This is a genomic window from Streptomyces sp. NPDC001927, from assembly GCF_053594455.1.
Genome location: NZ_JBSFEN010000007.1, coordinates 56,265 through 112,367 on the forward strand (window position 1 = coordinate 56,265; position 56,103 = coordinate 112,367).

52 protein-coding genes and 1 riboswitch (2 of these 53 running past the window's edge) are annotated in these 56,103 nt (G+C 71.8%); of the genes, 12 read left to right on the forward strand and 40 right to left on the reverse strand.

Going from position 1 to position 56,103, the window contains the following annotated elements:
* A protein-coding gene (locus ACWCO8_RS20030) for a hypothetical protein (RefSeq protein WP_451033373.1) crosses the window boundary here: on the forward strand, positions 1-80 show its end. It extends 232 nt beyond the left edge of the window; only the last 80 of its 312 coding nucleotides appear in the window; the start codon falls outside the window, past its left edge; the stop codon is at positions 78-80.
* On the opposite strand, the gene ACWCO8_RS20035 is transcribed toward ACWCO8_RS20030, so the two are convergent.
* The 3 genes from ACWCO8_RS20035 to ACWCO8_RS20045 form a co-directional block, all read right to left on the reverse strand.
* Positions 43-1,215, reverse strand: coding sequence for an acyl-CoA dehydrogenase family protein (locus ACWCO8_RS20035; protein ID WP_451033374.1), 1,173 nt, complete (start codon positions 1,213-1,215; stop codon positions 43-45). The two genes, ACWCO8_RS20030 and ACWCO8_RS20035, sit on opposite strands and share 38 nt — an antisense overlap.
* A gap of 188 nt (positions 1,216-1,403) precedes the next feature.
* Positions 1,404-1,550, reverse strand: a complete 147-nt coding sequence (locus tag ACWCO8_RS20040) for an SCO1431 family membrane protein (protein ID WP_451033375.1) — start codon at positions 1,548-1,550, stop codon at positions 1,404-1,406.
* Positions 1,551-1,623: 73 nt separating this feature from the next.
* On the reverse strand, positions 1,624-2,988 hold the full coding sequence (locus ACWCO8_RS20045) for a peptidase C39 family protein (protein ID WP_451033376.1): 1,365 nt from the start codon (positions 2,986-2,988) through the stop codon (positions 1,624-1,626).
* 207 nt (positions 2,989-3,195) lie between these two features.
* On the opposite strand from ACWCO8_RS20045, the gene ACWCO8_RS20050 reads away from it, so the two are divergent.
* Positions 3,196-3,861: a uridine kinase family protein gene (locus ACWCO8_RS20050; RefSeq protein ID WP_451033377.1), complete on the forward strand. Its 666-nt coding sequence runs from the start codon at positions 3,196-3,198 to the stop codon at positions 3,859-3,861.
* Positions 3,862-4,226: 365 nt separating this feature from the next.
* Positions 4,227-6,122, forward strand: coding sequence for an AAA family ATPase (locus ACWCO8_RS20055; RefSeq protein ID WP_451033378.1), 1,896 nt, complete (start codon positions 4,227-4,229; stop codon positions 6,120-6,122).
* 43 nt (positions 6,123-6,165) lie between these two features.
* On the opposite strand, the gene ACWCO8_RS20060 is transcribed toward ACWCO8_RS20055, so the two are convergent.
* From ACWCO8_RS20060 to ribD, 10 genes are all read right to left on the reverse strand, one after another.
* Positions 6,166-7,242: a hemolysin family protein gene (locus tag ACWCO8_RS20060; RefSeq protein WP_451033379.1), complete on the reverse strand. Its 1,077-nt coding sequence runs from the start codon at positions 7,240-7,242 to the stop codon at positions 6,166-6,168.
* Positions 7,239-8,579 carry a hemolysin family protein gene (locus ACWCO8_RS20065; RefSeq protein ID WP_451033380.1) on the reverse strand — a complete coding sequence of 447 codons (1,341 nt, stop codon included), beginning with the start codon at positions 8,577-8,579 and terminating at the stop codon, positions 7,239-7,241. The genes ACWCO8_RS20060 and ACWCO8_RS20065 overlap by 4 nt, the downstream gene beginning before the upstream one ends.
* Before the next feature lie 249 nt (positions 8,580-8,828).
* The gene (locus ACWCO8_RS20070) at positions 8,829-9,290 is read right to left on the reverse strand and encodes a PH domain-containing protein (protein WP_362004930.1); all 462 of its coding nucleotides are present in this window, start codon (positions 9,288-9,290) and stop codon (positions 8,829-8,831) included.
* A gap of 35 nt (positions 9,291-9,325) precedes the next feature.
* Positions 9,326-10,174, reverse strand: coding sequence for an ATP phosphoribosyltransferase (gene hisG, locus ACWCO8_RS20075; RefSeq protein ID WP_362004927.1), 849 nt, complete (start codon positions 10,172-10,174; stop codon positions 9,326-9,328).
* Positions 10,175-10,237: 63 nt separating this feature from the next.
* The gene (locus tag ACWCO8_RS20080) at positions 10,238-10,510 is read right to left on the reverse strand and encodes a phosphoribosyl-ATP diphosphatase (RefSeq protein ID WP_053643769.1); all 273 of its coding nucleotides are present in this window, start codon (positions 10,508-10,510) and stop codon (positions 10,238-10,240) included.
* Positions 10,511-10,545: 35 nt separating this feature from the next.
* The gene (gene ribH, locus ACWCO8_RS20085; RefSeq protein WP_260231098.1) at positions 10,546-11,031 is read right to left on the reverse strand and encodes a 6,7-dimethyl-8-ribityllumazine synthase; all 486 of its coding nucleotides are present in this window, start codon (positions 11,029-11,031) and stop codon (positions 10,546-10,548) included.
* A 45-nt stretch (positions 11,032-11,076) separates the two neighbouring features.
* Complete coding sequence (locus tag ACWCO8_RS20090; protein ID WP_362004923.1) at positions 11,077-12,354, reverse strand: bifunctional 3,4-dihydroxy-2-butanone-4-phosphate synthase/GTP cyclohydrolase II; 1,278 nt, start codon at positions 12,352-12,354, stop codon at positions 11,077-11,079.
* Complete coding sequence (locus tag ACWCO8_RS20095) at positions 12,351-12,944, reverse strand: nicotinamide mononucleotide transporter family protein (RefSeq protein WP_451033628.1); 594 nt, start codon at positions 12,942-12,944, stop codon at positions 12,351-12,353. The genes ACWCO8_RS20090 and ACWCO8_RS20095 overlap by 4 nt, the downstream gene beginning before the upstream one ends.
* Before the next feature lie 44 nt (positions 12,945-12,988).
* A complete protein-coding gene (locus tag ACWCO8_RS20100; RefSeq protein ID WP_451033381.1) occupies positions 12,989-13,597 on the reverse strand; it encodes a riboflavin synthase in 609 nt (202 codons plus the stop codon).
* 2 nt (positions 13,598-13,599) lie between these two features.
* Positions 13,600-14,688, reverse strand: coding sequence for a bifunctional diaminohydroxyphosphoribosylaminopyrimidine deaminase/5-amino-6-(5-phosphoribosylamino)uracil reductase RibD (gene ribD, locus ACWCO8_RS20105; protein ID WP_451033382.1), 1,089 nt, complete (start codon positions 14,686-14,688; stop codon positions 13,600-13,602).
* A 163-nt stretch (positions 14,689-14,851) separates the two neighbouring features.
* A riboswitch (FMN riboswitch) is annotated at positions 14,852-14,981 on the reverse strand.
* Positions 14,982-15,223: 242 nt separating this feature from the next.
* On the opposite strand from ribD, the gene ACWCO8_RS20110 reads away from it, so the two are divergent.
* Together ACWCO8_RS20110 and ACWCO8_RS20115 are read left to right on the forward strand one after the other, a co-directional pair.
* Positions 15,224-17,593 (forward strand): chitinase C-terminal domain-containing protein, encoded by a 2,370-nt coding sequence (locus tag ACWCO8_RS20110; protein ID WP_451033383.1) that lies wholly within the window; start codon positions 15,224-15,226, stop codon positions 17,591-17,593.
* A 127-nt stretch (positions 17,594-17,720) separates the two neighbouring features.
* Complete coding sequence (locus tag ACWCO8_RS20115; RefSeq protein ID WP_451033384.1) at positions 17,721-18,500, forward strand: SDR family oxidoreductase; 780 nt, start codon at positions 17,721-17,723, stop codon at positions 18,498-18,500.
* A 5-nt stretch (positions 18,501-18,505) separates the two neighbouring features.
* Here ACWCO8_RS20115 and ACWCO8_RS20120 read toward each other — a convergent pair whose 3' ends face one another.
* Complete coding sequence (locus tag ACWCO8_RS20120; RefSeq protein WP_451033385.1) at positions 18,506-19,645, reverse strand: ROK family transcriptional regulator; 1,140 nt, start codon at positions 19,643-19,645, stop codon at positions 18,506-18,508.
* A 100-nt stretch (positions 19,646-19,745) separates the two neighbouring features.
* Between ACWCO8_RS20120 and ACWCO8_RS20125 the strand changes: the two genes are divergently transcribed.
* The 3 genes from ACWCO8_RS20125 (at position 19,746) to ACWCO8_RS20135 (ending at position 23,270) form a co-directional block, all read left to right on the forward strand.
* The gene (locus ACWCO8_RS20125; RefSeq protein ID WP_451033386.1) at positions 19,746-20,966 is read left to right on the forward strand and encodes an MFS transporter; all 1,221 of its coding nucleotides are present in this window, start codon (positions 19,746-19,748) and stop codon (positions 20,964-20,966) included.
* Between the two features lie 123 nt (positions 20,967-21,089).
* Positions 21,090-22,496 carry a uracil-xanthine permease family protein gene (locus tag ACWCO8_RS20130; RefSeq protein WP_451033387.1) on the forward strand — a complete coding sequence of 469 codons (1,407 nt, stop codon included), beginning with the start codon at positions 21,090-21,092 and terminating at the stop codon, positions 22,494-22,496.
* Positions 22,497-22,571: 75 nt separating this feature from the next.
* On the forward strand, positions 22,572-23,270 hold the full coding sequence (locus ACWCO8_RS20135) for a DUF5995 family protein (protein ID WP_451033388.1): 699 nt from the start codon (positions 22,572-22,574) through the stop codon (positions 23,268-23,270).
* 32 nt (positions 23,271-23,302) lie between these two features.
* Here ACWCO8_RS20135 and ACWCO8_RS20140 read toward each other — a convergent pair whose 3' ends face one another.
* Both ACWCO8_RS20140 and ACWCO8_RS20145 read right to left on the reverse strand, forming a co-directional pair.
* Complete coding sequence (locus ACWCO8_RS20140; RefSeq protein WP_362004902.1) at positions 23,303-25,000, reverse strand: flavin monoamine oxidase family protein; 1,698 nt, start codon at positions 24,998-25,000, stop codon at positions 23,303-23,305.
* A gap of 58 nt (positions 25,001-25,058) precedes the next feature.
* Complete coding sequence (locus tag ACWCO8_RS20145) at positions 25,059-25,865, reverse strand: carbon-nitrogen hydrolase family protein (RefSeq protein WP_451033389.1); 807 nt, start codon at positions 25,863-25,865, stop codon at positions 25,059-25,061.
* 288 nt (positions 25,866-26,153) lie between these two features.
* Between ACWCO8_RS20145 and ACWCO8_RS20150 the strand changes: the two genes are divergently transcribed.
* Positions 26,154-26,699: a Repetin gene (locus ACWCO8_RS20150; RefSeq protein ID WP_451033390.1), complete on the forward strand. Its 546-nt coding sequence runs from the start codon at positions 26,154-26,156 to the stop codon at positions 26,697-26,699.
* A gap of 60 nt (positions 26,700-26,759) precedes the next feature.
* Here ACWCO8_RS20150 and ACWCO8_RS20155 read toward each other — a convergent pair whose 3' ends face one another.
* Positions 26,760-27,215, reverse strand: coding sequence for an Lrp/AsnC family transcriptional regulator (locus ACWCO8_RS20155; RefSeq protein WP_015032260.1), 456 nt, complete (start codon positions 27,213-27,215; stop codon positions 26,760-26,762).
* A gap of 10 nt (positions 27,216-27,225) precedes the next feature.
* On the reverse strand, positions 27,226-28,707 hold the full coding sequence (locus tag ACWCO8_RS20160; protein WP_451033391.1) for an amino acid permease: 1,482 nt from the start codon (positions 28,705-28,707) through the stop codon (positions 27,226-27,228).
* Between the two features lie 354 nt (positions 28,708-29,061).
* Between ACWCO8_RS20160 and ACWCO8_RS20165 the strand changes: the two genes are divergently transcribed.
* Positions 29,062-30,102, forward strand: coding sequence for a GDSL-type esterase/lipase family protein (locus tag ACWCO8_RS20165; protein ID WP_451033392.1), 1,041 nt, complete (start codon positions 29,062-29,064; stop codon positions 30,100-30,102).
* An 11-nt stretch (positions 30,103-30,113) separates the two neighbouring features.
* On the opposite strand, the gene ACWCO8_RS20170 is transcribed toward ACWCO8_RS20165, so the two are convergent.
* The 7 genes from ACWCO8_RS20170 to fmt form a co-directional block, all read right to left on the reverse strand.
* Positions 30,114-31,556, reverse strand: a complete 1,443-nt coding sequence (locus tag ACWCO8_RS20170; RefSeq protein ID WP_451033393.1) for a GuaB1 family IMP dehydrogenase-related protein — start codon at positions 31,554-31,556, stop codon at positions 30,114-30,116.
* 105 nt (positions 31,557-31,661) lie between these two features.
* Complete coding sequence (locus ACWCO8_RS20175) at positions 31,662-32,018, reverse strand: barstar family protein (RefSeq protein ID WP_362004890.1); 357 nt, start codon at positions 32,016-32,018, stop codon at positions 31,662-31,664.
* A complete protein-coding gene (locus tag ACWCO8_RS20180; RefSeq protein ID WP_451033394.1) occupies positions 32,005-32,406 on the reverse strand; it encodes a ribonuclease domain-containing protein in 402 nt (133 codons plus the stop codon). Before ACWCO8_RS20180 ends, ACWCO8_RS20175 begins: the two co-directional genes overlap by 14 nt.
* A gap of 68 nt (positions 32,407-32,474) precedes the next feature.
* Positions 32,475-33,500 (reverse strand): sugar-binding transcriptional regulator, encoded by a 1,026-nt coding sequence (locus ACWCO8_RS20185; protein ID WP_451033395.1) that lies wholly within the window; start codon positions 33,498-33,500, stop codon positions 32,475-32,477.
* 211 nt (positions 33,501-33,711) lie between these two features.
* A complete protein-coding gene (gene rpe, locus ACWCO8_RS20190) occupies positions 33,712-34,395 on the reverse strand; it encodes a ribulose-phosphate 3-epimerase (protein WP_361968619.1) in 684 nt (227 codons plus the stop codon).
* A 134-nt stretch (positions 34,396-34,529) separates the two neighbouring features.
* Positions 34,530-35,951, reverse strand: a complete 1,422-nt coding sequence (locus ACWCO8_RS20195; protein ID WP_451033396.1) for an RsmB/NOP family class I SAM-dependent RNA methyltransferase — start codon at positions 35,949-35,951, stop codon at positions 34,530-34,532.
* 38 nt (positions 35,952-35,989) lie between these two features.
* Complete coding sequence (gene fmt, locus ACWCO8_RS20200; RefSeq protein ID WP_451033397.1) at positions 35,990-36,934, reverse strand: methionyl-tRNA formyltransferase; 945 nt, start codon at positions 36,932-36,934, stop codon at positions 35,990-35,992.
* A 207-nt stretch (positions 36,935-37,141) separates the two neighbouring features.
* On the opposite strand from fmt, the gene ACWCO8_RS20205 reads away from it, so the two are divergent.
* Entirely contained in the window at positions 37,142-37,660 is a 519-nt protein-coding gene (locus ACWCO8_RS20205; RefSeq protein WP_362004877.1) for a hypothetical protein, read from the forward strand.
* A gap of 549 nt (positions 37,661-38,209) precedes the next feature.
* On the opposite strand, the gene ACWCO8_RS20210 is transcribed toward ACWCO8_RS20205, so the two are convergent.
* The 14 genes from ACWCO8_RS20210 to pyrR all read right to left on the reverse strand — a co-directional run bounded on the left by ACWCO8_RS20210 (position 38,210) and on the right by pyrR (position 54,901).
* On the reverse strand, positions 38,210-40,357 hold the full coding sequence (locus ACWCO8_RS20210) for a primosomal protein N' (RefSeq protein ID WP_451033398.1): 2,148 nt from the start codon (positions 40,355-40,357) through the stop codon (positions 38,210-38,212).
* Positions 40,358-40,474: 117 nt separating this feature from the next.
* On the reverse strand, positions 40,475-41,683 hold the full coding sequence (gene metK, locus ACWCO8_RS20215; protein WP_362004872.1) for a methionine adenosyltransferase: 1,209 nt from the start codon (positions 41,681-41,683) through the stop codon (positions 40,475-40,477).
* Positions 41,684-41,946: 263 nt separating this feature from the next.
* Positions 41,947-43,161: a bifunctional phosphopantothenoylcysteine decarboxylase/phosphopantothenate--cysteine ligase CoaBC gene (coaBC, locus tag ACWCO8_RS20220; RefSeq protein ID WP_362004870.1), complete on the reverse strand. Its 1,215-nt coding sequence runs from the start codon at positions 43,159-43,161 to the stop codon at positions 41,947-41,949.
* Positions 43,162-43,277: 116 nt separating this feature from the next.
* A complete protein-coding gene (gene rpoZ / locus ACWCO8_RS20225; protein ID WP_005319902.1) occupies positions 43,278-43,550 on the reverse strand; it encodes a DNA-directed RNA polymerase subunit omega in 273 nt (90 codons plus the stop codon).
* Positions 43,551-43,619: 69 nt separating this feature from the next.
* Positions 43,620-44,183: a guanylate kinase gene (gene gmk / locus ACWCO8_RS20230; protein ID WP_362004867.1), complete on the reverse strand. Its 564-nt coding sequence runs from the start codon at positions 44,181-44,183 to the stop codon at positions 43,620-43,622.
* Positions 44,184-44,232: 49 nt separating this feature from the next.
* Positions 44,233-44,556 carry an integration host factor, actinobacterial type gene (gene mihF / locus ACWCO8_RS20235; protein ID WP_362004865.1) on the reverse strand — a complete coding sequence of 108 codons (324 nt, stop codon included), beginning with the start codon at positions 44,554-44,556 and terminating at the stop codon, positions 44,233-44,235.
* Positions 44,557-44,947: 391 nt separating this feature from the next.
* Entirely contained in the window at positions 44,948-45,784 is an 837-nt protein-coding gene (gene pyrF, locus ACWCO8_RS20240; protein WP_451033399.1) for an orotidine-5'-phosphate decarboxylase, read from the reverse strand.
* Positions 45,781-46,893: a quinone-dependent dihydroorotate dehydrogenase gene (locus ACWCO8_RS20245; RefSeq protein WP_451033400.1), complete on the reverse strand. Its 1,113-nt coding sequence runs from the start codon at positions 46,891-46,893 to the stop codon at positions 45,781-45,783. Before ACWCO8_RS20245 ends, pyrF begins: the two co-directional genes overlap by 4 nt.
* 55 nt (positions 46,894-46,948) lie before the next feature.
* Complete coding sequence (gene carB, locus ACWCO8_RS20250) at positions 46,949-50,257, reverse strand: carbamoyl-phosphate synthase large subunit (RefSeq protein ID WP_451033401.1); 3,309 nt, start codon at positions 50,255-50,257, stop codon at positions 46,949-46,951.
* The gene (carA, locus tag ACWCO8_RS20255) at positions 50,250-51,392 is read right to left on the reverse strand and encodes a glutamine-hydrolyzing carbamoyl-phosphate synthase small subunit (RefSeq protein WP_362004858.1); all 1,143 of its coding nucleotides are present in this window, start codon (positions 51,390-51,392) and stop codon (positions 50,250-50,252) included. Before carA ends, carB begins: the two co-directional genes overlap by 8 nt.
* A complete protein-coding gene (locus tag ACWCO8_RS20260; protein ID WP_362004855.1) occupies positions 51,389-51,955 on the reverse strand; it encodes a PH-like domain-containing protein in 567 nt (188 codons plus the stop codon). The genes carA and ACWCO8_RS20260 overlap by 4 nt, the downstream gene beginning before the upstream one ends.
* Positions 51,952-53,238: a dihydroorotase gene (locus ACWCO8_RS20265; RefSeq protein WP_451033402.1), complete on the reverse strand. Its 1,287-nt coding sequence runs from the start codon at positions 53,236-53,238 to the stop codon at positions 51,952-51,954. The genes ACWCO8_RS20260 and ACWCO8_RS20265 overlap by 4 nt, the downstream gene beginning before the upstream one ends.
* A gap of 2 nt (positions 53,239-53,240) precedes the next feature.
* Complete coding sequence (locus tag ACWCO8_RS20270) at positions 53,241-54,227, reverse strand: aspartate carbamoyltransferase catalytic subunit (protein WP_451033403.1); 987 nt, start codon at positions 54,225-54,227, stop codon at positions 53,241-53,243.
* A gap of 110 nt (positions 54,228-54,337) precedes the next feature.
* Positions 54,338-54,901, reverse strand: a complete 564-nt coding sequence (pyrR, locus tag ACWCO8_RS20275) for a bifunctional pyr operon transcriptional regulator/uracil phosphoribosyltransferase PyrR (protein WP_362004847.1) — start codon at positions 54,899-54,901, stop codon at positions 54,338-54,340.
* A gap of 254 nt (positions 54,902-55,155) precedes the next feature.
* Here pyrR and bldD point away from each other — a divergent pair, with 254 nt between their 5' ends.
* Entirely contained in the window at positions 55,156-55,656 is a 501-nt protein-coding gene (gene bldD / locus ACWCO8_RS20280; RefSeq protein WP_030214967.1) for a transcriptional regulator BldD, read from the forward strand.
* Positions 55,657-55,811: 155 nt separating this feature from the next.
* Here bldD and nusB read toward each other — a convergent pair whose 3' ends face one another.
* Positions 55,812-56,103: the 3' portion of a transcription antitermination factor NusB gene (gene nusB / locus ACWCO8_RS20285; protein ID WP_362004844.1), read on the reverse strand. 146 nt of this gene lie beyond the right edge of the window; the window shows 292 of its 438 coding nt (coding positions 147-438); its start codon lies off the right edge, out of view — the gene reads right to left on this strand; its stop codon occupies positions 55,812-55,814.

The window sequence follows — 56,103 nt, forward strand, 5'->3', positions numbered from 1 at the left end:
CGGACCGGACCGTGCGCGTGAGCGGGGTCAGCGGGACCCTGGTCAGCGGGACTCCGGTCCGACCAGGTGGCGTGCGATGACCATCCGCTGGATCTGATTGGTCCCCTCGACGATCTGCAGCACCTTCGCCTCGCGCATGTACCGCTCCACGGGGAAGTCCGCCGTGTAGCCGTAGCCGCCGAGCACCTGCACCGCGTCCGTCGTGACCTGCATCGCCGCGTCCGAGCAGAAGAGCTTCGCCATCGCCGCCGCGCGCCCGAAGGGCCGCCCCTCGTCGCGCAGGCGCGCCGCCTCCAGGTACAGCGCACGGCCCGCCTCGATCCGGGTGGCCATGTCCGCGAGCAGGAACCTGAGCCCCTGGAAGTCGGCGATCGGCCGGCCGAACTGCCGCCGCTCCAGGGCGTACGCGACAGCCGCGTCGAGCGCCGCCTGGGCGACGCCCACCGCGCACGCCGCGATCCCGAGCCGCCCCGAGTCCAGGGCGGAGAGCGCGATCGTGAACCCCTGCCCCTCTGCGCCGATCCGCCGCGCGTCGGGGACCCGCACCCCGTCGAGGTGGAGCTGGGCCGTGGGCGAGCCCTTCATCCCCATCTTCCGCTCCGGCGGCGCCGCGCTCAGCCCCTCCGCGTCCCCCGGAACCAGGAAGGCCGTGATCCCCTTGGGCCCCTCGCCGCCCGTGCGGGCCATGACGGTGCAGAAGTCGGCGACCCCACCATGGGTGATCCACGCCTTGGTCCCGTTGAGCACCCAGTCGTCCCCGTCCCGTTCCGCCTTCGTCCGCAGCGAGGCCGCGTCGGATCCGGAGGTCGGTTCGGAGAGGCAGTAGGCACCGAGAAGGCCGCCGCCGAGCATCGCCGGGAGATGGGCGGCGCGCTGCTCGTCCGTACCGAAGTTCGCCAGGGCGTGGCAGGAGAGCGAGTGCACGCTGACGCCGAGCCCGACGGTGAGGCGGGCGGCGGCCAGCTCTTCGAGGACCTGGAGGTAGACGGCGTAGGGCTGGTCGCCTCCGCCGTACGCGGAGTCGTACGGAAGGCCCAACAGGCCGGAGGAGGAGAGCAGCGAGAACACCTCGCGCGGGAAGTGGCCCGCGGCCTCCTCCTCGGCGGCGCGGGGCGCGATCTCCCGCTCGGCGATCTCCCGGACCAGGGCGAGCAGCTCCCGGGCCTCCTCGGTCGGCAGCCGGCGTTCCACTCCCTGCGGGGCACGGTCGGGCATGGCGGCGCACTCCTCCCTCTGGGCGCCGCTTCGGTGCGCGCGGATCACGCGCGTCACACGGCGCCACCGGTGATCACTGCTGCGCCGATGCTGCCCCCGCCGGTTCGCGGCAGGGGTCGCCCGGCGCCCGTGGCGCGGGGAGTATGCCCGTTCGGCGGCGCCCGGTCACCCGGGGCGCCGGGCCGGGATCACATCAGGCCGGCCTGCGTGACGAACATGGCGAGGACCACGACGAGGGTCCAGCCGAGGACGTGCTCGAGGATCTTCGGCCCGTCTTCCTCGGGGCCGCCGGTGCGGGCACGGGAGCGGGCGGCGGAGTGGGTGGTGGCGGTCATGCCGACCACAGTGCCAGCCGGGCACGGCCCCGGGGTAGAGACGTCGGTCACGCCCCCGGGGCCCGTACGCCCCTCACCGGCGGACGCCGACGGCCGCCAAGGCCTTGCGCTGCGCGGATGTCGGCCGCTCGGGGAAGTAGAGGTAACAGACCCCTCCTGTGCCGGAGACCACTGCACCGCTCGCGTTGTACCGCTTGGTCCGCAGCCAGATGTTCTCCCACTCCCGCCGCGCGTACACCCGGCGGACCGCCTCGTTGCTGGGGGAGGCGGGGTCGTTGGCGATCACGTCGCCGGTCTCCGTGAAGCCGATCACGGTCATCAGGTGGCCGGAGGTGCCGTAGCCGGCGCCGGTCAGTTCCTCCTTGCGGAAAGACTGGGACGTTATGGCCGGGATGCCCGCCCGGATCAGGGTCTCCAGGTCCGTGAGCGAGCGCAGCCGGGTCACCACCGCGTTCATGGCGGGGTAGGTGGCGGCGTACGCGGCGTTGAAGGGCCAGTTGCCGCAGCCCTCGTACTGGTGGTCGTAGGTGAAGCGGGCGGCGTGGCAGACCTGGGGGTCGACGAAGTCCGGGTTCACCCAGGCGAGGTCCTCGGGGCGGGGCCGGCGGCCCCAGAACTCGACGATCATCTGCGAGGAGGTCGGGCTGCACCAGGCCTCGCCGCCGTTGTCGTACTCCGGGTACTGGCCGACGTGGGTGTTCTGCGAGTAGCGCGGCACCGCCAGTTCGCGGGCGAGGCCGGGTGTCGAGGCGGGGACGGTGAAGCGGTCGGGGATGTCGGAGGCCATCGCGCCGAGCCGCCACACGGTGGGCGTGAGCCGGGTGCCGGGGGTCCGGTGGAGGGTCAGTCGCAGCTGGTACGAGGCCAGCCGGAGACCGCTCGCGGGGTCGTCCACGGCGAAGGTGTCGGTCCAGATCGAGCTGCGGCCGTCGCTCTGGTCGTCGACCGAGGTGCGCCGGATGTCGCCGTCGCCGGACGCCCAGCGGCCCATCACGTACCAGGGGGTGGTGGTGGCGTCGGTGTACGTGCCGCGCAGCTCGATCTGGATCCAGGTGCCGGGCGGGGTCGCCGCGTTCCAGGAGGCGATGACCTCGGTGGCCGGTACGGAGGAGGTGTGGACCGGGGAGGTCCAGGTCGCGTACTCCCAGGTGGACGTCGTACCGGTGTGCGGGTCGCGGTAGTCGGTGACCCCGGCCGGTCCGCCGATCACCAGGCCGGGGCGGGGGCCGAGGACGAGGCGGGTGCCGGCGTGGGCGCCGGACCACCAGTCGGTCCAGGAGACCCAGAAGCGGTTGTCGACGAGCGCGGGTTCCGGGGCCTGGCGGCGGTCGTCACGGTCGGCGGCGACGGCGGCCGGTGCGGTGGAGGCCACGGCCGTGCCCGCGACGGCGGCGAGGGCTGCGGCGAGGACGGTTCTGCGCGGAGCGGAGTCGGCCATGAGCGGTGACGACCTCCAGTCGGGAGCGACGGACGACGGCGACGGACGGGCTGCGCGAGGGGTGGAAGCGTGGACCACTATCGCCGCTCCCGGAGCGCTTCGGCCAGCGATTCGGCACGCGTCGTGGGACCAATATTGGTCTCCACCAGTGGCAGCTCCGCGCCCCTGACCTGCGGCGCCGCCACGCGGAATCGTTACGCTTGCCGCATGACCGACGGGACCGACCTCGCCCCCGACCGCGACCCCGACCTCGCTCTCCGCCGGGCCGCCGCCGCGCTGCGCGCCCTGCCGCCGTCCTGCGGGCCGGTCCGGCTGATCGCGGTCGACGGTCACGCGGGCTCGGGCAAGTCCACCTTCGCCGCCCGGCTCGCCGCACTCCTGGACGCGCCCGTCCTCCACCTCGACGACCTCGCGAGCCACGAGGAGCTCTTCGCGTGGACCGGGCGGATGCGGGAACAGGTGCTCCTGCCCCTCTCCCGGGGCGAGGTCGCGCCCTATCACCCGTACGACTGGAATCTGCGGGCCTTCGGCGCGCCCCGGGAGCTGCCCCCGGTTCCGGTCGTCCTGGTCGAGGGAGTCGGCGCGGGAAGGCGGGCGCTGCGCCCCTTCCTCGCGGCGCTGCTCTGGATGGAGCGGGACCCCGAGGAGTCCTGGACGCGCGGCCGGCACAGGGACGGACCTGCGCAGTCGGAGTTCTGGGACGGCTGGACGGTGGCGGAGACTCGCCATTTCTCCGAGGACCCTTCGCGGCCCTTCGCCGGCACCCTGGTACGGGAGTGTCCAGGGGGCTACGAACTGCTCCCTGGGCCTCAAGTGACCGCAGGCCCGAACCAGTTCATCACGGAACGTGACAGCTCCCGCACGCGGAAATGAGTAGCCGAAAGTCGACTTCCGCAAGTGCCTCAACTCCGCTTGACCCAAGGGGCGTACAGGTCTTACGTTCTCAATGTGCGGCTTTTCGGAGCCGCCGCGGACACGAAGCCCCCGGTTGTTCCCCCGTGATCGGGGGCTTCGTTCTGCCCCGATCATCCCTTTCTCCGAGCCGTAGACGACCTTGATGCTCACCCAGGGTCACGGCTACCGGATCATGCGCTTCTCCTTAGTAGCGCCCCCTCTGCGCAGGTACGATGCCCTTCGGTGGGGTCAATTCCCGTCCACGAGAAGGCGGTTCTGTACGGCTTCCGGCGGGCACCCGCCAGCCGGGACAGCAAACGGGGGCACGTTTTGTGGGGGACCCGATGGACATCGGCACGCAGGGCGGACCGGCCCCGGCCGAACTCGCCTGGCTGCGGGGAGTAGACGCCTACACGATGGGCGCCTATCCGCAGGCGGAGGAAGAGTTCCGGACGGCGGTACGGATCGACCCCGGCATGGCGGACGCCTGGCTCGGGCTGCACGCGCTGCGGGTGGACACCACCACCGCGCTCCTGCGCATGTACCGCAACCGCGACCGGTTCGGCGAGCAGCGCGCACGCCACCGGCGGACCCTGAACTCCTGGTACTGGCTTGGCTGGTGGGTGCAGCCCGTCCTGGAGAGCCCGCGCGATCTGCTCCTCGCGCACGCCTCGCACTGGCTCGACGGCCGCCATGTGCCCGAGCTGGACCGGGCGTTGGCGGGCCTTCCGCCGGTCGACACCGATCCGCAGGTCCGCTTCCTGCACGCCTGCCGGTCCTATCTCGTCAAGGACTGGGACCAGTTGGTCCGGCACACCGAGACCCTGGTGGACGATCCCCTCCTCGGCATCGAGGCCGGCCTCTTCGGCGGGATGGCCCGGGTCCGCCTGGAGATGTACGGCCAGGCGGAGCCGCTGCTCTCGGCGGCCCTGATGCGCTGCCGCAGCGAACAGCCGCAGCGCAAGGAGCTGCGCTACTGGCTGGCCAGGGCCCACGAGGGCACCGGACGGAGCGCCGCCGCGCTCCCCCTCTACCGGGCCGTGCACCGGATCGACCCCGCCTTCATGGACACCGCCGCCCGGCTCGCGGCAATCACCGAGTACGACGGCTTCGAGGGCCCGGACGAGCCCGCGGGGCTCGCGACCGTCGCGCTCGGCGGGGTCGGCCAGGACACCGCCGCCGACGCGGCGCAGACCACCGACGTCGACGGCCCCTCCCCCGACGGGCTGCGGCTCGGTTCCGAGCCCCCGGCCCCCGCCCCGCCGGTCCCCGCGGGGCCGCCCGAGCCCCCCGACGTCGTACGCCAGAAGGCGTCCCTGCCCGCCCAGCCGGCCCCGCCGCGCTTCCCCGCGAGCCCCACCGACCCCGCCCTGCTGGCCGAGGCGCTCGCCGAGCTGGAGCGCATGGTCGGGATGGAGCCGGTGAAGCGGCAGGTCAAGGCGTTGTCGGCTCAGCTGGAGATGGCCCGGCTGCGCGCCGGGCAGGGCCTGCCCGTCCAGCCGCCGAAACGTCACTTTGTCTTCTCCGGCCCCTCCGGCACCGGGAAGACCACCGTCGCCCGCATCCTCGGCCGGGTCTTCTACGCGCTCGGGCTGCTCGGCGGAGACCACCTGGTCGAGGCCCAACGGGCCGACCTCGTGGGCGAGTTCCTGGGTCAGACCGCCGTCAAGGCGAACGAGCTGATCGACTCGGCCATCGGCGGGGTCCTCTTCGTGGACGAGGCGTACTCGCTCTCCAACACCGGCTACAGCAAGGGCGACGCCTACGGCGACGAGGCGCTCCAGGTCCTCCTCAAGCGTGCCGAGGACAACCGCGACCACCTGGTGGTGATCCTGGCGGGCTACCCCGAGGGCATGGACCGGCTGCTCGCCACCAACCCGGGGCTCTCCTCCCGCTTCACGACCCGGGTCGACTTCCCCTCGTACCGTCCGCTCGAACTCACCGCCATCGGCGAGGTCCTCGCGGCGGCGAACGGGGACGGCTGGGACGAGGAGGCGCTGGACGAGCTGCGCTCGATCAGCGGGCACGTCGTCGACCAGGGCTGGATCGACGAGCTGGGCAACGGCCGCTTCCTGCGCACGCTGTACGAGAAGTCCTGCGCGTACCGCGACCTCCGGCTCTCGGGGTACCCGGGCACGCCGACCCGCGACGACCTCGCGACGCTGCGCCTCGCCGACCTGATGCAGGCGTACGGAGAGGTCCTCTCGGGGCGCCGGGGACCGCAGGACCCCTCGGTGTGACCCGGCGCCGGCCCCCGGGAGGGACCGGCGCCGGAAGGCCGCCTCAGGCCGTCAGCACCTGCTCCGCCGCCGGCGGGCGGTGCGCGGGGTCGCGGACCGCACGGTGCGCGGGGTCACGGACCTCGCCCACCAGCATCTCCAGGACGTCCTCCAGGGCGACCAGGCCGAGGACCCGGCCCGACCCGTCCGACACCTGGGCCAGATGGGTCGCCGCGCGCCGCATCACGGTGAGCGCGTCGTCGAGCGGCAGCTCGGCCCTGACCGTCGCCATGGGCCGCCAGATGTGCTGCGGCACCGCCCGTTCCCGCTCCTCCAGGTCCAGAACGTCCTTGACGTGCACGAAGCCCATGAACGTCCCGCGCCCCTCGGCGCACACCGGGAAGCGCGAGTAGCCCGTGCGGACCGTCAGCTCCTCGATCTCCCGGGGCGTGACCGCCGGCGTGACCGTCACAAGCCCCGAAGGGGCGATGAGGACGTCCGTGACCGGGCGGCTGCCCAGCTCCAGGGCGTCCCCCAGACGCTCCTGCTCGACCGGGTCGAGCAGGCCCGCCTGGCCCGCGTCCGCCACGAGCCGGCCGAGCTGGGCGCTGGTGAAGACCGCCTCCACCTCGTCCTTGGGCTCGACGTGGAAGGCCCGCAGCACCAGACCGGCGCACGCGCCGAGCGCCCGGGTGACCGGCCGGCAGAGCCGGGCGAAGCCGACCAGGGCGGGGCCGAGCCAGAGCGCGGTCCGCTCCGGCGCGGCCATCGCGAGGTTCTTCGGCACCATCTCGCCGATGACGAGGTGGAGGAAGACGACCGCCGCGAGCGCGAGGACGTAACCCAGCGGATGGATGAGCCCGGCCGGCACGCCGACGGCGTGGAAGACCGGTTCGAGGAGGTGCGCCACGGTCGGCTCGGCGACCGCTCCCAGGGTGAGGGAGCAGATCGTGATGCCGAACTGGGCTGCCGCCATCATCCGCGGCAGGTTCTCCAGGCCGTACAGCACCTGGCGGGCCCGCTTGCCGCCGAGCGGCTCGATCTGGCTGCGGCGTACGGAGACGAGCGCGAACTCGGCGCCGACGAAGAAGCCGTTGGCCACCACCAGGAGGGCGGCGAAGAGCAGTTGGAGCAGGCTCATCGGACCGCCTCCGCCGCCGCGGGCAGTTCGGCCGTCCGGACGATCCGCACCCGCTCGGCGCGGTAGCGGTCGACCTGGCGCACCAGGAGCCGCCAGCCGGGGAGTTCGGCCCGGTCGCCGGGGGCCGGGATGCGGCCGAGGAGATCGGCGACGAGTCCGGCGACCGTCTCGTACGGCCCGTCGGGCACGTCGAGGCCTATCCGGTGCAGGGTGTGCACCCGGCAGGAGCCGTCGGCCTCCCAGGCGGGGTGACCGTCCTCGGCGGCCACGGCGGCCAGTTCGGGTCGCTCGTCGGCGGCGGTGTCGTGCTCGTCGCGGACCTCGCCGACGAGCTCTTCCACGATGTCCTCCAGGGTGACGACCCCGGCGGTGCCTCCGTACTCGTCGACGACCACGGCGATCGGCTGCTCGCGCCGCAGCCGCTCCAGGAGCGCCTGCGCGGGCAGGGTCTCCGGGACGAGCAGCGGCGGTACGGCGATCCGGCCGACCGTGGTGCGGTGGCGCTCCTCGGGCCGTACGGCGAGGGCGTCCTTGAGGTGGACCATGCCGACGATCTCGTCGATCCGCTCGCGGTAGACGGGGAACCGTGAAAGGCCCGTCGCCCGGGTGAGGTTGAGGACGTCGGCCGCGGTGGCGTCCGACTGGAGGGCGCTCATCCGCACCCGCGGGGTCATCGCCTCCTTGGCGGTGAGTCCGCCGAGCGTGAGGGTCCGTACGAAGAGATCGGCGGTGTCCTGTTCCAGCGCGCCCGCCCGGGCCGAGTGCCGGGCGAGGGCGACCAGCTCGCCGGGGGTGCGGACGGAGTCGAGTTCGTCGGTGGGCTCGACGCCGAACAGCCGGACGAGCCGGTTGGCGACCCGGTTGAGCAGGGCGATGACCGGGCGGAACAGGGACGAGAAGAGGTGCTGCGGCCCGGCGACGAAGCGGGCCACCTGGAGCGGCCGTGAGACCGCCCAGTTCTTCGGGACGAGCTCGCCGACCACCATCTGGACGGCGGCGGCGAGGAACATCCCGATCGCGACCGCGATCACGGAGACCGCACCGTCGGGCAGGCCGGTGGCGGTGAGGGGCCCGTCGAGGAGCTGGGCGAGCGCGGGCTCGGCGAGCATGCCGATGACGAGGGAGGTGATCGTGATGCCGAGCTGGGTGCCGGAGAGCTGGAAGGACAGCTCGCCGAGCGACTTGACGACGGTGCGGGCGCGCCGGTCGCCGGCGGCCGCGGCCCGCTCGGCCTCGGGGCGTTCCACGGTGACGAGGCCGAACTCGGCCGCCACGAAGAAGCCGTTGGCGAGGATCAGGAGGAAGGCTGCGGCGAGCAGCAGTAGGGGGACGATCATGCCGCCGCCTCCGTGGAGGGGGCGGCGCAGGTACTACCGGACGATCCGTCCATTGCTGGAGGGAGTCACTCCTTGGGTCGCAGGGTGGCCCCGCGGGCCGCCGCGCGGCGGCCGTGCACATGCGAGGCGGTGGTGCCGCTGGGCACCACCGCCTCCAGAGTAGTCACGCGAACCCCGCCGGGGGCAGGGGGTCGGCCCCGTATGGGGGACGGCTCACCCGAGCGACTCAGCCCGGGCAAGGCCCGCCGCTCAGCCCGCGTCCGGCCCGGTGCCGCGGCTGTCGGCCAGGGCCCGCAGGGCGCGGGCGTCCCGGATGGCCTGCTCCTTGGCGATGCCGGGCTGGATGCCGAGCGCGGGCATGCTCGTGCCGTCGCTGAGGTCCAGGAAGACCCAGGGGTCGCCGGGGCGCAGGTTGACCTGGAGGATCTCCGCCCAGGCGAGCCGGCGGGTCCGGGTGATGTTGACGACCGTGACCCCGCTGTCGTCGGCGACGACCTTGGGGCGACTCAGCATCACGAGGACGGCGAGGAAGAGCGCGCCGATGAAGATGAAGCTGATCCGCTCACCCGGGCTGAGCCGCTCCAGCATCAGCGTGACGGCGGTGATGACGGCGAACATGACCGTCCCGATCGTCAGCAGAACGGCTCGGGTGCGGCCCGGCCGGAAGGTGACCGGGAGGGCCGGGAGGGTGGGCGTCGGGGCGTCGGACATCGCTGTTCCTCGGTACGTACGGGGGTGCCGGGCGGTCAGAGACGGCAGGCGTGGATGGCCGTCGTCAGGATCGCGCGGGCGCCCAGCTCGTACAGGTCGTCCATGATCCGCTGCGAGTCCTTGGCGGGGACCATGGCACGGACGGCGACCCAGCCCTCGTTGTGCAGGGGCGAGACGGTCGGCGACTCCAGGCCCGGGGTGAGGGCGACGGCCTGCTCCAGGTGCTCGGCGCGGCAGTCGTAGTCCATCATCACGTAGGTCCGGGCCACCAGGACGCCCTGGAGGCGGCGCAGGAAGGTCTGGACGCGGGCGTCCTCGGTGCCGGCGCCCGCCTGCCGGATGACGACGGCCTCGGAGGTGAGGATCGGGTCGCCGATGACCTCCAGGCCCGCGTTGCGCAGGCTGGTGCCGGTCTCGACGACGTCCGCGATGATCTGGGCGACCCCGAGCTTGATGGCGGTCTCGACGGCGCCGTCGAGGTGGACGACGGAGGCGTCGATGCCCTGGTCGGCGAGGTGCTTGGCGACGATGCCCTCGTAGGAGGTGGCGATCGTCATGCCGTGGAAGTCCTCGGGGCCCTTCGCGGTGCCCGGGCGGGTGGCGTAGCGGAAGGTCGACCGGCCGAAGTTCAGCGGGAGGATCTCCTCCGCGTTGGCTCCGGAGTCCAGCAGCAGGTCACGGCCGGTGATGCCGATGTCCAGCTTGCCGGAGGCCACGTAGATGGCGATGTCCTTCGGGCGCAGGTAGAAGAACTCGACCTCGTTCTCGGGGTCGATGACCACGAGCTCCTTGGACTCCTTGCGCTGCCGGTAGCCGGCCTCATGGAGCATCGCCGACGCAGGTCCGGACAGTGAACCCTTGTTGGGGACGGCGATGCGCAGCATGGGGAGAGCTTCCTTTGCCTGGGAGTTTTCGGGGAGGGTGTTCGGTGCGCTCAGAAGGGCGGGTCAGAGATGGGCGTAGACGTCGTCGAGCGAGATCCCGCGGGCGACCATCATCACCTGGACGTGGTACAGCAGCTGCGAGATCTCCTCGGCGGCGGCTTCCTTGCCCTCGTACTCGGCGGCCATCCAGACCTCGGCGGCCTCCTCGACGACCTTCTTGCCGATGGCATGGACGCCCTTGTCCACCAGTTCCGCGGTGCGGGAGGTGGCCGGGTCGCCGTTCTCGGCCTTGAGCTTGAGCTCGGCGAAGAGCTCTTCGAAGGTTTTGTTCGCCATGATGGTCCTAAGAGTACGGGGTGCCTGACTGCTACCTAGCGCCAGGGTTCGCTGACCGTGCGCAGCGTGGTCGCGGTGGCGACGGCGGCGGTGACGGCCTCGTGGCCCTTGTCCTCGCGGGAGCCTTCGAGGCCGGCCCGGTCGAGGGCCTGCTCCTCGTTGTCCACGGTCAGGACACCGAATCCGACGGGTACGCCGGTGTCGATCGAGACCTGGGTGAGGCCGTGGGTGACGCCCTGGCACACGTACTCGAAGTGCGGCGTTCCGCCGCGGATGACGACGCCGAGCGCCACGATGGCATCGTAACCGCGCCCGGCGAGCACCTTCGCCACCACCGGGAGCTCGAAGCTGCCGGGGACGCGGAGCAGGGTCGGCTCGTCGATGCCCAGCTCGTGCAGGGCGCGCAGCGCGCCGTCGACGAGGCCGTCCATGATCTTCTCGTGCCACTGGGCCGCGATGACGGCCACTCGCAGGTCGCCGCAGTTCTTCACGCTGAGGACGGGTGCGCCCTTGCCGCTCATGTCTCTCCCTGTTCCGTACCGAGATGTTCCGTACTGATCGCTTACTTACTGGTTTCCGCAGGTGGACGCCGTGGACGCGTCCAGCCAGGGCAGGTCGTGGCCCATCCGGTCGCGCTTGGTGCGCAGGTAGCGGAGGTTGTGCTCGCCCGCCTGGACCGGCATGGCCTCGCGGCCCTGGACCTTCAGGCCGTGCCGGGTGAGGGCGTCGATCTTGTCGGGGTTGTTGGTCATCAGGCGCAGGCTGCGGACGCCGAGGTCGCCGAGGATCTGGGCGCCGGCAGCGTAGTCGCGGGCGTCGGCGGGCAGGCCGAGTTCCAGGTTGGCGTCGAGGGTGTCGCGGCCGCGCTCCTGGAGTTCGTACGCGCGCAGCTTGGACAGCAGGCCGATGCCGCGGCCCTCGTGGCCGCGGAGGTAGACCACGACACCGCGGCCCGCCTCGGTGATCCGGTCCATGGAGGCCTGGAGCTGGGGGCCGCAGTCGCAGCGCAGCGAGTGGAAGATGTCGCCGGTCAGGCACTCGGAGTGGACCCGGACCAGGACGTCCTCGCCGTCGCCGATCTCGCCGTGGACGAGGGCGACGTGCTCGACGCCGTCGACGGTGGAGCGGTAGCCGTACGCGGTGAAGTCGCCGTGGGCCGTGGGCAGCCGGACCTCGGCCTCGCGGCGGACGGTCGGCTCGGAGGAGCGGCGGTACGCGACGAGGTCCTCGATCGAGATGATCGTGAGGCCGTGCTTACGGGCGAACGGGACGAGCTCGGGCAGCCGCAGCATCACGCCGTCCTCGCCCGCGATCTCCACGATGGCGCCGGCCGGGCGCAGGCCCGCGAGGCGGGCCAGGTCGACGGCGGCCTCGGTGTGACCGTTGCGGGTCAGGACGCCGCCCGCCTTGGCGCGCAGCGGGAAGATGTGGCCGGGGCGGACGAAGTCGGACGGCTCGTGCGCGCCGCTCGCCAGCATCCGCAGGGTGGTGGCGCGGTCGGCGGCGGAGATTCCGGTCGTGACGCCGTGGGCGGGCGCCGCGTCGACGGAGACGGTGAAGGCCGTCCGCATCGACTCGGTGTTGTGCTCGACCATCTGCGGGAGCTGGAGCCGCTCCAGCTCGTCGCTCTCCATGGGCGCGCAGATCAGGCCGCGGCACTCGCTCATCATGAAGGCGACGACCTCGGGGGTGGCCTTCTCGGCGGCGATGACGAGGTCGCCCTCGTTCTCGCGGTCCTCGTCGTCCACGACGACGACGGGCCGGCCGGCCGCGATGTCGCGGATGGCCTGCTCGACGGGGTCGAGAGCGAGGTCGGTGACGTCCCAGACGGGCAGCGCACTCATGCGTGTGCTCCTTCCAGAGCCGAGGGAGCGGTACGCGTCCGGAGCCACCAGTCGCGCATGCCCCAGATGACGAGGGCGAAGTAGATGACGTAGACCAGGCCGGAGAAGGCGAGGCCGCTGTTGAAGGCCAGGGGGACGCCGACGAGGTCGACGAGGAGCCAGGCGAACCAGAACTCGACCAGGCCGCGGGCCTGGGCGACCATCGCGACGAGCGTGCCGACGAAGATGTACGCGTCGGCCCAGGGGCTCCAGGAGAGCGACGGGTAGAGCGTGAAGAGACCGCCGACCGCGAGGGTGCCGAGGACGGCGCCGGCGATGAGGTAGCCGCGCTCCTTCCAGCTGGCGAAGCGGACGGCGATGGAGCCGTCCTGGGCCTGCTGACGGCCGCGGTTCCACTGCCACCAGCCCCAGGCGGCGACGCCGATGACGAGGAGCTGCTTGCCGACGCCGCCGCTGAGGTGGGCGGAGGCGTAGGCGCCGACCAGGATCAGGCCGGAGAGCAGCTGGGCGGGCCAGGTGAGGATGGAGCGGCGCCAGCCGAGCGCGAGGGCGATCAGACCGATCGTGTTGCCGATCATGTCGGACCACATGATGTGCTGGTCGAGGACGGTGAACGCCTCGGAGTTGAGCCAGTTCACTTGACGTTCTCCCGGGCGTTCGGGCCGAGCAGCCGCTCGACGTACTTGGCGATGACGTCCACTTCGAGGTTGACCGGGTCGCCGCTCTTCTTGATGCCGAGCGTGGTCAGCGCGAGCGTGGTGGGGATGAGGCTGATGGTGAACCAGTCCTCGGCGGCCTCGACGACGGTGAGGCTGACGCCGTCGACGGTGATCGAGCCCTTCTCGACGACGTACCGGGAGAGATGGGCGGGCAGGGCGACCTTGACGATCTCCCAGTTCTCGGACGGGGTCCGGTCGAGGATCGTGCCCGTGCCGTCGACGTGGCCCTGGACGATGTGGCCGCCGAGGCGCTCGCCGACGGCCATGGGGCGCTCCAGGTTGACCCGGGAGCCGACGTCGAGCGCGCCGAGGGAGGACCGCTTCAGGGTCTCGGCCATCACGTCGGCGGTGAACTCGCCGTCGCCGTGCTCGACGACCGTGAGACAGACACCGTTGACGGCGATGGAGTCGCCGTGTTCGGCGCCTTCCGTGACCAGGGGGCCGCGCAGGCGGAAGCGCGAGGCGTCGGCCAGCTTCTCGACGGCGGTGACCTCGCCCAGTTCTTCGACGATTCCGGTGAACACGGTCAGGCTCCCTTGAGGGTCGCGGTGATACGCAGATCGGGTCCGATGCGCAGGGTCTCGGTGATGTCGAGCCGCAACGCTTCGGTGATGGTGGTGATTCCGGCGTCGGCGAGGGCGTTGGGGCCCGCGCCGAGGAGGACCGGGGCGAGGTAGCCGACGACCTGGTCGACGGCGCCCGCGCGGACGAAGGCGCCGGCCAGGGTCGGCCCGCCTTCGAGGAGGACGGAGCGGACGCCCTGCTGGTGGAGCATGGCGAGGAGTTGGGGGATGTCGAGGCCGCCGCCGGGTGCGCGGGTCAGCCGCCACGTCTCGGGAAAGTGGACGGTCTCCTCCACGAGCATGTCCTCGGCGACGGCGATCACGGTGCGTGCCGCGTCGTCCAGGACCCGGGCGCCGGGCTTGACCGCGCTCGCCTCGGTGTCGACGACCACGCGAAGCGGCTGGACGGCGCCTTCGATGCCGCGTACGGCCAGGTGGGGGTCGTCGGCGCGGGCGGTGCCGGAGCCGACGACGACGGCGTCGGCCTCGGCGCGCAGCCGGTGCACGTCGGCGCGGGACTCGGCGGAGGTGATCCAGCGCGAGGTCCCGTCGGCGGCGGCGCTCCGGCCGTCGAGGGTGGCGGCGTACTTCCAGCGGACGAAGGGGCGGCCGAGGCGTACGGAGGTGAGCCAGGCGATGTTGCCGGCCTCGGCCTCGTCCGCGAGCAGGCCGCCGACGACCTCGATCCCGGCGGCGCGCAGGGTGTCCGCACCGCCCGTGGCCTGCGGGTTCGGGTCGCCGACCGCGTAGACGACACGGCGGACGCCGGCCTCGATCAGCGCCTGGGCGCAGGGGCCGGTGCGACCGGTGTGGTTGCAGGGTTCGAGGGTGACGTAGGCGGTGGCGCCGCGGGCGCGGTCGCCGGCCGCGCGCAGGGCGTGGATCTCGGCGTGCGGGCCGCCGGCCTGCTGGTGGTAGCCCTCGCCGACCGGCTGTCCGGAGGCGTCGAGGAGGACGCAGCCGACGACCGGGTTGGGGCTCGTGGAGCCGAGGCCGCGGGCGGCGAGCGCGAGGGCGCGTCGCATGGCGGTGATGTCGGCGTGGTCCGCCACCGGGTCCTCCTGCCTCTTCGGGCACGGACTCCGGGGCCTGTCGATGACGACAGAGAGCGGGTACGACGGCTCACGCAGGGGTGCCGAGGCCGGACACACCGGTCGCCGACAAGGGCGACCAGCGGCGATACGGCCGACAGCGCCCCCGAAGAAGGGTCGCCCGCCGCGCACTGCCTCCCATCCGGACTTTCACCGTCGGTCCAGGAGTTTCACCTGGTCAACCGGCCGCTGGCTGCGGACGGGTCGCGGACTATACCGCCGGTTCGGAATTACACCGACCCCGGAGTGCGCTGCTGCTGATACAGGGCCAGTGTGCCACGGCCCGTCGTCGGCCATGCGGGCGATGTCCTGTGGGCTGGCTCACAGGGCATCTTCCTTCCCTTCTTTGGTCCAGACCTATTGACGCACTGGTCTAGTCCTCTTAATCTCCGTGTCACCTCCGAGGTACGGCCCGCCGGTGTGCGCACTCCACGGGCCCAACACGACCCACCCGTTTGTTCGTTGTGTCTGCCGACCTCCCCTGGAGGAATCGATCGTGTTGTCCCCCACGAAGACGAGGGTCTCGCTGCTCGCGTCCGGCGCGGCCGTCGCCGGCCTGCTGATCAGCTCCCTCGCCGGCGGTGTCTCGTACGCCGCCGACAACGAGAGCTGTCGCCCGGACGGGCTGTACAAGACCCCCGGTGTCGACGTCCCGTACTGCTCGGTCTACGACACCGAGGGCCGCGAGAAGATGGGCGCGGACCACCAGCGCCGCGTCATCGGTTACTTCACCGGCTGGCGCACCGGCAAGAACGGCGAGCCCGCCTACCTCGCCAACAACATCCCGTGGGACAAGATCACCCACATCAACTACGCCTTCGGACACGTCGGTTCCGACAACAAGCTGTCCGTCGGCGCGGACGGGCCGAACAACGCGGCCACCGGGATGACCTGGCCCGGCGTCGCCGGCGCGGAGATGGACCCGGGCTTCGCCTACAAGGGCCACTTCAACCTGCTGAACAAGTTCAAGAAGCAACACCCGGACGTCAAGACGCTGATCTCGGTCGGCGGCTGGGCGGAGACCGGCGGCTACTTCGACGACAACGGCACCCGGGTGAACTCCGGCGGCTTCTACTCGATGGCCACCAACGCCGACGGTTCGGTCAACCAGGCCGGGATCGACACGTTCGCGGACTCGGCCGTCGCCTTCATCAAGAAGTACGGCTTCAACGGCGTCGACATCGACTACGAGTACCCGACGACGATGAAGGACGCGGGCAACCCGCTCGACTGGCAGCTCGCCAACGCCCGCCGCGCGGGCCTGGTCAAGGGCTACGACGCCCTGATGAAGTCGCTGCGCGAGAAGCTCGACCGGGCCGGCGCCGCCGACGGCAAGCACTACCTGCTGACCGTCGCCGCGCCCTCCTCCGGCTACCTGCTGCGCGGTATGGAGACCTTCCAGATGCAGAAGTATCTGGACTACGTCAACATCATGTCCTACGACCTGCACGGCGCCTGGAACGAGTACGTCGGCCCCAACGCCTCGCTCTTCGACGACGGCAAGGACGGTGAACTGGCCGCCGCGGGCGTCTACGGCAGCCAGCAGTACGGCGGTGTCGGCTACCTCAACACCGACTGGGCGTACCACTACTTCCGCGGCTCCATGCCGGCCGGCCGGATCAACATCGGCCTGCCGTACTACACCCGCGGCCACAAGAACGTGCAGGGCGGCACCGACGGCCTGTGGGGCAAGGCCACCGCGACCACCTGCCCGGCGGGCGCGGGTCTGACCAAGTGCGGTGACGGCGCCGTCGGCATCGACAACCTGTGGCACGACAAGGACACCAACGGCGCCGAGTCGCCGGCCGGTTCCAACCCGATGTGGCACGCCAAGAACCTGGAGAAGGGGATCGTCGGCGACTACGTCACGCAGTACGGCTTCCCCGCGAACACCACTCTGACCGGCACCTACGCCCGCAAGTACGACTCGACGCTGGTCGCGCCGTGGCTGTGGAACGCGCAGAAGAAGGTCTTCCTCTCCACCGAGGACGAGCAGTCGGTGGCCGCCAAGGCCGACTACGTGGTCAACAAGGGCATCGGCGGCACGATGGTCTGGGAGATGGCCGGCGACTACGACTGGAACGCCGGCAAGGGCCAGTACGAGATGGGTGACACGCTCACCTCGCTCATGTACGACAAGTTCAAGGCGGCCACCCCGTACGGCGCGAAGAAGTCCAACGCCACGCTGCCGACCCAGGCCGTGAACGTGGGCGTGGAGTTCACCGAGTTCAAGCTGGGCGACTCCAACTACCCGATCACGCCCAAGCTGAAGATCACCAACAACACGGCCACCACCCTGCCGGGCGGCACGGAGTTCCAGTTCGACTACGCGACCGCGGCCCCGGCCAACGCCTCCGACCAGTCCGGCTTCGGTACGAAGGTGATCAGCAGCGACCACACCGGCACCAACGTGGGCGGTCTGAAGGGCGACTTCCACCGGGTCTCGCTGAAGCTCCCGGCCTGGCAGACGCTGGCCCCCGGCGCCTCGGTGGACCTGGCGTTCAACTACTACCTGCCGGTGTCCACGCCGTCGAACTGGACGGTCAACATCAGCGGTACGACGTACGCGCTCGCCGGTGACCTGGCGCGCGGGGTGACCGTGGTGGAGCCGGGGACGACCACCCCGCCCACGACGCCGCCGACCACGCCGCCCACCACCCCGCCGACGACTCCCCCGACCACGCCTCCGACGACCCCGCCGGGTGGCACGTGCACCGCTCCGGCGTACGTGGCCGGCACGGTCTACAACGGCGGCACCGAGGTCTCCCACAAGGGCCGCAAGTGGAAGGCCCAGTGGTGGACGCAGAACGAGGAGCCGGGCACGACCGGCGAATGGGGCGTCTGGAAGGACCTCGGCGCCTGCTGATGCCCTGACCTCCTCCGTAAGCGCCCGGCGGCGGTTCTCGCGGCCCTTGCCGCCGCCGGGTCCTCCCCCTCCTTCGCCGCGGTCCGCAGCACGTGCGGGCCGCGGCGAAGGCGTTCACCCTGGAGACATGACCACGTTTCTGGTGACCGGAGGGACGGGGACGCTCGGCCACCCCGTCTGCGAACGACTGCGCGCGGCCGGCCACGAGGTGCGCGTCCTGAGCCGGCACGCGCCGCCGTACGCGGTCGACCTGCGCCAGGGCGGGCCGCTCCTGGACCGGGCGCTCCGGGGCGTGGACACGGTCGTCCACTGCACGAACATCATGCGCGGCGACGACCAGGCCGTCCGCAATCTGCTCGACGCCGCGCGCCGGGCCGAGGTGCGGCACCTGGTCTACATCTCGATCGTCGGCGTGGACCGCGTACCACTGCCGTACTACAAGGCCAAGTACGCGGCCGAGCGGCTGATCGAGCAGTCGGGCATCGACTGGACCATCCTGCGGACCACCCAGTACCACGATCTGATCCTGCGGCTCCTGGCCGGCCTGGCGAAGCCGCCGGTGATGCTGATCCCGAAGGACGTGCCGGACCAGCCGATGGAGGTCACGGAGGCCGCCGAGCGCCTCGCGGAGCTGGCCATGGGCGAGCCCGCGGGCCGGGCGGAGGACATGGGCGGCCCCGAGGTCCGTACGCTCGCCGAGCTGGCGGCCGCGTACCTGGCGGCGGCCGGCAAGGAGCGCCGGGTCGTGGAGGTCCCGCTCGCGGGCAAGGCGTACCAGGGGCTGCGCGACGGCGGCCACCTCGCCCCGGAGCAGGCGGTGGGGCGGGTGACCTTCGAGGAGTTCCTGAAGAGCCGGTTCGGGGCGGAGGCGGACTCGTCGCCCACGGACAAGCCCACCGGCCCCTGAGGGCCCTAAGGGTTCGGCTCCTGCGGGAAGAGCGCGTTCTGGGCCGCGTCGCGGGCCGCGAGCAGGGCGCCGCGCAGGACCGCCGTGTCGCCGAGGGCGGTGGCGCGGACCTCCGTACGGAGCGGGGAGAGCACGGCGAGTTCGGCCTCCACGCGGGCGGCGAGCCCGGGGCCGCCCAGGTGGCCGGTCCGGCCGCCGAGGACCACGCAGCCCGGGTCGAGGACCGAGGCGACGGCGGCCGCGCCGACCGCGAGGCGGCGGGCGAGGGCGTCCAGGAACGGTCCGTGCCCGGAGCCGAGCGCGCCCGCCGGGTCGAGGCCGTGCTCCACGGCGAGTGCCTCCACCGCCGCCGCGCAGGCCAGCTCGTGGAAGCCGCCGTCGCAGCCGGTGGCCGAGGGCAGCCCGGAGGTGCCGGGCACCGGCAGGAAGCCGAGTTCGCCCGCACCGCCCGAGGCCCCTCGGCGCAGCCGGCCGTCGAGGACGACGGCCGCGCCGACGCCCTGGCCGAGCCAGAGCAGGACGAAGGTGTCACGGTCGCGGGCGGCGCCGACCCGCTGCTCCGCGACGGCCGCGAGGTTGGTCTCGTTCTCGACGAGCACGGCCGCGGGCAGGCGTTCCTGGAGCGCGGCCATCAGCCGCCGGTGCCACTCGGGCAGCCCGGACGAGTCGCGCAGCTCCCCCGTCGCCGGGTCGATCAGCCCGGGCGCGCCGACCACGACGCTGTGGAGCTGCTCCGCGCCCGCCGATTTCGCGGTCCGCTCCAGGAGCGAGACGGCCTTCTCGACGGCGGGCCCGGTCCCGTCCTCGCCGCCTATCGGGGCCGAGGCCTCGGCGAGCGTGGTGCCGAGCAGGTCGGCGACGGTGAGGGCCACGGAGTCGGTGCGGACGTCGAGCGCGGCGAGGTGGGCGCGGTCGGCGGCGATCCCGTACAGCTTGGCGTTGGGGCCGCGCCGCTCCGCTCCGGACTCCCCCACGACCCGGACGAGTCCGGAGCCCTGGAGCCGCTCGACGAGGTCGGCGACGGTGGGCCGGGAGAGTCCGGTCAGGGTCTTGAGCTGAGTCGCCGTCAACGGGCCCTCGTCCTGGAGCAGTCGCAGGGCGAGCCGGTCGTTGATGGCTCGGGCGGTGCTCGGGGATGCGGCCATGCCGGGATCCTCTCAGACGCGTACGCGTGCTCTGCGCCTGCCCACTATTTATCAGGCAGGGTTCCTGATAGTTTACCGCCCACCAACCGAGGGAGGGCACATGGCGGGCGAGACCGTCTTCACCACCGAGCGACTGCGACGGGCACGGTTCGCCGTCGCCGCCGTCTTCTGCGTCCACGGCGCGGTCACCGGCAGCTTCGCCACCCGGATCCCGTGGATCCAGGACCACGCGGGCGTCAGCGCGGGCCAGCTCGGCCTCGCCCTTGCCTTCCCCGCGATCGGCGCCTCGCTCGCGATGCCGCTGGCCGGCGCGATCAGCCACCGCTTCGGGGCCCGTACGGCGCTGCGCGGACTCCTGGCGCTCTGGACGATGGCCCTCATCCTGCCGTCCCTCGCCCCCAACATCTACGGGCTCTGCGCGGTGCTCTTCGTCTACGGCGCCACGGCCGGCATGTCCGACGTGGCGATGAACGCCCTCGGGGTCGAGACCGAGAACCGCCTGGGCAAGTCGATCATGTCGAGCCTGCACGGCATGTGGAGCGTGGGCGCGCTGATCGGCTCGGCCGCCGGCACCGTCGCCGCCCACCTGGGCGGGGACGCCCGGCTTCACCACCTGATCGCGGCGCTCGTCCTGACCGGGCTCGGCCTGTTCTTCTGCCAGGGCGTCCTCGATCTGCAGAGCGCCCCGGAGGAGGAGGCGCCGCCGCGCTTCTCGCTGCCGCCGAAGTCCGCGCTGATCATCGGCGCGATCGGGTTCTGCGCGGTGTTCGCCGAGGGCGCCAGCCTGGACTGGTCGGCGGTCTACCTGCGGGACGAGCTCGGCTCCTCGGCCGGTGTCGCGGCGGCCTCCACCACCGCCTTCGCGCTGACGATGGCCATCGCCCGGCTCGTCGGCGACCGGGTGGTGGACCGGTTCGGCGCCGTACGGACGGTACGGGTCGGCGGCGTCGCCGCGACCGCCGGCGGCCTGCTCGTGGTCCTCGCCCCGCACGCCGTCGTGGCGATGGCCGGTTTCGGACTCATCGGCCTCGGTGTCGCCGTCGTCGTACCGCTCGCGTTCGCGGCGGCCGGGCGGAGCGGCCCGAACCCCAGCCAGGCCATCGCGGGCGTGGCGACCATCACGTACACCTCGGGCCTCATCGCCCCCTCGGCCATCGGCGGCATCGCCGACGCGACCTCGCTGACGTTCTCCTTCGGCCTGGTCACCCTGCTGGCCTTCGGCCTGGTCCTCGGCGCCTCGGTGCTCCGCCCGGGTGCCCGTGCCACGACCGCCGCGGCGACAAGCGGAAGCCCGACGGCCAGCTCAGGAAAGGTGTCGTGACCGGCTCCCCGACTTCCCGTCGGGACCCCGGTGACCTGCGGCGGACTACCATGTGTCTGATCTTTTTCGGCTGAGTCTCGCGCGGCGAACCGGCCGCCGTCACCGGAGAACTGGAGCGACCACATGAACCTCGGCGTGCGCTGGACCCTGCACGGCGACGGGCGAACACCCGCTCCGGGAGCCGTCGTCCGGCCCGACGAGCGGCTCTCCTGGCCCCGTACGGCCGGCCTCGGCGCGCAGCACGTGGTCGCCATGTTCGGCGCCTCCTTCGTGGCGCCCGTCCTGATGGGGCTCGACCCGAACCTCGCCATCATGATGTCCGGCGTCGCGACGGTGATCTTCCTGCTCGCGACACGCGGCACCGTCCCCAGCTACCTGGGCTGCTCGCTCTCCTTCGTCGGTGTCGCCGCGGCCATCCGGGCCTCCGGCGGCACCAGCGCGACCGTCACCGGCGCGGTGTTCGTCGTCGGCGGCGTGCTGTTCCTCGCGGGTCTGGCGGTACGGAAGTTCGGCGCGCGGATCATCCACGCGGCGATGCCCCCGATCGTCACCGGCGCGGTCGTGATGCTGATCGGCTTCAACCTCGCCCCGGTCACCGCCGCCACCTACTGGCCGCAGGACCAGTGGACGGCGCTGCTCGTCATGCTGTTCACCGGCCTCGCCGTGGTCTGTCTGCGCGGCTTCTGGTCGCGGATCGCGATCTTCCTCGGCCTGATCTTCGGCTACGCCATCTCCTGGGTCTTCGACCTGGTCTTCGGCAAGATCCACTCGATGGGTCCCGGCGGTGAGGTCACCGACCACTGGCGGCTCGACCTCTCCGGTGTCTCCAAGGCCGACTGGATCGGCCTGCCGACCTTCCACGGTCCGAGCTTCGAGTGGTCGGCGATCCTCGTCGCGCTGCCGGTCGTCATCGCCCTGATCGCCGAGAACGCCGGGCACGTCAAGGCCGTCGGCGAGATGACCGGCGACCCGCTCGACGACAAGCTCGGCACCGCCATCGCGGCCGACGGCGCCGCCTCGATGCTGTCGACCGCCGTGGGCGGCCCGCCGAACACCACGTACTCCGAGAACATCGGCGTCATGGCGGCCACCCGCGTCTACTCCACCGCCGCCTACTGGGCCGCGGCCGGCTTCGCGCTGCTCTTCGGCCTCTGCCCCAAGTTCGGCGCCATCGTGGCGGCGATCCCGGGCGGTGTGCTCGGCGGCATCACAGTGATCCTCTACGGCATGATCGGCCTGCTCGGCGCCCAGATCTGGATCAACGCCAAGGTGGACCTCCGTAACCCGCTCAACCTGGTGCCGGCCGCCGCGGGCATCATCATCGGCGTCGGCGGGGTCAAGCTGACCTTCACCGACACCTTCGAGCTCGGCGGCATCGCGCTCGGCACGATCGTCGTGATCACCGGCTACCACGTGCTGCGGGCCTTCGCCCCGGCGCACCTGAAGCAGCAGGAGCCGCTGCTCGACTCCGGTACGAGCTCCTACGAGGGCACGGACACCAAGGACGACGAGCCCACCACCAAGTCGTAGGCATATTCGCCCGTTCTGGGGAAGCCGGGCCGGGGGAGTTCCCTCCCGGGCCCGGCTGCTGGGACGCTGCTGCCCATGGCGCAGACCACGCAGATCGGGCAGTTCACCGCCGTCGACCCGGTGGTGGAGCGGATGCGATCCATCCGCTCGGCCTGGCATCCCGCCGACGGCGTCGGCGTCTTCAACCGGGTCTATCTGACCGTGACGGAGGAGATCGGCCGGGCCATCGACTCCGGTAATTTCGCCGACCGGCGGGCGGCCGCGACCCTGGACGTGCGCTTCGCCGAGCGCTATCTCGCGGTCGTCGACGCCGTCTCCACCGGCGCCCCCGCCCCGGCCTGCTGGCGCCCGCTCTTCCACTACCGGCGCCATCCCGGCGTACGGCCGCTGCAGTTCGCGCTGGCCGGGATCAACGCGCACATCGGCCACGACCTGGCGCTCGCCGTGGTCGACACCTGCCGGGCGCTCGACTGCGCGCCGCGCGACCTGGAGGACGAGTTCGACCGGGTCGGCGACATCCTCGTCCTGCTCGAGGAGCGCATCCGCGAGGAAGTGATGCCGGGCCCGGACCTCCTGGAGATCACGGACCCGCTGACGCATCTGCTCGGCTGCTGGAGCCTGGAACGGGCCCGCGACGGAGCCTGGCTCGCGGCCCGCTCGCTCTGGCAGCTGCGCGAACTGCCCGAGCTGGCCGAGGAGTTCACCGAACGCCTCGACCGGTCGGTGGGCCTGGTGGGGCGGATGCTGCTCACCCCACTGGACCCGCGCGGCTGAGGACGCTCGGCCCTCAGCCGCACTGAGGACGGTCAGTCCTCGGGGAGCTCGACCGGGGCGATCTCGTCGTAGACGTCGCCCGGGCCCGGGTTGGTGGCGTCGGTCGCGCCACCGAAGTGGTGCATGACGCCCCACACCGCGTTGAGCGCGGTCTGCACGGCGCCCTCGGCCCAGCCGGCCGTCCACGAGATGTCGTCGCCCGCGAGGAAGATGCCCCGCTTGTCCTCCGGCAGCCGGTCCTGCATGAAGTGCGTGAACAGGCGGCGCTGGTAGCGGTAGTGGCCCGGCAGGTTCGCCTTGAAGGCGCCCATGAAGTAGGGCTCGTTCTCCCAGGAGACCGTCACCGGGTTGCCGATGATGTGCTTCCGGATGTCGACCTTCGGGTAGATCTCGCCGAGCGACTTCAGCATGACCTCCATCCGCTCGTTCGCGGACAGCGGCAGCCACTTCAGGGAGTCGTCGCACCACGTGTACGAGAGGCAGATCGAGGCCGGCTTGTCCGGGCCGTCGTCCAGGAGGTACGTGCCGCGGGTCATCCGGTCGGTCAGCGTCATCGACATGACGTCCCGGCCGGTCTCCTCGTCCTTGTCCAGCCAGAACGGCCGGTCCACGGGCACGAAGAGCTTCGAGGACTCCATGTAGTGGGTGCGCTCGATCGCCGTCCAGTGGTCGATCGGGAAGAGCGAGTCGTCGCAGGCGATCTTGGAGAGCAGCATCCAGGACTGGGCGGTGAAGATCGCCGCCTGGAAGGTACGGATGTCGCCGGAGGCGTCCGTGACGGTGATCCGGTTGCCCGCGGTGCGGTTCAGCCGGGTGACGGCCGGCTTGGGCTCGCCCTCGTGCAGGGACCGCAGGGAGGTGCCCTGCGCCCAGTGGACGATCTTCTCAGGCTCGCGCTCCCACAGGCGCAGCGGCAGCTGCTGCGAGCCGCCCACGATGCCGCGGTGGTGGTCGTCGGCCTCGGTGTAGACGACCCGGAGGATCTCCAGGATGGAGTTGGGGAAGTCGGTGTCCCAGCCGCCGGTGCCGAAGCCGACCTGGCCGAAGATCTCGCGGTGGCGGAAGGACTTGAAGGACTCGGACTCGCAGAGGAAGCCGTAGAAGGTCTGGTTGTCGAGCTTCTCGACGAGCTTGGACCAGATCTCGCGGATGCGCGGGACGTCCCGCTCGCGCATCGCCTGGTTCATGTCGGAGAAGTCGGCGCCCTCGTCCAGGCAGGCGTTCCACGCGTTCATCACGTCGCGGTAGACCTGCGGGAGGTCGTCCACGGTCTGCGCGTAGTGCGACTCGCCCTTGAGGTCGACGACGGTCGACGGGGTGGACTCGGCGAGCGGGTTCGGGAACGGCTGCGTCTCCAGGCCCACGAGGTCGATGTAGTGCTGGAAGGCGGTCGAGGAGGGCGGGAAGCGCATGGCGCCCATCTCCGCCGTCAGGCCCTCGGTGCCGGTGCCCTCGAAGCCGACGGTCCGCAGCCGGCCGCCGATCTGGTCGGCCTCGTAGACGACGGGCTTGAGGCCCATCTTCATGAGCTCGTACGCGGCGATGATGCCCGACAGACCGCCGCCGATGACGGCGACCTCGGTGCCGTGCTCGGTCGCGGGTATCTGGCCGAGCCCGGCCGGGTGGGCCAGGAAGTCGTCGTAGGCGTACGGGAAGTCCGGACCGAACATGGTGATCGGCGGCTGGCCGTCGCTGTGCGGGACGGCGGTCGTGGGCACCGTGGACGTCATGGGGTACGGACTCCTTGCGGGGAAAGCGGGGAAGTACGGGAAGAGAGTGGGGGACGGCTCAGACGAGGGAGCCGTAGAGGCCGGGGCGCCGGTCGCGGAGGTAGGGGTTGTCGTTGCGCGAGGCGGCCAGCAGGGCGGGGTCCACGTCGCCGATCACGAGGTCCTCGCCGCGGCCGGCCCTGACCCGGGCGGTGCCGTCCGGGGCCGCGAGCGTGGACAGGCCCACGAACTCGAAGTCGCCCTCGGGGCCGGTCCGGTTGGCGTACGCGATGTAGAGCTGGTTCTCGAAGGCGCGCACGGGGACGACCGACTCGGGCACGACCTCGGCGGGGTGCATGAGCGCGGTCGGTACGAGGAGGAGGTCGGTGCCGGCCAGGGCCTGCGCCCGGACGTTCTCCGGGAACTCGACGTCGTAGCAGATCATCATTCCGACCGTGAGGCCGCCGAGCTCCGTCTGGACCACGGCCTCCTCGCCGGGCGTGAACCAGTGGGCCTCGAAGTCGCCGAAGAGGTGGGTCTTGCGGTAGCGCAGGAGGGTGGCTCCGTCGGCGCCGATGAGCTGGGCCGCGTTGTAGAGGACGCCGTGCTGCTCGGTGTCGCGCTCCGGGTAGCCGTAGCCGATGGCCAGTCCGTGGCGGGCGGCCAGGGCGGCGACGGCGCGCGCGGAGGGGCCGTCGGCCGGTTCGGCCAGGCGCGCCATGTCTGCGCCGATGGCGTAACCGGTGAGGAAGAGCTCGGGCGCGAGGAGCAGATCGGCACCGGCGGCGGCCGCGCGGGCGGCGGCCTCGTCGAGGACCTTGAGGTTCGCGGCCACGTCACCGAGCTCGCCGGAACTCTGGAGCAGGGCGGTGCGCAGCGGCGGCATCGGCAGGGTCCTTCGCTGGTGCGGGAGGGAAGAGTGAGGCGTCAGAGCGACGTCAAAAACGGTACGGTTCCGGGCCTCATCGGGACAAGGCGCGACCGTTGCGGACCGACCGTCGAACCGTTGCGCGATGCGTGGGCGTCACGGCGATTCGTTGCGCGCGCCCTCGTGCTCGGGTCGGAGGGCTCCCCCGCCGCGCGGCGGAGAGCGGACCGTCCCCTGGCGCGACGACCCGGGGCGGGCCGCGCGGAAGAGTGGTGGCTGTCCGGTTGACCTGCTGAAAGGACCACCATGAACCGCCGTACGAAGATCGCCTCGCTGGCCGCCGCCCTGCTGATCACGGCCGGCGCCGCGGGCTCCGCCGTCGCCTCCGGGGACGGGAGGGGCGGCAACCGGGAGGCCGCCGCGCTCACGGGCAGCGCGAAGATCTACCGGGTGGCGAGCGACGACATCACGTTCTCCTTCGACGCCCATCTCGCGGCGAAGGACAACATGAACCCGGAGGCGGCCACCGGCACGTTCCGGTTCAGCCACTACAAGAACGGCACGGGCGGCTACGCCGTGGTGACGGTGGACTGTCTGGTCACGGGCGGCAAGGTGGCCACCGTGACGGGCAGGGTCACCGAGACCGACCTGGACGTGTTCCGGGACCGCCGCGTGGGGGTCTCCGTGCACGACCTGGGCAGGCACGACCGGCTGGGCTACAGCTGGGTGACCCAGGAGCCCGACAAGGGCGACGTGCCCCCGTGCCACACCCCGGCGCCGTTCGAGCGGACGAAGAGCGGCACGGGCGACTTCAAGGTGCTGCCCTGGCAGCCGGAGTACCCGACCGAATGACCCGAAGGGCGGCGCGGGAACCACGGCCCGCACCGCCCTTCGTCCCGCCGCCCGCCAGGGCTACGCGGGTGAGCCGGAGGAGAAGCGCCGCAGCAGCGGCGAGAGCACCAGGACGGACTTGGTGCGCTCCACGAACGGTTCGCCCGCGATGCGCTCCAGGACGCGCTCGAAGTGGCGCATGTCGGAGGCGAAGACCTGGACGACGGCGTCCGCGTCGCCGGTGACGGTCGACGCGGACACCACCTCGGGGTACCGCTCCAGACCTCGCCGGATGTCGTCCGGCGAGGTGTTGTGGCGACAGTAGATCTCGACGAACCCCTCGGTCTCCCAGCCGAGCGCCGCCGGGTCCACCCGTACGGTGAAGCCGGTGATGGCGCCCTCGGCCCGCAGCCGGTCCACGCGCCGCTTGACGGCGGGCGCGGAGAGGCCGACGAGCGAGCCGATGTCGGCGTACGAGCGGCGGGCGTCCTCCGCGAGGGCGTGGACGATGCGTTCGTCGAGGTCGTTGAGTCGCACTACGGGTGGATCACTTCTCTGCGTGGACGGCCCCGGCTTCGGTGGCCAGGCGGGAGCGGCGCATGCCGTACAGGAAGTAGAACACGAGGCCCGCGGCCATCCAGCAACCGAAGACCACCCAGGTGACCGAGTCCAGGCTGAACATGTTGTAGACGCAGAACCCGAAGCCGAGGATCGGGAAGGTCCAGCCGAGCGGCACGCGGAAGGTGCGGTCCATGGTCGGGCGGGTGCGGCGCAGCACGATCACCGCGATGTTGACCAGGGCGAAGGCGAACAGCGTGCCGATGCTGGTGGCGTCGACGAGCTTGCCCAGCGGGATGACGGAGGCGAGGGCGCCGCAGAACAGCGACACGATGATCGTGTTGACGCGCGGGGTGCCGGTCTTGCCGCTGACCTTGCCGAAGACCTTGGGCACGAGACCGTCGCGGGACATCGCGAAGAGGACTCGGGTCTGGCCGTAGAGGACGGTCAGGACGACGCTGGCGATCGAGATGACGGCGCCGGCGGCGAGCAGCGTGCCCCAGAAGGCCTGGCCGCTGACATCGTTCATGATCGCGGCCAGCGTGGCCTCGGAGCCCTCGAAGTCCTTCCAGTTCCAGGCGCCGACGGCGACGGCCGCGACGAGGACGTAGAGGACGGTGACGATGAGGAGCGAGAGCATGATCGCGCGGGGCAGGTCGCGCTTCGGGTCCTTCGCCTCCTCACCGGCGGTGGAGGCGGCGTCGAAGCCGATGTACGAGAAGAAGAGGCTCGCGCCCGCGGCGCTGACGCCGGCCATGCCGAGCGGCATGAAGTCGGCGTAGTTGCCGGACTTGAAGCCCATGAAGCCGATGGCGCAGAAGAGCACGAGCGCGGCGATCTTCACGAACACCATGACGGTGTTGACGACCGCGGACTCGCGGGCGCCACCGAGCAGGAAGACCATCGCGAGCAGGACGACGATCAGACCCGGCAGGTTGATGATGCCGCCCTCACCCGGTGCCGAGGACAGCACGTCGGGGATGGTGACGCCGATCGTGCCGTCGAGCAGCTCGTTGAGGTACTCGCCCCAGCCGACCGCCACGGCGGCGACGGAGACGCCGTACTCCAGGACCAGACACCAGCCACAGACCCACGCGACGAGTTCACCCATCGTTGCGTACGCATACGAGTAGGAGGAACCCGCGACCGGTATGGAGCCGGCCAGCTCGGCGTACGAGAGGGCGGAGAAGAGCGCCGTGAGACCGGCGATGACGAAGGCGATCGTGACCGCGGGGCCGGCCTTCGGGACCGTGTCGCCGAGGACGACGAAGATGCCGGTGCCGAGCGTGGCACCGATGCTGATCATGGTCAGCTGCCACATCGAGAGCGTGCGGCGGAGCTGACCGCCCTCGCCCTGGCCACCCTCGGCGACCAGGCGTTCTACCGGCTTGCGCCGGGTCAGGGCGGAGAGCCCGGAGGTCTTGGGGACGGTCGGCTCGGTGGCCGGTGAGGCTGTGCCTTGATCCAGCACTGCGAAGGCTCCTTGATCGCTGCCTGTCGAAATGCGACGACCACGGCGGTACGCGGGCATGACGAATGAGCCCGCGAGGGAGGGGGAACCGCCGAGAAGGCGGTCGCCGCCACTCCTGGTACGAGGCATGAGCCTAAGCCCCCGCGCTTCGCGCTCGTAATGCAGGGTTGTTGCGCACTCGCAGATGATCATTGCGCGCTCGGGGCCCAGACGGGGAAACATTGCGCCCCACCGCATGAATCGGCACATTGGGGCCCGAACGGGGGTGTGAAGCGACCCTCGCGTGCGCATTGACTCCTCGTGCCCGATGAACGACTCTGCGAGCCCTTTGCGTCCCCTCGATCGGAGGCTTCGGTGGGCTGGCTGGAACCCACTCCGTACCTGCGCGGCACGGCCTGGCTCGACGGCGGCCGGGCCGTCCGCGCCGACCCCGCCGATCTGGACCGGCTCCCCCTGGACACCGCCGAGCGGGCGGCGCTGCCGATCGGCGTACGGGTGGAGTTCACGGCCACGCCCGGCACGCGCGCGGTCGAGCTGCGCTACCGCGCGGCCGTACCCGCCGCCGGGGACACGCTGCGCGACCTGCGGCACTGCTTCGCGCTCTGGCGGGACGGGCGGTGCGTGGGCGAGAGCTTCACGGCCCCGGCGGAGGAGGCCACGATCGCGCTCGAACTCCCGCCCGGAGGAGGGACGTTCGCGGTCCATCTGCCGGAGAGCCAGGCGCCGGTGGTGCTCGGTCTGCGGGCGCGCGAGGGCGCCCTCTCCCCCGCCCCGAGGCGGCCGCGCTGGCTGGTGCACGGGGACTCGATCACCGAGGGCTGGTGGTCGACCCGGCCCGCGCACTCCTGGCCGGCCACGGCGGGGCGGGCGCTCGGCCTGGACACGGTCAACCTCGGCTTCGCGGGCGGGGCGCGCGGCGAGCTGCCCCTGGCCGAGCAGCTCGCGAGCCTCCCGGGCGAGCTGGTCACCCTCGCATTTGGCACCAACTGCTGGTCCAGGGCGCCCAGTTCGGCCGGCTGGCTGTACGAGACGGTACGGGCCTACGTGGGCCTGGTGCGCCGGGGCCACCCGGACGCCCCGCTGCTGATCCTCTCCCCCGTGCTCCGCCCCGAGGCCGAGGACGTCCGCAACGCCCTGGGCGCCTCGCTGGCGGAGCTGCGCACGGCCATGGAGGCCGCGGGCCGGGACCTCGCGGCGGAGGGCGACGGGCGGCTCCTGGTGCTCTCCGGGCGCCCCCTGCTCGACCCGGAGGACCTGGCGGACGGCCTGCACCCCAACGACCGGGGCCACGCCCGGATCGCGGCGGCGGTCGCGGAGGCACTGGGGCCGTACGCAGAGGGGGTACATACGCCGAAGGCCCCCGCGAGTCGTGACTCACGGGGGCCTTCGGCGTAAGGGCGGGAAGACTAGCTCCAGCTGGCGTGCAGCGGCTTGCCCTCGGCGTAACCGGCGGCGCTCTGGATGCCGATCACGGCCTTCTCCTCGAACTCGGCCAGCGAGGCCGCGCCCGCGTAGGTGCAGGAGGAGCGGACACCGGCGATGATCGAGTCGATCAGGTCCTCGACGCCCGGGCGGGCCGGGTCGAGGAACATCCGCGAGGTGGAGATGCCCTCCTCGAAGAGCGCCTTGCGGGCCCGGTCGTACGCGGACTCCTCGCTCGTGCGGTTGCGCACGGCGCGGGCGGAGGCCATGCCGAAGGACTCCTTGTACGCACGGCCCTGGGCGTCGTGCTGGAGGTCGCCCGGGGACTCGTAGGTCCCGGCGAACCAGGAGCCGATCATCACGTTGGACGCGCCGGCGGCGAGCGCCATGGCGACGTCGCGCGGGTGACGGACACCGCCGTCGGCCCAGACGTGCTTGCCGTACTTCTTCGCCTCGGCGGCGCACTCCAGGACGGCGGAGAACTGCGGGCGGCCGACACCGGTCATCATGCGCGTGGTGCACATGGCGCCGGGGCCCACGCCGACCTTGATGATGTCCGCGCCGGCGTCGATGAGGTCCTTGACGCCCTCGGCGGCGACGATGTTGCCGGCGACGATCGGTACCTGCGGGTCGAGCGCGCGCACGGCCTTGATCGCGGCGATCATCGACTCCTGGTGGCCGTGGGCCGTGTCGATGACGAGCGTGTCGACGCCCGCGTCGAGGAGCTGCTTGGCCTTGCCCACGAAGTCGCCGTTGATGCCGACGGCGGCGGCGATGCGCAGCTTGCCATTGGCGTCGGTGGCCGGCGTGTACAGGGTCGCGCGCAGGGCGCCCCTGCGGGTCAGGATGCCGACGAGACGGCCGTCCTTGTCCACGGCCGGGGCGTAGCGGCGGTTGGCGTGGTCGAGCGTGTTGAACGCGTCGCGCGGCTCGATGTCGGCGTCGAGGAGCAGCAGGTCCTTCGACATGACCTCGGAGAGCTGCGTGAAGCGGTCCACACCGGACAGGTCCGCGTCGGTGACGACACCGACCGGACGGCGGTCCTCGTCCACGACGACACCGGCGTCGTGCGCGCGCTTCGGCAGCAGCGAGAGCGCGTCGGCGACGGTCTGGTGGGGCTCCAGGACGATCGGGGTGTCCAGGACGTGGTGCCGGCTCTTCACCCACGAGATGACGTCGGTGACGACCTCGATCGGGATGTCCTGGGGAATGACGACCAGGCCGCCACGGCGGGCGACGGTCTCGGCCATGCGGCGGCCGGCGATCGCGGTCATGTTGGCGACGACCAAGGGGATCGTCGTACCGGTACCGTCCGGCGAGGCGAGGTCCACGGCCTGGCGGGAACCCACGGCCGAGCGGCTCGGCACCATGAACACATCGTCGTACGTCAGGTCGTAGGGCGGCTTGACGTCATTGAGGAAACGCACGTGCTGACATCCCAGTCGTTCGGATCGGCCCCTAGGCATTTCAGCCAGGGGAAAAAGCACGTAGTTCATTGTCCCACGCCGGTGGGTGTACCCGGCCCGGGCGATTCATCCGAGGCTTGCCGGACCCTCGTCGTCCGATCCTCCAAGGGTGTTCCCCCGCGGGGTCCCCAGGGCGAGCAGGACGGTCAGGCCCGTGGTGCTGGTGTCCGCGGCCGTGGCGAAGACGTCCTGGGCGGTCTCCCAGTCGCTCGGCCGGGCCGTGGCATAAGCCTGCCAGCCGGTGACGACGAGGGCTACCGGGCGGGGCAGATCGGTCAGACAGTCGGCGAGGGCGTCCCAGTTCCGGCCGAACCAGCGCGGGAGCGCGAGGGCGCCCGCGCAGCGGTCCATGAAGGCGGCCTTGTCGACGACCCCGTGCAGATCGAGGACGACGGGGTCGTGCAGCGCCTCAGCGAGCTTCATCGGGCAGGACCTCCCGGAAGGTCTCGTAGTGGTCGTCCGTGTAGTACACCTCGCCGCCCCGCCCGGTGACGAGACGCCGGGCGCCCCGGTCGCGTTCGCCGGGGGTGCGGACGGTGTACTCGCGGTAGTAGCCGCGTTCGCGGCGGGGCAGGATCCGCTCGAAGTTGGAGAAGGTCGCGCCGTCCTTGGCGTACGGGAAGGGCCCGCCGCGCTCGATGAGCCGCAGGGTCGCCCGCGCCTCGTCCGGCAGCTCCGCGACGCGGACGGTCTCCAGGCCGGAGGAGCCAGTGGGTGCGGGGCCGGCGCCGCTCTGGGCCGTGGAGCAGCCGACGAGCACGCCGACACAGAGGAAGAGCCCGAGAAGGGCGCGCAGGGGCCGCAGCAGCATGCCCCGACGCTACGACGGGCCCGGCCGCCCCGCCCGCCGTGCGGGCGGACGGGGCGTGACGCGGGGTCTCAGACGCCGTCGGGGTCGGCGCGCTCCAGCGCGGGGCGCGGGCCCGGGACGGACTCGGTGAGCAGGTAGTCGGCCGCGGCCCGGTCGGTCACGAGGCTGGTGACAAGCCCGGAGCGCAGCACCGCCCCGATCGCCGCCGCCTTGCGCTGACCGCCCGCGATCGCCACGACCTCGGGGATCCGGCGCAGCCGGTCCGCCTCGACCGTGATGCAGCGCTCGCCCAGGTCGCGGCCGACCCGGCGGCCCTCGGAGTCGAAGAGGTGCGCGGACATCTCGGCGGCGACACCGAGGGAGGCGTAGTGGGCGCGCTCCTCGTCGGTGAGCATGTCGTGCACGGTCGAGATGCCCGGCTCCCAGGAGCCGATGGAGACACAGGCGACGGTGACCTTGTCGAAGTACTCGAAGGCCCGGGCGATGCCCGTCTGGTTGCGCAGCGCGGCCGCCGTGGCCGGGTCGGGCAGCAGCATCGGCGCGTAGATGGGGTGCGCCTCGCCGCCGGACACCTGGGCGGCGCGGCGTACCGCCTCGACCGAGCCGCGCTCGGCGGTCCCGGCGTCGTACACGCCGGTGAGCTGGACGACGGTGCACGGGGGAAGCCGGTCGAGGGCAGCGGCCATGTGGATGGTCGAGCGGCCCCAGGCCAGGCCCAGGACGTCACCCTCGTTGACCAGCTCGCCGAGCAGGTCGGCGGCGACCTCGCCGAGGTTCTCCGGGTCGGGCGATTCGTCCTCGCCCTCCGCCGGGGACTCGACGACGACGGCGTGGCGGAGCCCGTAGCGGGCGCGGAGCGCGTCGGAGCGCTCGGCGTCCAGCTCGGCCGGGACGCGGATCTCGATCCGTACGAGGTCGCGTTCGAGCGCGGTCTCCAGGACCCTGGCCACCTTGAAGCGGCTCACGCCGAACTCCTCGGCGATCTGGATCTTGGACTTGCCCTCGAGGTAGAAGCGACGCGCCATGGCCGCCGCCTGCACCAGCTCCGCGGGTCCCATCCGCAGGGCTGACCGTCCCGCCGAGATTCCCGCCACCGCGATCTCCTTAGCTCTGTTCACGTACCGCTGCTCACGTGCCGCGTCGTGGTGCTGGTCGTGCTGCCGTCGTACTGCTGTCGTACTGGGGTCTTGCTCAGGTCGTGCTCGGGTCGTTCACACTCTGGACCCGCTGTTCATCCTGTCAGATCCGACGGGTCCCGATCGGTCCTGTCGGCGCTCCGACGGACCGCGTTCATCTGCCGGAAGTTCAGTGGCCACACGCCCACGCCGCCGTGGCGGTCGCGGCGTCGGCCTTGGCACGGAGGGAGCGGACCGCCTCGGCCGGGTCCTGGGCGCCGTAGACCGCCGATCCCGCGACGAAGACGTCGGCGCCGGCCTCGGCGCACCGCTCGATGGTCGACTCGGCCACGCCGCCGTCGACCTGGAGCCACAGCTCCAGACCGTGCTTGGAGATCAGCTCACGCGTGCGGCGGATCTTGGGCAGCATGATGTCGAGGAAGGCCTGGCCGCCGAAGCCGGGCTCGACGGTCATGATCAGCAGCATGTCAAGCTCGGGGAGCAGGTCCTCGTACGGCTCGATGGGCGTCGCGGGCTTGAGCGCCATCGAGGCGCGCGCCCCCTTCGCCCGGATCTCGCGCGCGAGCCGCACCGGGGCGGCGGCCGCCTCGACGTGGAAGGTGACGGACCCGGCGCCGGCCTCCACGTACTGCGGGGCCCAGCGGTCCGGGTCCTCGATCATGAGGTGGCAGTCCAGCGGGGTGTCCGTGGCCCGGGCCAGCGACTCGACGATCGGCACACCGAGGGTCAGGTTCGGGACGAAGTGGTTGTCCATGACATCGACGTGCAGCCAGTCGGCTCCGTCGACGGCCTTCGCCTCCTCTGCGAGGCGGGCGAAGTCTGCGGACAGGATGCTGGGGTTGATCTGCGCCATGTGCCAAGCCTGCCATGTTCTTGGGCACTTCTTTGCCGCGAAGCGGTTTCGGTCCGGGATACGGGCGCCTTCGGACCCGATTCCGGCACGGAAGGCCGGGATATAGCCGACCTTCCGGGCCCTTCGGGCAGCTCTCAGGCGGTACGACGCAACAGCGCCAGGTACATCGCGTCCGTGCCGTGGAGGTGCGGCCAGAGCTGGACGTCCGGTCCTTCGCCGAGCGCGGGGACGCCGGGCATCAGCGGGCGGACGTCGATCCACTCCGCCTCGACCGCCGGGCCGCCACGCCCCTTGAGGACGTCCTCGACGACGATCCGGGTCTCGGCGAGGTGCGGCGAGCAGGTCGCGTACCCGACGACACCGCCGACGCGGACCGCCGAGAGCGCTTCGCGCAGCAGCCCGCGCTGGAGCGGGGCGAAGCCGTCGAGGTCCTCCGGGCGGCGGCGCCAGCGGGCCTCCGGGCGACGGCGCAGAGCGCCGAGGCCCGAGCAGGGCACGTCCATGAGGACCCGGTCGAAGGAGCCGGGCCGCCACGGCGGGCGGGTGCCGTCGGCGGCGATGACCTGGTACGGGCCGGGGTTGCCGGCCAGGGCGCGCTCGACGAGCCGGGCGCGGTGGGGCTGCTTCTCGGAGGCGAGCAGGGTGGCGCCGCGCTCGGCGGCCAGGGCGCCGAGGAGGGCCGCCTTGCCGCCGGGGCCGGCGCAGCCGTCGAGCCAGCGCTCGTCGCGGCCCTCGAGGGGCGCGTTGGCGAGCGCGATGGCGACGAGCTGGCTGCCCTCGTCCTGGACGCCGGCCCGGCCCTCCTTGACGGCCTCGATGGCCCCGGGCTCGCCGCCCTCGGCCAGCCGTACCGCGTACGGCGACCAGCGCCCGGGCAGCGTGTCCTCGTCGGTCAGCTCCTCGGTGGTGGCCCGCCCGGGCCTGGCGACGAGGGTGACCTCGGGCCGCTCGTTGTCTGCCTCCAGGAGGTCCTCGATGCCGGCCCGGCCGCCGCCGAGGGCGTCCCAGAGCGCGGAGACGACCCAGCGGGGGTGCGAGTGGACGACCGCGAGGTGGTCCTCTGCGTCGTCCTCGTAGGGCGGGGCGACCTGCTCGATCCACGCGTCGAGGTCGTGCTGCGAGATCTTCCGCAGCACGGCGTTCACGAACTTGGCCCGCCCGTCCCCGAGGACGACCCGCGCGAGTTCGACACTGGCGGAGACGGCGGCGTGCGTGGGAATCCGCGTCCCGAGCAGCTGATGCGCCCCCAGCGACAGCACGTCGAGAACCGGCGGATCGACCTCCCTCAACGGCCGGTCGACACACGCCGACACGATCGCGTCGTACGTCCCCTGCCGCCGCAGCGTCCCGTAGACCAACTCGGTCGCGAGCGCCGCGTCCCGCCCGTCGAAGTCCCCCTTCTCCCGGGCCTTCTTCAACAGCGGCGGCAACACGAGATTCGCGTACGCGTCCCGCTCGTCGACCGCCCGCAACGCCTCGTAGGCCAGAATCCGCACGGGATCCTTCTTGGGACGCCGATACGGCTTGGGGGGACGGCGACGTGCCTGCTCGCTCAAAAGGTGCTCCGCAAGAGAAATGACGAGGTCGAACCCTCTCAGCCTACGTCGGCCCCGCCCACCCGCTCACCGGGGGCGATGCGGACGCCGCGGGCCCAGTCGGCGGCCTTCATCGGCTTCTTGCCCTGGGGCTGGACCCAGAGGAGTTCGACGGCGTGCGAGCCGGTGCCGACGTACACGTTGTTCTTGCCCGCGGCGAGCTCTCCGGGCGTGAGGTCCGTGCGGTCGGGGAGCAGCGCCGTCTGGATCAGCTTGAGGCGCTCGTCGCGGAACACCGTCCAGGCGCCCGGCGCGGGCGTGCAGCCGCGTACGACGCGGTCCACGCGGAGCGCGGGGGCCTTCCAGTCCACGTGGGCGTCCTCGACCTGGATCTTGGGCGCGAGCGTGATGTCCTCGGCCGGCTGCGGTACGGCCTTCAGCGTGCCGTCCTCGATGCCGTCCATCGTCGCCGAAAGCAGCCCCGCGCCCGCGAACGCGAGCCGCGTGAGCAGGTCACCGCTGGTGTCGGTGGGGCGGACGTCCTCGGTGATCACGCCGTAGACCGGGCCGGAGTCGAGCCCCTCCTCGATCTGGAACGTCGACGCGCCCGTCACCTCGTCGCCCGCCATCACCGCGTGCTGGACCGGCGCCGCGCCACGCCACGCCGGCAGCAGCGAGAAGTGCAGGTTCACCCAGCCCCGCGCGGGGATGTCGAGGGCGGCCTTGGGCAGCAGCGCGCCGTACGCCACGACCGGGCAGCAGTCCGGGGCGATCTCGCGCAGCCGCGCGAGGAACGCCTCGTCGCGCGGCCTCGCCGGCTTGAGGATCTCGATCCCCGCCTCCTCCGCCCGCTCGGCGACCGGGCTCGCCACCAGGCGCCGGCCACGGCCTGCGGGGGCGTCGGGACGGGTGACGACGGCGGCCACCTCGTGCCGGCCGGAGGCGAGCAGGGCGTCCAGGGCGGGCACGGCGACCTCGGGGGTGCCTGCGAAGACCAGCTTCACTCGGAAAAACCTCGCATGTCGGGGCGGTGGAGGGCAGCGCACCAGTCTAGGGGGCGTACGTGACGACGAGCGCCCCGCGCATATGCGTGTACGCCCCTGCAGCGTGACCCAACCACGGGTGGCGCGTTGGTCAAGAGAGATTGACCGAAACGGGCCCGCCCTTGTCGTGGCCCGACCCTTTTCCACGCCGGTTCGAGAGGCTTTCACATGGCCGACCACGCAACCCACGACGCCCAAGCCCGGGCAAGTCTGCACCTGTTGGTGCGGGACATCGAGCGGGTCCGGCGGCAGGTCGACGCACTGCGCACGCTCACGGCCCAGTTGGGCAATGTCTACCGCCCGCGCCGCTCCGGCCCGTCGACGGGCTTCGTCGTCTACGGGCGGGCGCCCGCCCCGACCGTCCGGCTGGCCCAGGAGCTGCGCGACAGTGTCGAGACCCTGGTGACGGCGGCCGTCGACTTCGACCGCTCGCTCGGGTTCTCGTGGGACGCGGTCGGCTCGGCGCTCGGGGTCACGAAGCAGGCCGTCCACCGCCGCTACGGCGCGCGCCGCGCGCCCCAGCCGGGGCTCGTCGTGGACCAGGAGCACGCGCCGGAGCCGGGCACGACGCGCACGATGCCGGTGGTACCGCCGGCCCGCACGATGCCGCCCCAGCCGACCCCGGTGACCCCGGCCCTCCGCGAGGACCCCCGCCCCCCGGCCTTCCCGGGCCCCCGCAACGGCTGACGCGCCACCCTGCGGCTTGCGGCAACCCGTGACCTGGGACGACGCCCATCCGCCCGTACGGGGTTCCGCACGGCGGCCCCGCCCCGGCGCCCGCACGCGGGTTGTGTCCGGCCACCCCGTCCCCTCGGGTTGTGGGCGACAACGTGGCCCCCAGGTCGTGGGCACCTCCCGTCCCCCTCGGGTTGTGGGCAGTCGTTCCGCTGGGCGGAACGGGTGGGCACAACCCACGACGGCGCCGCACCCGGGGTCACCGGGAGCACGGGAGCCTGGGCCCGGCAAGGGCGCCCACGTCCCGTGTGCCCACCCGTCCCGCCCAGCGGGACGATTGCCCACACGGGAGGGTGGCGAGGGAGCGGGGACGGGTGGGCATCGCCCAGCCGACGGGATGGCCACGCGGGGCGACGGCCCGGAGGGCGGGTGGGCACCGCCCAGTGCGCGACCCGTGGGCACACGGCGGAGGCGGAGGGCGGCGCCACCCAGCCGGGCTCAGCCCGCGACGGGGCTCGAGCGTAGGCGCCGCCCCGCCAGGCGGCCTCGCGCCCAAGCGGCCTACCCGATGTCCGGCGGGTCCACCCTGACCCGGACCGGGTCTCCCCCGCCGCGCGACAAGCGCGCCGCGCGGGCGTGTTTCAAGGACGTCGCCAGCGCCGCGCCCGTGCCCGGGGGGACGCGGATCAGGGCGCGGGTCCAGTGTTCGCCCGGCGGGGGGTCGCCCGGGCGGCGTTGGCCGCCGGGGCGGACGACGGGGAGGGGGACCGGGCCCAGGATCTCCGCGTCGCCCGGGAGGTCCGCGCCGGACAGGAACGCCTCGACGGCCTCCGGCGGGCCGGAGATCGCGGCCATCCGGGACACCGGCGGGAAGCCCAGTTCCGCGCGCTCCGCCAGCTCCCGCTGGGCGTGGCCCACCGGATCCCACCGCACCAGCGCCTGCACCGGCCGCAGTGTCGGCTCGGCGACGACCACGACCGTGCCGCCCTCTCCCTGGCCCCGCACCAGCGAGGCCGCGTCGATCCAGCGTCGTAGCGCCTCCTCGCCCGCGCGCAGGTCGGGGCGGCCGAGCATGGCCCAGCCGTCGAGGAGCAGCGCCGCCGCGTAGCCGCCCTCGGCGACCGGTTCCGCTCCCGGGGTGGAGACCACCAGCGCGGGCCGCCCCGGCACGGTGTCCAGGACGTGGTCCCGCCCCGACGTCCGTACCGGCACCGCCGGGAACGCCCGGCCCAGCTCCTCCGCCGTCCGCCGCGCGCCCACGATCTGGGCCCGCAGGCGCGTCGAGCCGCACTCCACGCAGTGCCAGTCCGGCGCGCCCTTCCCGCACCAGCCGCACCGCAGCTCCGCCTGCTCGGGCGCCTCCAGCGGGCCCGCGCAGTGCCGGCAGCGGGCGGGCGTCCGGCACCGCTCGCACGCCAGCCTCGGTACGTAACCCCGGCGCGGCACCTGGACGAGCACCGGGCCGGTCTTCAGGCCCTCCCGGACCGCCTGCCACGCCAGCGAGGGCAGCCTCGCGGCGCGCGCGGCCTCGTCGCGGGCCAGCTCGCCGTCCCCCACGGTCCGCACGAGCGGGGCAGCGAGCCGCACCTGATCGCGTCCCGCGACCAGCGGCGCGGCCCAGCCGGACTCCACGAGCTGGGCGGCCTCGACCGTGCAGCTCGTGGAGCCGAGCAGGAAGGCGCACCGGCCGTGGGCGGCGCGCAGCAGCAGGACATCGCGCGCGTGGGGCTGCGGGGCGTGCGGCTCGCTGTGGCTGCCGTCGCCGTCGTCCCAGATCGCGACGAGCCCGAGGTCCCGTACCGGCGCGAACATCGCCGCGCGCGTGCCGACGACCGCCCGCACGGAGCCCCGCCGTACCGCGAGCCACTGGGCGTACCGCTTCTCCGGACCGGCGTCGGCCGTGAGCAGCGCGTGCCGCCCGGGGCCCAGGAGCGCCGTCAGCGCCTCGTCGACGCGCGACGCCGCCCGCCCGTCGGGTACGACGACGAGCGCGCCGCGCCCGGAGGCGAGCGTGGCGCCGACCGCCCGGGCGAGCTCCTCGGCCCAGTGGGGGCCCGGCAGCGCGTTCCAGACCGCCCGCGGGGCCGCGCCGCGCGCGAGGGCGGTCAGGAAGGCAGGGCCGCGCTCGTACCGCGTCCAGGTGCCCGCCTCGGGCGCCTCGGGCGACGGCAGCGCCTCCGGGGAGACCTTTCCCTCGGCCCGCGCGCTCCGGGGCGGCACGGCCAGCTGGAGGACGTCCGCGAGGCTTCCCGCGTACCGGTCGGCGACCGCCCGCGCGAGCCCCAGGAGCTCGGCGCTGAGCACCGGCTCGGGCGACACGACGTCCGCGAGCGCGGCCAGGGCGCCCTTGTAGTCCGACTCGGCCCGCCGCTCGACGAGGAAGCCGTCGATCAGCCGCCCGCCCTCGCGTCGCCCGTCCCTGACCTGGTGCGCGCCGGCCCCGAACCGCACCCGCACCCGCACCCCCGGCTGGGCGACGTCGTCGAGCTCCTCGGGCACGGCGTAGTCGAAGAACTGGTCGAGGTGCAGCACGCCCTTGTTGACCACCACCCGCGCCACGGGCAGCTCCTTGGCCAGCGCGGCCCCGCGCCAGGTCCTCGGCTTGGCCCGGGGCACCTTGGCCTGGCGCACGGTCTCCCGAATGAGCGCGAGCTGCTCGTGCGGCTCACCGGCCGCATCTCCCTCGGGCGTCTCGTTCTCGCTGCTCACAGCCTCATACCTACCAGAACGCACTGACAGCCGTCCTCGGCAGGACAACGGCCGGACATGCGGAAGCCCGGCTCCCCCGAAGGGGGCCGGGCTTTCCAGCACGTGAAACGAAGGACCTTAGAGGCCCGCCGCCTTCTTCAGCGCGTCCACGCGGTCCGTGCGCTCCCACGTGAAGTCGGGAAGCTCGCGGCCGAAGTGGCCGTACGCCGCGGTCTGGGCGTAGATCGGGCGGAGCAGGTCGAGGTCGCGGATGATCGCGGCCGGGCGGAGGTCGAAGACCTCACCGATGGCGTGCTCGATCTTCTCGGTCTCGACCGTGTTCGTGCCGAAGGTCTCGACGAAGAGACCGACGGGCTCGGCCTTGCCGATCGCGTACGCGACCTGGACCTCGCAGCGCGAGGCGAGGCCCGCGGCCACGACGTTCTTGGCGACCCAGCGCATGGCGTAGGCGGCCGAGCGGTCGACCTTGGACGGGTCCTTGCCGGAGAAGGCACCGCCACCGTGACGGGCCATGCCGCCGTAGGTGTCGATGATGATCTTGCGGCCGGTGAGGCCGGCGTCGCCCATCGGGCCGCCGATCTCGAAGCGGCCGGTCGGGTTGACCAGCAGGCGGTAGCCGTCGGTGTCCAGCTTGATGCCGTCCTCGACGAGCTGCTTCAGGACGTGCTCGACGACGAACTCGCGGATGTCGGGCGCGAGCAGCGACTCCAGGTCGATGTCCGAGGCGTGCTGCGAGGAGACCACGACCGTGTCGAGGCGGACGGCCTTGTCACCGTCGTACTCGATGGTGACCTGGGTCTTGCCGTCGGGGCGCAGGTACGGGATGGTCCCGTTCTTGCGGACCTCGGTCAGCCGGCGGGAGAGCCGGTGCGCCAGGTAGATCGGGAGCGGCATGAGCTCCGGGGTCTCGTCCGACGCGTAGCCGAACATCAGGCCCTGGTCGCCGGCGCCCTGCTTGTCGAGCTCGTCCTCGTCACCCTCGACGCGCTTCTCGTACGCCGTGTCGACGCCCTGCGCGATGTCCGGGGACTGCGACCCGATGGAGACCGAGACGCCGCAGGACGCGCCGTCGAAGCCCTTCTTCGAGGAGTCGTACCCGATCTCGAGGATCTTGTTCCGTACGAGGGTGGGGATGTCGGCCCACGCCTTCGTGGTGACCTCACCGGCGACGTGCACGAGGCCGGTGGTGATCAGCGTCTCGACGGCGACGCGGGACGTGGGGTCCTCGCGCAGCAGCGCGTCGAGAATGGTGTCGCTGATCTGGTCAGCGATCTTGTCGGGGTGACCTTCGGTCACGGACTCCGAAGTGAACAGACGACGGGACACAATGCTCCCTGGGGTTGCAGCGGCTGCTGGCTGAACAATGTCGGACGGCAGGGGGCTGCGCCCCGCGTCGTACCAAGAACAGTCTATCGGGCGTCATCGGGCATTGGGGCAGGTGTCTCGCAAGGTGGGAGGCCTGAGCTCGCCGAATCCGGCCCCGCGCGCCTCACGCACACCCATTCCCCTCGCCCATGGGGACGGGATTTCCGGGGGATTCACTCGGCCGGGACGGTGAAATCCGGCCGGGGGTGAGATTTCCCCGAATTCTACCCGGGAAGGGTCCGCAGACGGGGTGCGACGAGGTCCCAGACCGTCTCGGCGAGGGCTTCCTTCGGCCCGTACGGTACGGGCGTGTCGGAGCCGTCGGCGGCGAGGACGACGGCCTCGTTCTCCTCGGAGCCGAAGGTCTTGCGCTCGCCCACCTCGTTGACCACGAGCAGGTCGCAGCCCTTGCGGCGGAGCTTCTCGCGGCCGTTGGCGAGCACGTCGTCGGTCTCGGCGGCGAAGCCCACGACCACCTGACCGGGCAGGGCCCGGTCAGCGGAGATCTCGGCGAGGATGTCGGGGTTGCGGACCAGCTCCACGACCGGGGCCTCCACGCCGTCCTGCTTCTTGATCTTGCCGGGGGCGTAGACGGCGGGGCGGAAGTCCGCCACGGCGGCGGCCATGACCACGGCGTCGGCGTCGGCGGCCGCCTTGAGCACGGCCTCGCGCAGCTGGATCGCGGTGCCGACGTGGACGACGTCGACCCCGGCCGGGTCGGGGATGCCGGTGTTCGCCTCGACGAGCGTGACCCGGGCGCCCCGGGCCGCGGCGGCCTTGGCCAGGGCGTAGCCCTGCTTCCCGGAGGAGCGGTTGCCCAGGTAGCGGACCGGGTCGAGGGGCTCACGGGTGCCGCCCGCGCTGACCACGACGTGGCGGCCGGCGAGGTCGGGCGCGACGACGCCACGGGCCAGGATCCGGCGACAGACCTCGAATATCTCGCCCGGGTCGGGCAGCCGGCCCTTGCCGGTGTCGACGCCGGTCAGGCGGCCGACGGCGGGCTCGATGACGACCGCGCCGCGACGGCGCAGGGTGGCGACGTTCTCCTGGGTGGCGGGGTGCTCCCACATCTCGGTGTGCATCGCCGGGGCGAAGACGACCGGGCAGCGGGCCGTGAGCAGGGTGTTCGTCAGGAGGTCGTCGGCGAGGCCGTGGGCGGCCTTGGCGAGCATGTCGGCGGTGGCGGGGGCCACGACGACGAGGTCGGCGCCCTGCCCGATCCGTACGTGCGGGACCTCGTGGACCGCGTCCCACACCTCGGTGGAGACGGGGTGGCCGGAGAGCGCGGACCAGGTGGCGGCGCCGACGAAGTGGAGCGCCGAGGCGGTGGGGACGACCCGGACGTCGTGGCCCGACTCCGTCAGCCGCCGCAGCAGCTCACAGGCCTTGTAGGCGGCGATGCCGCCGCTGACGCCCAGAACGACCTTCGGCTTGGTCACCACTGCCACTCCCCGCACTCGGATGCGTACTCGGATGCGTACGACTCCATGAGACACCACAGGCCCGGCGGTTGTTCCGCCGGGCCTGTGGTGAGAAACGTAACGTGCTGACGTGCTTACTGAGCCGGGCCCTCGATGGCCTCGGACGTCAGCAGACCCGCGTTGATCTCGCGCAGGGCGATCGAGAGCGGCTTCTCGTGCACGTGGGTGTCGACGAGGGGGCCGACGTACTCGAGCAGGCCCTCACCGAGCTGCGAGTAGTACGCGTTGATCTGACGCGCTCGCTTGGCCGCGTAGATCACGAGGCTGTACTTCGAGTCGGTCGCCTCGAGCAGCTCGTCGATCGGCGGGTTGATGATGCCCTCGGGCGCGGTGATGGAAGAGGACACGTCTAGCCTTCCGAAGAAACTTCTGGGTGAGCTGATCCGGGTGATCAGATCCAGTTGATCAGAAAAAGATCAAACAACGTTCATCAAGGCTAGCAGCTCACGCGCCACGTCCTCGACGGAGGTGTTGACCAGGGTGGTGTCGAACTCCGTCTCGGCGGCCAGTTCGATCTTGGCGGCCGCGAGGCGGCGCTCGATGACCTCGGGCGACTCCGTGCCCCGGCCGGTGAGCCTGCGGACCAGTTCGTCCCAGCTCGGCGGGGCGAGGAAGACCAGCTGGGAGTCCTTCATGGACTCCTTGACCTGCCGGGCGCCCTGGAGGTCGATCTCCAGGAGGACCGGCTCGCCGGCCTCGAGGCGCTCCAGGACCGCCTGACGCGGCGTGCCGTAGCGGTTGCCCGCGAACTCGGCCCATTCGAGGAGTTCCCCGTTGGCGACCAGCTTGTCGAATTCGTCGTCCGTGACGAAGAAATACTGGACGCCGTGCTGCTCGCCGGGGCGCGGCTTTCGTGTCGTGGCCGACACCGAGAGCCAGACCTCGGGGTGGACCTTGCGCATATGAGCGACGACCGTGCTCTTGCCCACCCCGGAGGGGCCGGAGAGCACGGTCAGCCGCGGACGTACCTCTGCTGCCATGCAGCGATTATTCCAGCTTTACGGGGGTGCCTGGGACGGCGGTCCCGCTTCAGGCGCCGGAGCCGCCGAACTCGCGCTCCAGGGAGGCGATCTGGTTGGAACCGAGCCCGCGCACACGCCGGCTCTCGGAGATGCCGAGTCGCTCCATGATCTGCTTGGCGCGCACCTTGCCCACGCCAGGCAGGGACTCGAGCAGCGCCGAGACCTTCATCTTGCCGATGACCTCGTTCTTCTGGCCCTGCTCGATGACGTCGTGGAGCGAGGCACCGGAGTGCTTGAGTCGATTCTTGACCTCGGCCCGCTCCCGGCGAGCCGCGGCGGCCTTTTCGAGCGCGGCTGCGCGCTGTTCAGGGGTAAGGGGCGGAAGAGCCACGCCTACGTCACCTCGGATGTCGAACTGTCGGATACGGACCGGTGAGGAACCTGTTCGCCCCACACCAGTGGAGCAGCGACCAACGCAGGAACCGCTGAACGCTGACTCTGCCCCGGAGACTAGCGGCGAAAGTCTCTCCAGTCAGCGAGAACAAGCGAAAAGTCCTGGTCAGCATCCGCCGACCAGGACTTTTCCGACATAACGACCCGGTTTTGGGTAAGGATCCTGTCAAGGAGTGAGACGGCCCTCACCTGCGGATTGGTCCGACGGGCGTCCTGAGAGTGTTCGACGGGCCGTCAAAGAGCTCTCGAACGGCTCCCGCAGGACTCGCGAAGGGCTCCCGAAGGGGCGCGCAAGGCTCACGAAGGGCTCCCACAAGGCTCACGAGGGCTCAGCCGGCGACGGCCTCGCGGATCTCGGTCGCGTACCGCTCCGCCGAGGCGCGCAGAGCGGCGGCGTCCGGACCGTGCTTCAGGACCGCCCGGCTGACGTTCGGGACCACGTTGCGGACCGCCGCGCCGAAGACCGCGGGGAGGTCGGCCGGGCTCGCGCCCTGGGCGCCGAGGCCGGGGGCCAGGAGCGGGCCGTTGATGTCCAGGTCGAAGGAGGACAGGTCGCCCAGCGTGGCGCCGACGACCGCGCCGAAGGAGCCCATCGGGGTCTCCCCCGCGTTCTCCTCCGCCAGGTGGGCCAGCATGGTCGCGCCGATGGTCCGGCCGTCCTCGCGGACCGCGCGCTGGACCTCCGCGCCCTCCGGGTTGGACGTGAGGGCCAGGACGAAGAGGCCCGCGCCGGACTCCCGCGCCAGGTCGACGGCCGGCTTCAGGGAGCCGTAGCCGAGGTAAGGGGAGACCGTCAGCGCGTCCGAGAAGAGCGGGGAGTCCTTGCGCAGGAAGGCCTCGGCGTAGGCGGCCATGGTGGAGCCGATGTCGCCGCGCTTGGCGTCCATCACCACGAGCCCGCCCGCGGCCCGCAGATCGGCCACCGCGCGCTCCAGGACGGCGATGCCGCGCGAGCCGAAGCGCTCGAAGAACGCGGACTGCGGCTTGAAGACGGCCACGGTCTCGGCGAGGGCCTCCACCACGGTGAACGTGAAGCGCTCCAGGCCGGCGATGTCGTCGCCGAGACCCCAGGAGTCGAGGAGGGCGGCGTGCGGGTCGATGCCGACGCAGAGCGGGCCGCGCTCGTCCATGGCGGCGCGCAGGCGGGTTCCGAAGGAGAGAGTCACTGGACGGCGGCCTTTCGGTTGTCGGCGCCGACGGCCTCGGCGAGGGTGGCGTACGGGGAGGCGGCGAGGCGCGCCGCGAGGCCCTTGTGGATCGCGCGGGCGTAGAACGGGCCCTCGTAGATGAAGGCGCTGTAGCCCTGGATCAGGGTGGCGCCGGCCAGGATGCGCTGCCAGGCGTCCTCGGCGTTCTCGATGCCGCCGACGCCCACGAGGACGAGCCGGTCGCCCACGCGCGCGTGGAGGCGCCGCAGGACGGCGAGGGAGCGCTCCTTGACGGGGGCGCCGGAGAGCCCGCCGGTCTCCTGGACCAGCGCGGGGTCGGACTTCAGGCCGAGGCCCTCGCGCGCGATGGTCGTGTTGGTGGCGATGATGCCGTCGAGGCCGAGCTCCAGGGCCAGGTCGGCGACGGCGTCGACGTCCTCGTCTGCCAGGTCGGGGGCGATCTTGACCAGGAGCGGGACGCGGCGGTTCTGGACGGACCGGTCGGCCGCCTCGCGTACCGCCGTGAGCAGCGGGCGCAGGGACTCGGTGGCCTGGAGGTTGCGCAGGCCCGGGGTGTTCGGGGAGGAGACGTTGACGACCAGGTAGTCGGCGTGGCGGGCGAGGCGCTCGGTGGACTTCACGTAGTCGGCGGCGGCCTCGGCCTCCGGGACGACCTTGGTCTTGCCGATGTTGACCCCGACGACCGTCCTGAAGACCGGGGTACGGGTGGCGAGCCGCTCCGCGACGGCGGCGGAGCCCTCGTTGTTGAAGCCCATGCGGTTGATCAGGGCGCGGTCCGGGACCAGCCGGAAGAGGCGCTTCTTGGGGTTGCCCGGCTGGGCCTCGCCGGTGACCGTGCCGATCTCGATGTGGTCGAAGCCGAGCATCGACATGCCGTCGATGGCGACGGCGTTCTTGTCGAAGCCGGCGGCGAGGCCGAAGGGGCCGTGCATGCGCAGGCCGAGCGCCTCGGTGCGCAGCTCCTTGTGGCGGGGCGCGAGGACGGCGGCGACGAAGGTGCGGAGCACGGGGACGCGGGCGGCCAGGCGGATCCAGCGGAAGGCCAGGTAGTGGGCCTGCTCCGGGTCCATGCGCTTGAAGACGACGTTGAAGAAGAACTTGTACATGTGGGTGTCCTCAGCAAGAGGGGGACACCGTTTCCGGTGTCCCCCTCGTGGGTTGCTAGTCGCGGGCCGCGGTCAGGTGCTCCGCGTGTTCCTGGAGCGAGCGGACGCCGACGTCGCCGTGGCCGAGCGCCTCGATGCCCTGGACCGCGGCGGCGAGCGCCTGGACCGTGGTGAGGCACGGGACGGAGCGGGCCACCGCCGCCGTACGGATCTCGTAGCCGTCGAGGCGGCCGCCGGTGCCGTACGGGGTGTTGACGATCAGGTCGACCTGGCCGTCGTGGATCAGCTGGACGATCGTCTTCTCGCCGTTGGGGCCCTCGCCGTCGCTGAGCTTGCGGACGACGGTGGCGTTGATGCCGTTGCGCCGCAGCACCTCCGCCGTGCCCGAGGTGGCCATCAGCTCGAAGCCGTGGGCGACCAGCTCGCGCGCCGGGAAGATCATCGAGCGCTTGTCGCGGTTGGCGACGGAGATGAACGCGCGGCCCTTGGTGGGCAGCGGGCCGTAGGCGCCGGCCTGCGACTTGGCGTACGCCGTGCCGAAGACGGAGTCGATGCCCATGACCTCGCCGGTGGAGCGCATCTCCGGGCCGAGGATGGTGTCGACGCCGCGTCCGTGGATGTCGCGGAAGCGGGTCCACGGCATCACGGCCTCCTTGACGGAGATCGGCGCGTCGATCGGCAGGGTGCCGCCGTCGCCGGTCCTCGGCAGCAGGCCCTCGGCGCGCAGCTCGGCGATGGTGGCGCCCAGCGAGATGCGGGCGGCGGCCTTCGCGAGCGGCACGGCGGTCGCCTTGGAGGTGAAGGGGACGGTCCGGGAGGCGCGCGGGTTGGCCTCCAGGACGTAGAGGATGTCCCCGGCCATGGCGAACTGGATGTTGATCAGTCCGCGCACGCCGACGCCCTTGGCGATGGCCTCCGTGGAGGTGCGCAGGCGCTTGATGTCGTGGCCGCCGAGGGTGATCGGGGGCAGGGCGCAGGCCGAGTCGCCGGAGTGGATGCCGGCCTCCTCGATGTGCTCCATGACGCCGCCGAGGTAGAGCTCGTGGCCGTCGTAGAGGGCGTCGACGTCGATCTCGATGGCGTCGTCGAGGAAGCGGTCGACCAGGACCGGCCGGGTGGGGCTGATCTCGGTGGACTCGGCGATGTACGACTCCAGGCGGGCCTCGTCGTAGACGATCTCCATGCCGCGGCCGCCGAGCACGTACGAGGGGCGTACGAGGACGGGGTAGCCGATCTCGTCGGCGATGGCCTTGGCCCCGGCGAAGGTGGTCGCGGTGCCGTGCTTGGGCGCGGGCAGGCCGGCCTCGGCGAGGACTTGGCCGAAGGCGCCGCGGTCCTCGGCGGCGTGGATGGCCTCCGGGGAGGTGCCGACGACCGGCACGCCGTTGTCCTTGAGCGCCTGGGAGAGGCCCAGCGGGGTCTGGCCGCCGAGCTGGACGACGACACCGGCGACGGGTCCGGCCAGCGTCTCCGCGTGGACGATCTCGAGCACGTCCTCGAGCGTGAGCGGCTCGAAGTAGAGGCGGTCGGAGGTGTCGTAGTCCGTCGAGACGGTCTCCGGGTTGCAGTTGACCATCACGGTCTCGTAGCCCGCGTCGTGAAGCGCGAAGGAGGCGTGGACGCAGGAGTAGTCGAACTCGATGCCCTGGCCGATGCGGTTCGGGCCGGAGCCCAGGATGATCACGGCGGGCTTGGTGCGCGGCGCGACCTCGCTCTCCTCGTCGTACGAGGAGTAGAAGTACGGGGTCTTGGCGGCGAACTCGGCGGCGCAGGTGTCGACCGTCTTGTAGACCGGGCGGACGCCGAGCGCGTGCCGGACCTCGCGGACGACGTCCTCGCGCAGACCGCGGATGTCGGCGATCTGGGCGTCGGAGAAGCCGTGGCGCTTGGCCTCGGCGAGCAGTTCGGGCTCGAGCTTCTCGGCGGCGGCGAGGTCGTCGGCGAGCTCCTTGATGAGGAAGAGCTGGTCGACGAACCAGGGGTCGATCTTGGTCGCGTCGAAGACCTCCTCGGGGGTGGCCCCGGCGCGGATGGCCTGCATGACGGTGTTGATCCGGCCGTCGGTCGGGCGGACCGCCTCGCGCAGCAGCTCGGCCTTGTCGCCGGGCTCGCCGGTGAAGGCGAACTGCGAGCCCTTCTTCTCCAGGGAGCGCAGGGCCTTCTGCAGCGCCTCGGTGAAGTTGCGGCCGATCGCCATGGCCTCGCCGACCGACTTCATGGTCGTGGTGAGGGAGGAGTCGGCCTGCGGGAACTTCTCGAAGGCGAAGCGCGGAGCCTTGACGACGACGTAGTCGAGCGTGGGCTCGAAGGACGCCGGGGTCTTCTCCGTGATGTCGTTGGGGATCTCGTCCAGCGTGTAGCCGACGGCGAGACGCGCCGCGATCTTCGCGATCGGGAAGCCGGTCGCCTTGGAGGCGAGGGCGGAGGAGCGGGAGACGCGCGGGTTCATCTCGATGACGATGATCCGGCCGTCGTCCGGGTTGACCGCGAACTGGATGTTGCAGCCGCCGGTGTCGACGCCGACCTCGCGGATGATCGCGATGCCGATGTCGCGCAGCCGCTGGTACTCGCGGTCGGTGAGCGTCATCGCCGGGGCGACGGTGATCGAGTCACCGGTGTGGACGCCCATCGGGTCGAAGTTCTCGATGGAGCAGACGACCACGACGTTGTCGTTCCGGTCGCGCATGAGCTCCAGCTCGTACTCCTTCCAGCCGAGGATGGACTCCTCCAGGAGCACCTCGGTGGTCGGGGAGAGCGTGAGGCCCTGGCCGGCGATGCGGCGCAGCTCCTCCTCGTCGTGGGCGAAGCCGGAGCCGGCGCCGCCCATCGTGAAGGAGGGGCGGACGACGACGGGGTAGCCGCCGAGCGTGTCGACGCCCGCGATGACGTCGTCCATGGAGTGGCAGATGACCGAGCGGGCGGACTCGCCGTAGCCGATCTTGGCCTTGACGGCCTCGACGACGCCCTTGAACAGGTCGCGGTCCTCGCCCTTGTGGATGGCCTCCACGTTGGCGCCGATGAGCTCGACGCCGTACTTCTCCAGGACACCCTGCTCGTGCATGGAGATCGCGGTGTTGAGCGCGGTCTGGCCACCGAGGGTGGGCAGGAGCGCGTCGGGGCGCTCCTTGGCGATGATCTTCTCGACGAACTCGGGGGTGATCGGCTCGACGTACGTGGCGTCGGCGATCTCCGGGTCGGTCATGATCGTGGCCGGGTTGGAGTTGACCAGGATCACCCGCAGGCCCTCGGCCTTGAGGATCCGGCAGGCCTGGGTTCCGGAGTAGTCGAACTCGGCGGCCTGGCCGATGACGATCGGGCCGGAGCCGATGACCAGGACGGACTGGATATCGGTGCGCTTAGGCACGCTCGGCCTCCATCAGGGATACGAAGCGGTCGAAGAGGTACGCGGCGTCGTGCGGGCCCGCGGCCGCCTCGGGGTGGTACTGGACGGAGAAGGCCGGCTGGTCGAGCAGCTGGAGGCCTTCCACGACGTTGTCGTTCAGGCAGACGTGGGAGACCTCGGCACGCCCGTAGGGGGTGTCGGAGACCTTGTCGAGGGGCGCGTCGACGGCGAAGCCGTGGTTGTGCGCGGTGACCTCGACCTTGCCGGTCGTACGATCCTGGACGGGCTGGTTGATGCCGCGGTGGCCGTACTTCAGCTTGTAGGTGCCGAAGCCGAGGGCGCGGCCGAGGATCTGGTTGCCGAAGCAGATGCCGAAGAGCGGCGTCTTGCGCTCCAGGACGGCGCGCATGACGGAGACCGGGTGGTCGGCGGTGGCCGGGTCGCCGGGGCCGTTCGAGAAGAACACGCCGTCCGGCTGCACCGCGTACACGTCCTCGACGGTGGCGGTGGCGGGCAGGACGTGGACCTCGATGCCGCGTTCGGCCATCCGGTGCGGGGTCATGCCCTTGATGCCGAGGTCGACGGCGGCGACGGTGAACTTCTTGGTGCCGATCGCGGGGACGACGTACGTCTCCTTGGTGGCGACCTCGGCGGAGAGGTCGGCACCCTTCATCTCGGGGGCCTGGCGGACCTCGGCGAGCATGGTGCCCTCGTCGGGCAGCGCGTTGCCGGAGAAGATGCCGACGCGCATGGCGCCGCTCTCGCGCAGGTGGCGGGTGAGGGCGCGGGTGTCGATGCCGGAGATGCCGACGACGCCCTGGGCGGCGAGCTCCTCGTCCAGCGAGCGCTTGGCGCGCCAGTTGGAGGAGACGCGGGCGGGGTCGCGGACGACGTAGCCGGAGACCCAGATGCGGGAGGACTCGGGGTCCTCGTCGTTGACGCCGGTGTTGCCGACGTGCGGGGCGGTCATCACGACGACCTGGCGGTGGTACGACGGGTCGGTGAGGGTCTCCTGGTAGCCGGTCATGCCGGTGGAGAACACGGCCTCGCCGAAGGTCTCCCCCACGGCCCCGTAGGCGCGGCCGCGGAAGATGCGGCCGTCCTCCAGGACGAGTACGGCGGGAGCCTTGGCGGTTCCCCTGGTGGAGGTCGTCATCGTGCGGTGCCTTCCGTAGTCTTGATCATGCTGTTGACGGCCTCGACCCAGGCGGTGTGCTCCGCCGCCCGGTCGGACCGGAAGCCGGAGTCGAGGAGCTTCTCGCCGTGCGCCCACGTGACGATCAGCAGCCCGCCCTCGGCGAGGACCTTGCCCGCGATGCCCTTGTCGAGCCGGGCCTCGCGGAGGGCCTCGGCCGGGATGAAGAAGTCGTTCGCGCCGGGGCGTACGACCGCGATCCCCGCGTCGTCGAGCGTGAGCTCGACGCGGCTGCGGGTGCCGAGGCCGTGGGCGACGATCCGGTCGAGCCACTGCCCGGCCGTGGTCGAGCCGTGGTACCGCCCGCTCAGGGACAGTTTCGCCTCACCGGCGCTCTCGGGCATTCCCGGCAGTTCGGGCAGGTCCGACTGGAGGCTGCCGCGCCACTTCCATCCCTGGCGCATCAGCCAGTAGACGAAGGCGATGAAGAGCAGGAGTCCCGCGACCCAGCCGATCCGCCCGGCCCAGTCGGTCACTTCCGCCGACTTCTTCTCGGCCTCGGCGGCCAGTTCGATGAGTGTCACGCCAGCTTCCCGTCGACGAGCGTTGCCCGGCCCCGCAGGAAGGTGTGGGTGATGCGTCCCGGCAGTTCGCGGCCCTCGTAGGGGGTGTTGCGGCTGCGGGAGGCGAAGCCCGCGGGGTCCACGAGACCACGGTATGCCGGATCGACCAGGGTCAGGTTCGCGGGCTCACCAGCCGAGACGGGGCGTCCGTGGCCCTCGGCCCGCCCGATGGCGGCCGGCTTGACGGACATCCGGTCGGCGACGCCGGCCCAGTCGAGCAGCCCGGTCTCGACCATCGTCTGCTGGACGACGGAGAGCGCGGTCTCCAGGCCGACCATGCCCATGGCGGCCGCGGCCCACTCGCAGTCCTTGTCCTCGTGCGGGTGCGGGGCGTGGTCGGTGGCGACGATGTCGATGGTGCCGTCGGCCAGGGCCTCGCGGAGCGCCATCACGTCACGCTCGGTGCGCAGCGGCGGGTTGACCTTGTAGACGGGGTTGTACGAGCGCACCATCTCGTCGGTCAGGAGGAGGTGGTGGGGCGTGACCTCGGCGGTGACGTCGATGCCGCGCGACTTGGCCCAGCGGACGATCTCCACGGAGCCGGCGGTCGACAGGTGGCAGATGTGGACGCGGGAGCCGACGTGCTCGGCGAGGAGCACGTCGCGGGCGATGATCGACTCCTCGGCGACGGCCGGCCAGCCGCCGAGACCCAGCTCGGCGGAGACGATGCCCTCGTTCATCTGGGCGCCCTCGGTGAGGCGGGGCTCCTGGGCGTGCTGGGCGACGACGCCGCCGAAGGCCTTCACGTACTCCAGGGCGCGGCGCATGATCACGGCGTCGTCGACGCACTTGCCGTCGTCGGAGAAGACCGTGACGCCGGCGGCGGAGTCGTGCATGGCGCCGAGCTCGGCGAGCTTCTTGCCCTCCAGGCCGACCGTGACGGCGCCGATGGGCTGCACGTCGCAGTAGCCGGACTCCTTGCCGAGGCGGTAGACCTGCTCGACCACGCCGGCGGTGTCGGCGACCGGGAAGGTGTTGGCCATGGCGAAGACGGCGGTGAAGCCGCCGGAGGCGGCGGCGCGGGTGCCGGTGAGGACGGTCTCGGAGTCCTCGCGGCCGGGCTCGCGCAGGTGGGTGTGGAGGTCGACCAGGCCGGGCAGCAGGATCTGGCCCTCGGCCTCGATCACCGTCGCGCCCTCGGCCGACAGGCCCGTACCGACCTCGGCGATGGTCTCGCCCTCGATCAGGACGTCCTGCGGCTCGCCGCCCAGCACCTTGGCACCGCGAATAAGGATCTTGCTCATGATTACTTGCTCTCCTCGGTACGGGTGGCGGTGGCGGTGGCGGCCGGCTCGGAGCCGCCGAGCAGCAGGTAGAGGACGGCCATGCGGACGGAGACGCCGTTGGCGACCTGCTCGACGACCGTGCAGCGGTCGGAGTCGGCGACCTCGGCGGTGATCTCCATGCCGCGGACCATCGGGCCGGGGTGCATGACGATGGCGTGCTCGGGCATCTTCGCCATCCGGTGGCCGTCGAGCCCGTACCGCCGCGAGTACTCGCGCTCGGTCGGGAAGAAGGCCGCGTTCATCCGCTCGCGCTGCACACGCAGCATCATCACCGCGTCGGACTTCGGCAGCACGCTGTCGAGGTCGTAGCTGACCTCGCAGGGCCAGGTCTCGACGCCGACGGGGACGAGGGTGGGCGGGGCCACCAGGGTGACCTCGGCGCCGAGGGTGTGCAGCAGGTCGACGTTGGAGCGGGCGACCCGGCTGTGCAGGACGTCTCCGACGAGGGTGATGCGCTTGCCCGCGAGGTCCTGGCCGAGGCCGGCGTCGCGGCCGACGAGGCGGCGGCGCATGGTGAAGGCGTCGAGCAGGGCCTGGGTGGGGTGCTGGTGGGTGCCGTCGCCGGCGTTGATGACGGGGGCGTCGATCCAGCCGGAGGTGGCGAGCCGGTACGGGGCGCCGGAGGCGCCGTGGCGGATGACGACGGCGTCGACGCCCATCGCCTCCAGGGTCTGGGCGGTGTCCTTGAGGGACTCGCCCTTGGAGACGCTGGAGCCCTTGGCCGCGAAGTTGATCACGTCGGCGGAGAGGCGCTTCTCGGCGGCCTCGAAGGAGATCCGGGTGCGGGTGGAGTCCTCGAAGAAGAGGTTGCAGATGGTCCGGCCGCGCAGGGTGGGCAGCTTCTTGATCGGCCGGTCGGCGACCCGGGCCATCTCCTCGGCGGTGTCGAGGATGAGGACGGCGTCGTCGCGGGTGAGGTCGGCGGCCGAGATGAGGTGACGCATCATCGGGGTGTGCTCCGTGGTCGGGAGGTGTGGGGCCTGGGGGTGTCCCCAAGAGGCCCGTCGGGGTGCGGGCACGCAGGGGTGTGCCCTGGACCCGTCGGGTGCCGGACCGGCTAGTCGGTGGTCTTGCTGCCGAGCAGCACGGTGTCGCGACCGTCCTCCTCGGCGAGCTGGACCTTGACCGTCTCGCGCAGCGACGTGGGCAGGTTCTTGCCGACGTAGTCGGCGCGGATCGGGAGTTCGCGGTGGCCGCGGTCGACGAGGACCGCGAGCTGCACGGCGCGCGGGCGGCCGATGTCGCCGAGCGCGTCGAGCGCGGCGCGGATGGTGCGGCCGGAGAAGAGCACGTCGTCGACCAGGACGACCAGGCGGCCGTCGATGCCGTCACCGGGGATCTCGGTGCGGCCGAGCGCGCGGGCGGGCTTCATCCGCAGGTCGTCGCGGTACATGGTGATGTCGAGGGAGCCGACCGGGATCTTGCGGCCGGTGATCTCGGCGAGCTTGTCGGCCAGCCGGCGGGCGAGGAACACGCCCCGCGTCGGGATGCCGAGGAGGACCACGTCGTCGGCGCCCTTGGCGCGCTCGACGATCTCGTGGGCGATGCGGGTCAGGACCCGCGCGATGTCGGGGCCCTCGAGAACAGGGCGTGCCGCATCGGAGTGCTGCTGTGTGTCCATATGAAACGGACCTCCTTCTCCGCCTCACGGGACGGACCTTAAAGGACGTCGGATTTGCGCCATCGACTCTACCAGGGGCGGGTGACCGCCCTGCTCACCACCCCGGCGCCACTCCGGGCGCCGTCCCCCGAGAGGGGGCGGTATGGACCATTCGGCTTGACGGGAAAGAGTAACGCTGCGTAACCTCACAGTGAGTTACCAGCCACGCGGCGGAGCCGCACGTTGTCTACAGCGACCAGCGTCCGGGGAGCTATATGTCCAGCGAATACGCAAAGCAGCTCGGGGCCAAGCTCCGTGCCATCCGCACCCAGCAGGGCCTTTCCCTCCACGGTGTGGAAGAGAAGTCCCAGGGCCGCTGGAAGGCCGTCGTGGTCGGCTCGTACGAGCGTGGTGACCGCGCCGTGACGGTGCAGCGCCTCGCCGAGCTGGCGGACTTCTACGGCGTCCCGGTGCAGGAGCTCCTGCCCGGCACGACCCCGGGCGGGGCCGCCGAGCCCCCGCCGAAGCTCGTCCTCGACCTGGAGCGCCTGGCGCACGTCCCGCAGGAGAAGGCGGGCCCGCTCCAGCGCTACGCGGCGACGATCCAGTCGCAGCGCGGCGACTACAACGGCAAGGTGCTGTCGATCCGCCAGGACGACCTGCGCACGCTCGCCGTCATCTACGACCAGTCGCCCTCGGTCCTGACCGAGCAGCTCATCAGCTGGGGCGTCCTCGACGCGGACGCGCGGCGCGCGGTCGCCCACGAGGACAGCTGAGCAGAACCGAGCAGAAACGTTGCCGCCGGGGCGGGGACGGTCTTCGGACCGCCCCCGCCCCGGCGGTTTCGCGCTCCACGGGGGCACCAGGAGACGCCGAAGGGGCCTGTGGCACATGATGTGCCACAGGCCCCTTCGGCGTGTCTACGGGCCGCTCAGGCGTCCGGAGTCCGGCGCAGGCGCGGCTTCAGGTCCTTGAAGCGGGCCAGCAGGCCGTTGACGAAGGTCGGCGACTCGTCCGTGGAGAACTCCTTGGCGAGCTGCACGGCCTCGTCGATCGCCACGGCGTCCGGCGTCTCGTCCAGCCAGATCAGCTCGTACGCCCCGAGGCGCACGATGTTCCGGTCGGCGACCGGCATCCGGTCCAGGTCCCAGTCCACCGCGTAGGTGGCGATGAGCTCGTCGATCCGGTTCGCGTACTCCGCGTACCCCTCGACCAGCTGCATC

Bases quoted from the DNA above. Each gene is read 5' to 3' on its own strand.
- ACWCO8_RS20035 (WP_451033374.1), bottom strand. From the start codon at position 1,215: ATGCCCGACCGTGCCCCGCAGGGAGTGGAACGCCGGCTGCCGACCGAG.
- ACWCO8_RS20040 (WP_451033375.1), bottom strand. From the start codon at position 1,550: ATGACCGCCACCACCCACTCCGCCGCCCGCTCCCGTGCCCGCACCGGC.
- ACWCO8_RS20045 (WP_451033376.1), bottom strand. From the start codon at position 2,988: ATGGCCGACTCCGCTCCGCGCAGAACCGTCCTCGCCGCAGCCCTCGCC.
- ACWCO8_RS20050 (WP_451033377.1), top strand. From the start codon at position 3,196: ATGACCGACGGGACCGACCTCGCCCCCGACCGCGACCCCGACCTCGCT.
- ACWCO8_RS20055 (WP_451033378.1), top strand. From the start codon at position 4,227: ATGGACATCGGCACGCAGGGCGGACCGGCCCCGGCCGAACTCGCCTGG.
- ACWCO8_RS20060 (WP_451033379.1), bottom strand. From the start codon at position 7,242: ATGAGCCTGCTCCAACTGCTCTTCGCCGCCCTCCTGGTGGTGGCCAAC.
- ACWCO8_RS20065 (WP_451033380.1), bottom strand. From the start codon at position 8,579: ATGATCGTCCCCCTACTGCTGCTCGCCGCAGCCTTCCTCCTGATCCTC.
- ACWCO8_RS20070 (WP_362004930.1), bottom strand. From the start codon at position 9,290: ATGTCCGACGCCCCGACGCCCACCCTCCCGGCCCTCCCGGTCACCTTC.
- hisG (WP_362004927.1), bottom strand. From the start codon at position 10,174: ATGCTGCGCATCGCCGTCCCCAACAAGGGTTCACTGTCCGGACCTGCG.
- ACWCO8_RS20080 (WP_053643769.1), bottom strand. From the start codon at position 10,510: ATGGCGAACAAAACCTTCGAAGAGCTCTTCGCCGAGCTCAAGCTCAAG.
- ribH (WP_260231098.1), bottom strand. From the start codon at position 11,031: ATGAGCGGCAAGGGCGCACCCGTCCTCAGCGTGAAGAACTGCGGCGAC.
- ACWCO8_RS20090 (WP_362004923.1), bottom strand. From the start codon at position 12,354: ATGAGTGCGCTGCCCGTCTGGGACGTCACCGACCTCGCTCTCGACCCC.
- ACWCO8_RS20095 (WP_451033628.1), bottom strand. From the start codon at position 12,944: ATGTGGTCCGACATGATCGGCAACACGATCGGTCTGATCGCCCTCGCG.
- ACWCO8_RS20115 (WP_451033384.1), top strand. From the start codon at position 17,721: ATGACCACGTTTCTGGTGACCGGAGGGACGGGGACGCTCGGCCACCCC.
- ACWCO8_RS20120 (WP_451033385.1), bottom strand. From the start codon at position 19,645: ATGGCCGCATCCCCGAGCACCGCCCGAGCCATCAACGACCGGCTCGCC.
- ACWCO8_RS20125 (WP_451033386.1), top strand. From the start codon at position 19,746: ATGGCGGGCGAGACCGTCTTCACCACCGAGCGACTGCGACGGGCACGG.
- ACWCO8_RS20130 (WP_451033387.1), top strand. From the start codon at position 21,090: ATGAACCTCGGCGTGCGCTGGACCCTGCACGGCGACGGGCGAACACCC.
- ACWCO8_RS20135 (WP_451033388.1), top strand. From the start codon at position 22,572: ATGGCGCAGACCACGCAGATCGGGCAGTTCACCGCCGTCGACCCGGTG.
- ACWCO8_RS20140 (WP_362004902.1), bottom strand. From the start codon at position 25,000: ATGACGTCCACGGTGCCCACGACCGCCGTCCCGCACAGCGACGGCCAG.
- ACWCO8_RS20145 (WP_451033389.1), bottom strand. From the start codon at position 25,865: ATGCCGCCGCTGCGCACCGCCCTGCTCCAGAGTTCCGGCGAGCTCGGT.
- ACWCO8_RS20150 (WP_451033390.1), top strand. From the start codon at position 26,154: ATGAACCGCCGTACGAAGATCGCCTCGCTGGCCGCCGCCCTGCTGATC.
- ACWCO8_RS20175 (WP_362004890.1), bottom strand. From the start codon at position 32,018: ATGAAGCTCGCTGAGGCGCTGCACGACCCCGTCGTCCTCGATCTGCAC.
- ACWCO8_RS20180 (WP_451033394.1), bottom strand. From the start codon at position 32,406: ATGCTGCTGCGGCCCCTGCGCGCCCTTCTCGGGCTCTTCCTCTGTGTC.
- rpe (WP_361968619.1), bottom strand. From the start codon at position 34,395: ATGGCGCAGATCAACCCCAGCATCCTGTCCGCAGACTTCGCCCGCCTC.
- ACWCO8_RS20205 (WP_362004877.1), top strand. From the start codon at position 37,142: ATGGCCGACCACGCAACCCACGACGCCCAAGCCCGGGCAAGTCTGCAC.
- gmk (WP_362004867.1), bottom strand. From the start codon at position 44,183: ATGGCAGCAGAGGTACGTCCGCGGCTGACCGTGCTCTCCGGCCCCTCC.
- ACWCO8_RS20245 (WP_451033400.1), bottom strand. From the start codon at position 46,893: ATGTACAAGTTCTTCTTCAACGTCGTCTTCAAGCGCATGGACCCGGAG.
- carA (WP_362004858.1), bottom strand. From the start codon at position 51,392: ATGACGACCTCCACCAGGGGAACCGCCAAGGCTCCCGCCGTACTCGTC.
- ACWCO8_RS20265 (WP_451033402.1), bottom strand. From the start codon at position 53,238: ATGAGCAAGATCCTTATTCGCGGTGCCAAGGTGCTGGGCGGCGAGCCG.
- ACWCO8_RS20270 (WP_451033403.1), bottom strand. From the start codon at position 54,227: ATGATGCGTCACCTCATCTCGGCCGCCGACCTCACCCGCGACGACGCC.
- pyrR (WP_362004847.1), bottom strand. From the start codon at position 54,901: ATGGACACACAGCAGCACTCCGATGCGGCACGCCCTGTTCTCGAGGGC.
- bldD (WP_030214967.1), top strand. From the start codon at position 55,156: ATGTCCAGCGAATACGCAAAGCAGCTCGGGGCCAAGCTCCGTGCCATC.